Here is a 57671-nt window from a genome sequence, read left to right as displayed (position 1 = left end):
CTCGGCAATTTCCCATGCGTTTAGCATGTTTTTCTCCTTGAGTCAGATAAAATTGTGCCTTTTGAACATGATTTTTTTGTGCATATAAAATAGACAAGTAAGCGTCAAGTTTCGCTCGTTTCCAATAAAAATTTAAGCTTGAAAAAATCTCCTCTGCTTTTAAAAAATAGATTTCCGCTTCATCATAATTTTCTAAAGCAAATAGCGCTACTCCCTCATTAATATAAAATATTGTTAAACTAGAGAGTGCTTTATTACTTTGACATAAGGAAATGGCTTTTTCAAACATCTCAACAGCTTCTTTATACTCACCTGAGTTCATTCGGATTTCTCCCAAGTAATTGTAAGCTGCCGCGATACTTACTGAATATTTTTTGCTAATCTCATCTGTTAGCATAAACGTATTGATTGACTCTTGCAATAATTTTTCGGCAACCGTATTATTGCCACTCATCATATGATACAGGCCTTTTAATCTAAGCAAAATACCAATTGATTGATGATTGTTTTCTCTAATGGATAAATCTAGTGCAAGCTCGATATAATAAATCATCTCTTTTGGCTCATTTATTTGAATATAATAATAAATCATTTGCTTATAGCCGTTTAATAAATACGCTTGCTCATTCAACTCTTTTGCTCGATGTAGCACACTTTGAATATTGGATACACCTCTATCATACTCACCATATTTAATTAAAAATCGCCCTTCAAGATACAAGTATTGTAACTGCAACAAATTGTATAAATCAGTCTGTTTGTCTTCTTGACTTAATTGAGATAAACGTTGATTAATTTTTTCAAATTGTTCAGTTGCCCACTCTTTATTGAAACTAAATGGATCAACACCATACTGTCCTTCTACTGGAAATAGCTCGTGATAAAAGCCTAAATATCCTTCAAAATATTTCAGACGATATTTTAATCCTTTTAATTCATCTTTCCCATGTTTATAGTGATAGGCAATCGTATCATATTGCAATATATCATTACCACCCGGTTTTAATTGTGATTCTAAAAACTCTGCAATACGGTGATGTAAAACTCTTTTTTTCGCTAATGATTGTGTCATATAAACAAATTCTCTTAACTTCACATGAGTAAAACTTGTCGCAATCTTATCACGAACCACTTTTTCCACCAAAATATTTTTAGAGACCAGTCGCTCAATCATTGCCACAATGTCATAGCTTGATTTATCTGTTAAAAAAACCAAACTATCAATTAAGGCATAATCATAAAAATAAGAAATAATAGATACTAGTTCTTGCTCTTCTTCCGATAAATATAAGAAACGATTGCGTAAGGCATCTTTCATTTTAACCGTCATTGTATTCAAATTCGTGTTACTTTTTAACAGCGAGACATATTCGATTAAAAAGAATAAATTTCCCTCTGTATGTTGATAAACATTATCAACAATCGTAGTGGTCACATCAACATCAGGTAATTTTTTCCGAATAAATCCATCTGTTTCTTCATAAGAAAATGGCTCCAAATTAATAACAGCTAATTTTCCACTTTGCTTCAATGTATTGATAAACTTATCAAGTGGGTATCGTTCAACGCTTCGTGCTGACATCAAAAACATCGTATTTGTGTGACAATGAAGCATCACTGTTGTCAGTAAATCTAAACTTGATTCATCCATCCACTGTATGTCGTCAAATAAAAAAACTAATTGTTGCTGTTCTGACAACTTGTTAATCGCCTCAATCATCAAATCCGACAACATTTTTTCCTTGTAAGGTTCCGTATCACTATGCGAAATCACATCTAAAAAAGGTTGGGTGAAATTAGGAAAAACTTTTCGAATAACTTTTTGCCAAAGTATGGGGTCAATTAATTCTTGTTCTTCAATCATTTCGCTCAACTGATCAATTATTTTTTTCCATGGACGCAATAAATGTTTTTCTTCTGCTTGATAGCATTGAGTTTCAATCACTTTGAAATCATCCTCTACACTATCAATCGCTCGGTTAATTAAGGCACTTTTCCCTATCCCTGCTTCTCCTCTGACCACTACTGATTGGTAAGGGTGATGTCGTTTAAACGCAGCAAAGTTAACTGATAATTGTTGCAACTCACCTGAACGACCATAAAATAATGAAGAAAAACGTTGATTTTTCGTGGTGTTCTCAGAAACAATTTTCTCAAGAGAAGCATCATAAATTTCTTTTGTCTGTTTATTAGGTGTCACCCCTAATTCTGACTTCAAAAGATTAGATAATTTATGATACACATCCACTACTTTATTATCTCGTCCTTGTTGTTGATAAAACGTCATTAAGTATTGGTAATTAATTTCATTAAATTCATCAATAAACATTAATTGTTCAATAGTTTCTTCTACGTGTTCATTGATCCCTTCAGCTATGTCTTTTTTAATTCGTCGATGTACTGTCTCAACGAATTTTTTTTCATAAAAACTTTTCATACGAACAACCCAGAAGTCAAATCCTTCACATTCTTTTAGATAAAATCCCTTTAAAAACTCACCTTTATAAAGGTAATAATATGTTTCAGAATCTTGTGTAAATTGTTCCACATCACTGGTTAAATTGATTGAATCATTCAACATCAATAATGATTTATTAGGAGAAATAATGAGCTCCATCCCTAAACTTTTATTGGCTTGATAGATAGCATTTCTTAAGTTTTTCTTAGCATTTTTATCACTTTTATCTGGCCATAAAAGTCCTGACAATTCATCTCGGCTGACTGTTTTATTAATCAATAAATAATAAAGCATCGCATTAATTTTCGAGAACGAAAACAACACTATCTCACCATTTAAACTGACTTCTGGTGTTCCAAACAATCGACAATTCAAATAATCTCCCATACTTTAAAACGCTCCCCCACTATTATCATTCTTACCTTTGTCTGTATAAAAAAAGACACACATCATACATCCTCAGTATAATTATACTATTTTATAACATTAAAAGAAATCGTTTTCGACTAAATGATAGAGATAAAAAACCCTCACAATATTCTTGTGAGGGCTATTAGAAATTTGGATAGGAAGTCCACTCTAATCGTTATTTAAATAATTTACTTACAGCTGATTTTACTTTTTCTTCATCAGCTAAGTATGGAATGGTAATGTGATCTGAACCTTTTCTCATTTCATTGTATTCCATTGATGTTTCAATCGCATGGTCATTTCTTGCCCAACTACGACGAGCCACGCCACCCATAGTGTCCCATGCAATAGCAGATTTAATGATGTCATCTGTCAATTCAGAACCATCTAATACTAAACCAAATCCACCGTTGATTGATTTACCAATACCAACGCCACCACCGTTGTGTAGTGCGATTAAACTCATACCACGTGCTGCATTACCTGCATAACATTGTGTTGCCATATCAGCTGTGACATTACTTCCATCTTTAATATTTGATGTTTCACGGAATGGTGAGTCTGTTCCTGATACGTCATGGTGGTCACGACCAATCATGACAGGACCAATTTCTCCACGGCGAACCATTTCATTAAATTTAAGAGCAATATTAACACGACCCATAGCATCTTGATATAAAATACGTGCTTCAGTTCCGACAACTAATTTGTTATCTTCAGCGTCACGAATCCAGTTATAATTGTCACGGTCTTGATAGCGACGAGTTGGATCAATGACTTCCATAGCTGCTCTATCTGTTGCCATTAAATCTTCGTGCTTACGTGATAAACATACCCATCTAAATGGACCATAACCATAGTCAAATAACATAGGTCCCATAATATCTTCTACATATGATGGCCAAATAAATCCATCTTTATCGTCCACACCATTTTTAGAAATTTCTTTAATGCCTGTATCATAGATAGCTTTCATAAATGAGTTACCGTAGTCAAAGAAGTAAGTTCCTTTGCTTGTTAATGATTTAATCACGTTAAAGTGACGAGCTAGAGTGTCATCAATCATTTTTCTAAATGTTTCTTGATCTTCAGCAAGTAAACGAGTTCTTTCATCAAATGTAATACCTACTGGACAGTAACCACCTTCGTACACATTGTGACAAGATGTTTGGTCTGATAATAAGTCAACATGAATGTCATGTTTGTCAACGTATTCAAGTAAATCAACAATATTTCCATGGAAAGCAATAGATGTTGAATCTTTTTTATCTAAATATTCTTTTGCTAAAGTCATTGTTTCTTCTGGTGTTTCAGTCACATGACTAATCCATCCTTGTTCTAAACGAGTATCAATACGAGAGCGGTCAACTTCTGCTACGATTGTCACTGATTTAGCAATTTCACCAGCTTTACCTTGAGCCCCACTCATTCCACCTAAACCAGAAGTGATAAATAATTTTCCAGTTAAATCACCATCATCTGGAATACCTAATTTCAAACGACCTGCATTTAATAATGTATTAAATGTTCCATGAACAATTCCTTGTGGTCCAATATACATCCAACCACCAGCAGTCATTTGACCGTAGTTTGTCACACCCATTTGTTCAGCAATTTCCCAATCATGAATATTATCATATTCACCAACTAGTAAACCGTTTGTGATGATGACTCTTGGGGCATCTTTTTTAGAAGCAAATAGTCCTAATGGATGGCCTGATTCAAGAACCAAGGTTTGTTCATCTGTCATTTCTTCTAAGTATCGTTTAATTAATTGATATTGCATCCAGTTTGAACAAACTTGACCTGTTTCTCCATAAGTCACTAATTCATATGGATAAAGTGCAATATCAAAGTCTAAGTTATTATCAATCATCACTTGCATTGCTTTAGCAGCAGTACATTTTCCTTTGTACTCATCAATTGGTTTACCATGAATACGTTCTTTCGGATACCAACGATAGCCATAAATACGACCTCTTGTTTTTAATTCTTCTAAGAATTCTGGAATCACTTGATCATGAAATTGTTCTGGTACATAACGAAGCGCATTTTTTAATGCCAATTCAGTTTGTGCTTCAGTTAAACGAAATCCTCTATCTGGTGCACGACGAATGCCTTCTTGAAATTCAGGCATGTCAGGTAACACGTCTGGTAATTTAATTGTCATCGCTTTACTAATATCAGTATTTTTAATCATTGTTACTTCCTCCTTAGTTTATCTTACGTTTCTTATTTCTTTTCCTGTAGATATAAGTGAATGAATCATTAAGTTATGGCTTTAGTTTATCCTCCTATAGTCTATTATGAGTCAATTCATAGTTAAAAGTCTCTTTTTTTCTCTTTTTTTTGCAAAAAAATTTTTTTGACTCTTTTTAGATGATACAAGACTACATTATATTCATTAAATGGTTATAATTAGTGTAAGAATAAAAGGAGGAATCATTCATGCAAGCAGATAAACTATTAGTACACTTTAGTCAAATTTTTTCACCCATAGATAAACAACGAGCTCTAAAGGGTTCGGAAATGTCTGAAGCAACCATTATTGAAGATGGTTATATTGCCATTAAAAATGGAAAAATTTTAAAAATCGGTAGTGGTCATCCTGATGAATCACTAATCGGTGAACATACTAAAATTCATGATTACACAGGTAAATTAGCAACACCAGGATTGATTGATTGCCATACACACTTAGTTTATGGTGGTAGTCGTGAAAATGAATTTGCAAAAAAACTCAACGGTGTGTCTTACTTAGACATCTTAAAAGAAGGTGGCGGTATTTTAAGTACTGTTCGCTCAACAAAGAGTGCTTCTTTTGACACACTTTATAATAAATCAAGTCATTTATTAGATGAGATGTTAATCCATGGTGTAACAACTGTTGAAGCCAAAAGTGGTTATGGTCTTGACTGGGAAACAGAAAAAAGACAAATGGAAGTAGTCAAAGAACTCAACCATACCCATCCAATTGACTTAGTTTCAACTTTCATGGCTGCACACGCTATTCCAGAAGAATTTAATGGTGACGGTGATGCATTTATTGACCATATTATTTCAGAAATGCTTCCAAAAGTAAAAGAAGAAAAATTAGCTGATTTCTGTGATATTTTCTGTGAAACAGGGGTATTTACAGCAGAACAATCTCGTCGCTTACTTCAAGCAGCAAAAGACTTAGACTTCAAATTACGTATCCATGCTGATGAAATTGATTCAATCGGCGGAGTAGACGTTGCAGCCGAACTTGAAACAGTGAGTGCCGAGCATTTAATGGCTGCTACTGATGAAGGAATCAAAAAAATGAGTGAATCTGGTGTTATTGGTAACTTACTACCAGGAACAACTTTTAGTTTAATGGCAGATACTTATGCACCTGCTAAAAAAATGTTAGAGGCAGGCATGGCAATTACGTTATCAACAGATTCAAATCCAGGAAGTTGTCCAACAGCTAATATCCAATTTATTATGCAACTTGGTTGTTTCAAAATGCATTTAACACCTATTCAAGTATTTAATGCCGTGACAATCAATGCTGCTTACTCTGTTGGTTTAGGAGATAAAATTGGTAGTTTCACTGAAGGAAAACGAGCAGACATTGCCGTATTTGATGCACCAAATATTGATTATCCTTTATATTTCTTTGCAACAAACCTCGTTCAAGATGTCTACAAAAATGGAGAATTGGTTTCAAAAAATCGTCAAATTGTGTAAGTCTTATTTTTACCTGTCATGTGAAAATGAGTTTATTAAAAAGCCATTCAGTTTGTATTGCTGAATGGCTTTTCTTTTAGCTAAAATTCAAAATCGTCAAATTTCCCAATAGTATGAACATTTTCTGAGATACTAACAAAGGCCTCATTATCCGCTTCTTTAATTGCTTCTTCCAATAATGGCATTTCATAGCGCGTAATAACCGTCAAAAGAACCACTTTTTCACGATGATCATACGCCCCTTCTGCTTCATTTAAAATCGTCACACCTCTAAGCAAACGAACTTTAAGTTCTGCCACCACTTTTTCAGGCTGTCTAGTAATAATTAAGGCTTGCATTTTTTGTTGTTTGGTAAAAATAAAGTCAGTCACTTTTCCACTCACAATGATGGATAACAAACTATAAAAAGCATATGGAAAACCAAATAAATAACCGGCAGCTAACACAATGATTCCATTGATAATCATCGAAATTGATCCTATACTACGACCAGTTTTACGGCGAATGGCAATGATTCCAATATCCAACCCACCTGTGGCAATCCCATTTTTTAGTGCTAACCCTAATGAACTACCACCTATTGCTCCACCAAACAATGCACAAATGATTGGGTCTTTTGTCAAAACAATTTCTGGGACAATGCTAATAGCAATAGACGCTGCTGTAACACTTAATAAAGTAAAAATAACAATCTCTTTATTCATTTTTTTCCAACCATATAATAAAAATGGTAAGTTCAATAAATAATAAATGACAGAGATAGATAAACTTACACCAAACCATTTTTCAACAACCGTGTTAATGATTTGTGAAAAACCAGTAATTCCTCCAGTATAAATAGAAGCTGGGTGCCAAAACATATTAAGTGCAATCGCATATAGCAATGCATACAAAAAGATGACTGTTAATTTACGAGTATAATCAGCAATAGAATTAGAATCTTTGCTAAACTGTTTCATGATAAGTCTCCTCCAACGCTTCTTTTATTCTCCTATGATGTTGTGATAAACATCTGTAAAAGAAGCATAGATATCAGCTAAAGGAACGGTTGATTCCTCGCCTGTTACCATATTTTTAACTCGAACATTTTTCTCTGCCAACTCAGACTCTCCGATAACTAAGACCATTTTGGCATTTAGCTTATCAGCTGATTTGAATTGTGCTTTGGCTTTACGATTTAGAAAATCACGTTCGCAAACAAATCCAGCTTGTCTTGCTGCTTGTGCTAGTTTCAAACTTTCGCAATTTGTTTCTTCACCTAAACCAACGACATACACATCAACATTTGTCGCAGCTGGAATCTCTACTCCTTCTGCTTCCATCGTGATTAATACGCGCTCGATTCCCATACCAAACCCAAATCCTGAATCATGACTATCTGGCCCATTAAATTCTGATACCAATCCATCATAACGACCACCTGCACAAATTGTTGTAATCGCACCATTAAATCCTGGTGCATTACTCATGATTTCAAATACAGTATGATTGTAATAATCCAGGCCTCGAACCATTCGATGATCGACAACATACTCAACACCCATTGCATCAAGCAATGATTTCACTTCTGTAAAGAAGGCATTTGATTCTTCATCAAGATAGTCTAAAATTGAAGGGGCGTTCTCAACGATTTCTTTATCTTTTTTATCTTTACTATCTAACACACGGAGTGGATTAGTATGTAAACGACGTTTTGAATCATCACTTAGTTGATCACTTAATGGTTCTAAGTAATCAATTAACGCTTGACGATAAACCATTCGATTCTCTCTTGTTCCTAATGAGTTAATGACTAATTGTGTGTGCGTCACACCTAAGCGTTTAAAGAAATCAAGTGCAACTAAAATCCCTTCAACATCGGTTGCAGGATTACTACTTCCTAATACTTCTATCCCCATTTGATTAAATTGACGTAGACGTCCAGCTTGTGGGCGTTCATAACGGAACATTGGCCCAATATAAAATGCTTTAAATGGGTTTTGATGCTCTGGACCAAACAATTTATGTTCAACATATGAACGAACCAAAGGAGCTGTTCCTTCAGGTCGAAGTGTAATATGGCGATCACCTTTGTCTTTAAAATCATACATCTCTTTGGTCACAATATCTGTTGATTCACCAACACCACGAGTGATTACTTCAATATGTTCAAACATTGGCGTTCTGACTTCATGAAAGTCATATTTTTTTAATACATCACGAGCAGTTGATTCAACAAACTGCCATTTTTCTGATTCGCCGGGTAAAATATCGTTTGTTCCTTTTGGTTTCTGATATTTCATCGTCATACACCATCCTTTTCTAGTTATATTCATACTACATAAAATTGATTGGATACTCAATAGTTATCAAAACTTATTTACAAATAAAGCTCTGAATCTTAAACAATTCAGAGCTTAGTCATTCATTTAACTATTTTGAAAAATCAAATTCGATTTCTAAATCAACCACTTCTTCAACAGCTTTTAATAATTCACCGTTGATTAAAACATCTGTTGCTTTTTCTAATTCATCATACATTTCAATGTCTTTATCTAAGTCAATAAATTTCACATATTTTCTAAAGACGTCATAAGCGACTTGAGTTCCTTTACCTAACACTCCACGATCTTTGACAAAATCAATCGCTTGACAAGCTGCCATCATTTCAGTCGCTACAATACGACGAGAATTTTTTGTAATATCTCTAGCTGTTCTAGCTGCTGTTGTTCCCATGCTGACAAAATCTTCTTGGTTTTCACAAGAGGTAATTGAATCAACACTTGCTGGATGAGATAAAATTTTATTTTCTGATGCTAATGAAGCAGCAGCGTATTGTGTAATCATAAATCCTGAGTTAACACCTGGGTGTTTCACTAAGAATGAAGGTAAACCACTTAAATTAGTATTCACTAAACGTTCAACACGACGTTCAGACACATTTCCAATTTCTGCTGCACCAATTCCTAAGTAGTCAAATGGTTGTGCCATTGGTTCACCATGGAAGTTACCTCCAGAGATAACATCGCCACTACGAGTAATGATTGGGTTATCTGTTACAGAGTTAATTTCAATTTCAACTTTCTTCTTAACATAAGCCACAGTATCTTTACTTGCACCATGAATTTGAGGCATACAACGTAATGTATACGGATCTTGTACACGTTCAGCTGTCGCTTGAGTTGTTAAGGTACTTCCTTCAAGCATTTGACGAATATTTTTAGCAGTTGCTAATTGTCCACTTTGAGGACGAATAATATGTAATTCTTCATCAAAGGCATTTACAATCCCATTATGCACTTCTAAAGATAATGCTCCGGCAATGTCTGAAAGTTTTAATAATTCAATGGAGTCATGTGTTGCTAATGCTCCGATTGCTGTTAAAACGGTTGTCCCATTAATTAAAGCTAAACCTTCTTTTGCTTCTAAGTGAATCACTTCAACGCCTGCACGAGCCATTGCTTCTTTACCTTCTAGTAATTCACCGTCATAATAAGCACGACCCAATCCTAACATTGGTAATACCATATGAGATAATGGAGCTAAGTCCCCTGAAGCTCCTAAAGATCCTTTTTCTGGAATATGTGGTACAACGCCATTATTTAACATAGCCATTAAGGTTTCAATGGTACTTAAACGAATACCTGAATAGCCTTTTAATAAAGAGTTAATACGAATTAACATAATCGCACGAACTTCATCTTCTCCTAATGGGTCGCCAAATCCACTTGAGTGAGTACGAATTAAGTTTTCTTGTAATTGTCTAGTTTCTTCTTGTGGAATACTTACTTTAACAAGGGAACCAAATCCTGTATTGACACCATATGTTACTTTTTTACTCGCTACAATATCATCAATAATTTTTCTTGATGCGTTTACTGCTTCAATTGCTTCTTGTGATAACGTGATTTTAGCCCCTTTTCTAGCTACTTCTACCACTTGTTCCAATGTTAAATCGTTACCTGTTAATGTAATTACTTCAGTCATTATTACTTCCTCCTAAACTCATTTTCAACTTAATAACTCACTTTATTCACTTAATACCTTTTAATTACTTATTATTCACTCGCTTTTTTACCATTTAATACAAAATAGAATATTGCAGCAATCACGATACCAATACCACCAGCAATTAAACTCTTACTATTGGCACCCATTGCAAGCATCCACACACTAACTGCGACAGCTAATAGTGGAATAACAGGTCCAAATGGCAATCTAAAGGCTGTTTCAACGCCAGGATTTTTCTTACGTAAGAAAATAACGGCAATCGCTGTTGGAATATATTGAATAAATCTAAACACAACACTTAATTCTGCTAATTGTTCGAAACTTCCACTTAATAATAATAAACAAGTTAATACACAAGAGATGATAATTGCCACATAAGGCGCTTCTTTTTTATTTTTCTTAGAAACAATTTTTGGTAGTAATCCTTCATCAGAAATACTTGCACCATAGCGAGGAATCATCATAGAATCCCCAACGTTCAATCCAAGTATTGAGATAAGTGCTCCGATTGAAATAATCCATCTACCAGCAGGTCCTATCATCATCGCAAAGGCATCTTGCACAGGCGCATTTGTTTCTAAAATACCCACACCAAGCATCGCAATTGTTCCAGCAATAATCATAAAATATAAAATAGATACAATACTAATTGATCCAATAATTGCTTTTGGTACATTTTTCTTCGCATTTCTCATTTCACCAGCAACAACAGGTAATGCTTCAAATCCGATAAACGCATAGAATACTGTCATTGAGGTTCCAGCCATTGCTTTAGATAATGTCATACCTTCTTTAAGTTGTAAGAATGGTGTAAAATTCCCCGCATCAAATCCATTTTTTATAAAGAAAATACTCATAAACGTAAACGCAATAATCGGAATCAATTTTGCAATTGTGATGCTTATGGTAAAAATTTTGGATGTTTTAAGTCCAGTACTATTAATAATTGATAATAATATCACTAAAATAACACTAATCGCTTTATTATGACCTTCCAACGCAGGAATCGTTACAATTAATAATTTAGCAAACCCTGCAGCCATTGCTGACCATGCAATAATCGTTACAAACCATCCTAATAATCCAACAATAAATCCAACTAAATCACCAAAAGCCGATTTAGAATACTGAAATGCTCCACCATTTTTATCAAAATAACACGCCACTTCAGCAAAACAAACAGCTAAGAGTAAAACTAATACTGCATCAAAGACCATCGCTAATAAAGAAGCAGGTCCTAAATCACGATAAATCGTTTGTGGCAATAAGAAAATACCTGAACCAACCACTGCATTAATACCATATAACGTTGCACCACTTAAACTAAATTTTGAATCCTCTAAGTCCACTTCGGTTAATTTAATCTCATCAACCGGTGTTTTTGTTTCGGTTATCATAAGGGGCCCCTTTCCGATCAATCTGATCGTTCACTTAATTTGTTCATTTTTTATAAAAATGCTTCCTATCCAAATTAGTTAATATTAGAGCGACTTTTCATTTTTCCAAACAACAACTTCGACAACAGCAGGTGATTGATGTGGTTGATGAGATTCTATACTAATCATCGAAATCGTACGACCCTCTTCTACCATAATACAATCTCCAGCTTCCAACTTTGCAACATGTTCTCCCTCTTGGTCTGTGTATGTCATTAATCCATCTGTTAACAAATAATAAAAATATCTAATACAAGGCAATAATTGTCTTTTTTTTATGCTATCAACAGCAGACATTTCACTTACGTAGGTTGGTTTAAAAATAACGTTAAAGTCTTGACATTTCCCTACGCTTTTTGTTTTATCTGCTCCATCAAACGCATCTACCTCAAACGGTTTCATTTTTTTAGTCACAGTATTAGATAGTGATTCATGTGTTAACTCAAGCGGATGATTCAGTGACATCAACAAACGATTATAGCCAGGTAACGCTGAAAATATACTTTCTTCTACTTCTACAGAAGCTGTAGAAATTCGGTAGTCAAACTTGCCAGGCTCATACTTACCTGTTGGCGGATAGAGAAACACTTGTGTTGTTTCTCCACCACTCCAACAAGATGTTTGATGATCATTTTTTCTTAATAAATGATACGCCATCTTTTTTCCTCTACTAGAATAATCCAGTAATGTTACCTTCTTCATCAATATCAATTCTTTCAGATGCTGGTGATTTTGGTAATCCAGGCATTGTCATAACAGCTCCTGTTAAGGCAACAATAAAACCTGCTCCAGCTGACACTTTAAGATTTTTAATCGTAATGGTGAAATCTTTTGGTGCACCAACAAGTGTTGCATCATCAGAGAATGAATATTGTGTTTTTGCCATACAAATTGGCAATTTATCATAGCCTAATTCTTCTAATTGTTTTAATTGTTTTTTAGCTGGTCCAGTTAATTCAATTCCTTTACCACCGTAAACTTTTTGCACAATCTTAGTTAATTTTTCTTCAATTGAATCTTCTAAGTCATATACATAGCTAAAACTATTTTCTTGTTCTGCTAGTTCCATCACTTTTTCGGCTAACTCAACACCACCTTCACCACCGTTAGCCCATACATCAGATAAGACCACTTCAACGCCACGCTCTTTACAAGCTTTTTCGACTGCTTCAATTTCAGCGTCTGTATCTAGTGGGAATTTATTAATCGCTACAACAACTGGTAAGCCATAAACTTCTTGAATATTTTCAATGTGTTTATCTAAGTTAGTTAACCCTTTAACCACTGCTTCCACGTTTTCTGGTTCTAATTCTTTTTTCGGAACACCGCCATGCATTTTAAGTGCGCGAATAGTTGCCACTAATACAACGGCATCTGGTTTGATATTTCCTAAACGACATTTAATGTCGATGAATTTTTCAGCACCTAAGTCTGCCCCAAAACCTGCTTCTGTGATTGCATAATCTGCATATTTCATTGCCATTTTTGTTGCGATGATACTGTTACAGCCATGTGCAATATTGGCAAATGGCCCACCGTGAATAATTGCTGGTGTGTGTTCTAATGTTTGAACCAAGTTTGGATGAATGGCATCTTTAAGTAATGCTGCCATTGCGCCTTCTGCTTTCAAATCGCCAGCAGTCACTGGTTTTCCTTCAAAATTGTATGCTACTACCATATTTTTCAATTTTTCTTTTAAATCATCAATATCATTTGATAAACAAAGAACTGCCATAATTTCTGAAGCCACTGTAATGTCATAACCGTCTTCTCTTGGTACACCATTTACACGACCTTGTAATCCGTTCACAATATGACGCAATTGACGATCATTCATATCAACTACACGTTTCCATGTAATATTACGGCTATCAATACCTAACGCGTTTCCATGATGAATATGATTGTCAATCAACGCCGCTAATAAATTATTTGCTGCGCCAATCGCATGAAAGTCACCAGTAAAGTGTAGGTTAATATCTTCCATAGGGACAACTTGTGCGTGTCCACCACCAGCTGCCCCACCTTTCACACCAAATACTGGTCCTAATGACGGTTCACGTAAGGCAATCATGGCTTTTTTTCCTAATTTTGTAAAAGCATCAGCTAATCCAACAGATGTGGTTGTTTTTCCTTCCCCTGCTGGAGTTGGTGTAATAGCTGTTACTAAAATTAATTTACCATCTTTTTCGTTTTCTAACTTAGTTAGTTCACGTGCATCTAATTTTGCTTTATAATTCCCGTAAAGTGTTAAATCTTCTTCTTTTAATCCTAATGGAGCCGCTACCTCTTTAATTGGTTTCATTTCAACTGAATTTGCGATTTCGATATCTGATAAATGTGTCATAACTTTTTCTTCAACCCTTCCATTTATTAATTATTTCAATTTATACTACTTTTAACGTTTCTTCATAAATTTCGTCGGCTAACAAACACCCTTTTGCTAATAACTTTTCTCCGTCTTGTCGATAAGATGCAACAAACTCTTCATTTTTAATGCCAGATAAATTGATTAAAACATTTAGCCATGCACCTTGTAATCCAGCTTTTAAGCTTAATGCCGCAACACCTAAATCACTTGCTGCGTTGGTATTTGATTTTCCAATAGCACGTTTTGTCACTTCCAGTGCTTCAAGCATTAACTTCATCATATCAAATGGTGATTTAGCTGCACCTTCTAAAGCTGATTGCATCGCTGCTCGTCTAGCTGCCTTTTCATCGTCTGTTTCTTTTGGCATACTAAACACTGCTGATACTACGTTAAAGGCTTCAGTATCTTTATCAATGGCTTCTAATAAATCCTTTTGTAATTGTTTCGTTTCATCAAATACTAATTTAATCTCATCTTCATATTCAGCATATTTTTTCTTGCCTATTGTTAGTTCACACACCATTTTTGTTAAAGAAATTCCCATTGTTGCAGATAATGCCGCTGCTGATCCTCCACCAGGAGCGGGAGCATCTGATCCCAATGTTTCAATAAATTCACTTACCGTTAATTCGACTAATTTCATCTTTAGCAGCTCCTTAATTTAATAAATGATTTTCTAATACTTGTTTGCCGTAATCAAAGTCTTCTACCTGTAAGTAGTATTCCGCACAATCAATCAATGCTTTAGCTGGTGTTAAACCAATGATTTCACTACCAATTATATTTACACCGTAACGTTTTGCTTCAAAACGGATTGTTTCAAATGTACGATAAAGTGGTGTTCCTTCAAAGTTAACCATGTTCATTGATACTTGGGCGATATTTCTATCTTCTAGCATTACACCGATACCTTTACAATATTTAAATCCGCCACCAGAAGCGCGAATGATACGAGCAATTTTGTTAGCAATGTCAATGTTATCAGTATCTAAATTCACATTAAAGGCTACTAATGGCATTCTTGCTCCAACTGCTGTAATTCCTGCTGTAGGATGGATAGCTCTTTCACCAAAGTCTGGAGCCCATTCTTCTTCTTTTAATTTTTCTGGCATGCCTTCAAATTGTCCTTTACGAACTTTTGCCAAGTTTTTACGAGTTGGCGCAGATGCTGATTCTTCATATAAGAAAATCGGAATATCTAATTCATCGTTGATGCGTTTTGCTACTTTTTTCGAAATGTCGATACATTCTTCTAACGTTACATCTTTAATCGGGATAAATGGAACAACGTCTGTTGCACCCATTCTAGGATGTTCTCCTGTATGTTTTGTCATGTCAATATTTTCACTTGCATATTTAACTAATTGAAAAGCAACTTCTTGAATACCATCTTCATCCCCAACAAGTGTAAACACACTTCGGTTATGACTTTTATCTGAAGAGTGATCTAATAAAGTAACGCCACCAACACTTTTTGCCACTGAAACTAAACCATTAATCACTTCTTCATTTTTACCTTCACTAAAATTTGGGACACATTCAATAATTTTTGCCATTATAAACAACATCCTTTCAATTTATGGTTTGATACACGTAAAAACTATGTACAGATACTATAACCTACTTTTATAATAAAAAGTAAGAATTTACTTCTTTTTTTCACTCCCTTACTTTTGTTGAGATGAAACACTACTAAATAGGTAGCGCTTTCAAATGACACCCAAAGAATATCATCGTTTAAATAACATGTCAATATCACTTTTCGATTAAAACACAACGAAAAATTTTTACTCTCTTTTTTAGATTTCGTGGTTTTATTGACATTTTTTCTAAGGTGAATTATCTCATAAAAAAACAATATTTTCAGATGGGACTCTTTTGACCTTTTTTTGACAATTTTGCCGTTGAATAAGATAAAGAGTTACAAAATCATTGTCATATCAATACTTATTGTATCGTAAACCTAGTTTTTCAACAGAAGTTTTTTTATCATATTGACAATTTAAATACCTTATCAAAAATAAAATGATTTTTTATTCTAGTTTGACTCATTAAACTTTTATCATTTTCAAAAAAGTATTTTGACGATTATTAGATAAAAAAAATATGTTAAAAAAATAATTAAATAACAAAAAATATTTTTAGAGGTGGTAAAAATGGCGATATATTTACTAGCAGATTTTGGAAGTACCTACACTAAATTGACTGCTATTGATGATGTAAAAAAGGACATTATTGCAACTAGCAAAGCCTATACGACAGTTGAAACAAATGTATTAGATGGATACAATCAAGCCTATAACGATTTGTTTCCTGGTGTAAACAAACCTCATATAGATAAAGTCTTAGCTTGTTCCTCAGCTAAGGGAGGGTTTAAAATGGTCGCTATCGGTTTATCTCCTACTTTAACCGCAGAAGCTGCTAAACGAGCGGCTTTAGGTGCTGGGACTAGAATTTTAAAAGTCTACAGTTATGGATTAAAGCCTCATGATATAGAAGAAATAGAACAACTTCAACCAGACGTTATCCTTTTAAGTGGGGGAACAAATGGAGGAAATGAAAAAAATATTTTAAAAGATGCTAAATTATTAACCGAACTTTCTTTAAAAGTACCGATCGTAGTAGCCGGAAATGAAGAAACTTACTCAGAAATAAAAGCGCTTTTTAAACAATCTTGTGTTAATTTCCATTTAACAGAAAATGTGATGCCGCAAATCAATCAACTAAATGCTGAACCAACTAGAAAAATATTACGTCAAATTTTCATTCATAATATCGTAAAAGCAAAAGGCATGGGTGATATACAAGCTTCATTATCTAACGATATTATTCCTACCCCATCCTCTGTTTTATATGCTGCAGAGCTTTTATCAAAAGGAACAAAGACACATAAAGGGATTGGCAATATTCTTATTGTTGATGTAGGTGGAGCAACAACTGATATTCATTCCATCGGTAGCGGCAAAAAACGGCAAGCAAATGTCCAATTTGATGGATTAGAAGAACCCTTTAGTAAGAGAACTGTCGAAGGAGATTTAGGAATGCGTTACTCTGCTAATAGTTTATTAGAAAGTACCTCTTATCAGTCATTTGCTACTTATACTTCTTTTGACGAGGAAACGATTAAAGAAAAATGTCATTTTAGAAGTCAACATCCTGAATACATTGCTGATACTATAGAAGAAAAAATCATAGATAACACTATTGCAAAAATCGCCATTAAAACAGCGATTAGTCGTCACGCAGGCTACTATATAAAAGAGCAAACACCTTCTCGTACGATTTATCATCAATATGGCAAGGATTTACGACTCTTCACGACAATTATTGGTACAGGTGGAATTCTTGTTCACAATGATCACCCTGAGGATGTTTTATCTGCTGCTCTTTCACCAACTAATAAGACTCTCTTAACACCTGAACAAAGTTCTTTATACTTAGATAAAGCCTATATACTTTCAGCAATAGGCTTATTATCAACCGTGGATAAAGATTTAGCTTTCGATATTGCAATGAAATATCTCACTAAATTAAACTAAAAAATCCTCCGAGCAGAACGTCTCGGAGGATTTCTATTTTCTCTTTAGAAGTAATTAGTGATAAACGCAACTGTTTCTGCATCTAATCCTAATCCTTCAAAATCTTTTTCAAATTGATCTAATTCTTTTGATTCATATTTTTCATATTTATCAACATCATGTAATAAACGTTTAACCTCATGCAATGCTCTACGTTGCACATACCATTTCTTAATTTCATGTGTTTTATCAGGAGTATCTTCTAAACTAACTTCTTCATCTAAGTATTTGTCTAATTTTTCCATTACTTTAGCAATATCATCTAATACTTTTTCTTCTTTTTTTTCATAGTTTGTCATATAAATCTCCTCCTAAAATAGTACATTTATTCTTACATGGTTAGTCTACTACTATTTAGTCAAAATTGAAAATGATAACCTATAAAAAATGACCATTTATTTTAAAAATCAAAATATGATGTTGGGTTTAAATAATGTTTCCACATATCTGTACTTATCCCAAAATGTAAATGACTTCCTGTTGAATTTCCAGTGCTACCAACTAATCCAACAATATTACCACTTGTTACTTTTTCGCCAAGAGACACACTAATTGAATTTAAATGGAAATAATTTGTATATAAATCATTTAAATGTTTAATGATGACATAATTTCCTGCTGATGGATCAAATCCTGTTCCAACTACCACGCCATCTCCTGAAGCAAGTACAGGTGTATTGGCCGCTATTGCTAAATCAATACCATCATGATGCTCACTTCCTCTTTGTCCAAATGGGCTTGAAATAATGTATTTTTCATCCAATGGTAATGTAAAGATAGCTTTTTTCTTTGATTCTGGATTCATGATTTCATATGTGTCCACTTGTTTATTATCTTTTGTCACACGTTTCCCTTTTTTAACCGCTTGATCGAAATAAGTTAAATCATATGTTTCAATTAAAGAATTTAATTTTTCATCATAACGTGTATCCGTTGCATATTTGCCAGTTAAAAAGGCGGTTGCTTCTTTATATGATTTAGCTTCTTTTTTACTCACACCTTTATAAAAGTTTTCATTAGATGCTAATCCCGATTTCATTAATTCTGCATAATCTTCAAGTGATTCTTTTGTTGAAGGGTATTTTCTAAATTTTGCTTGAATACCATATAATTGACCGGAACCATTATCTTCTAATGTATAAAAAGAAGCTGATTCTCCCTTATATTCACCTTTTATACCAAATAAATTATAATTTGGATAAGCTGATAAAGAACTTTGACCACTTCCAGATTCTAAAATTGCTTGAGCAATCATAACTGAAGCGTACAAATCATATTCTTGACCAATTTTTCTAGCAGACTCACCTATCTCATTAATAAACTCTTGCGTTGTTTTGGTGACTGAAAAATGAATGGGTGAATTTTCTTTATTACTAGTTATTTGGCTTGCATCACCAAAATACGCAGATTCTGATTGGGCTGGGTAACTAACTACTGGTTTTTGTTCTGGCTTTTGTTCTGGATTTTGTTCCGGTTTTTGTTCTGGCTTTTGCTCTGGTTTTTCTTCCGGTTTTTGCTCTGGTTTTTCTTCTGGTTTTTCTTCTGGTTTTTCTTCTGGTTTTTCTTCTGGTTTTTGCTCTGGTTTTTCTTCTGGTTTTTGCTCTGGTTTTTCTTCTGGTTTTTGCTCTGGTTTTTCTTCTGGCTTTTGTTCCGGTTCTTCTTCAGGAGTTTGTGTCTGAGCATCACCAGCAGGAACATTTTCAATGATATCCTGTGATTCTTCTTCAGGTACTATATCTACTATTTGATCTTTTTCTTCATTTGAGTTTGGTTGAGCTAATTCACTATCTGTTTGGGTAGATGCATCTACTGCATTAACTAAAAGTCCCACTGATAGGCTTTGGCATACCAATGTCGATAAAAGCAAATATGGTGCAATTTTTTTCATTTTTCCATCCCCTTAACAATCTATTTCTTATGGATACTTTATTTAAGGTACCACTTAATAACACCTTTGTTTATATTATGAGTTATTTATATAAAAAAGACAAGTTAATAACACTAAATATACGATTTTTTTACAAACAAAAAGACGCTAGATGATATTTCATCATTCTAGCATCTTTGATTATGAATTATAATGGAATCATCATCCATACAGCTGCTGCCAATGCTCCACCAACTAATGGGCCAACGATTGGTACCCATGAATAACCCCAGTCAGAACCACCTTTATTTTTAATCGGTAAAATTTGATGCGCAATACGTGGACCCAAATCACGAGCTGGGTTGATTGCGTATCCAGTTGGTCCTCCTAAAGATAAACCAAGTGATAAAATTAATATCCCAACAACCACTGGATTGAATCCATCAGCAAAAGTATTTTGTCCAAAGGCTAATAACCCAAATACTAAAACAAATGTTCCAATTGCTTCAGTCACAACATTTGATGTGTAGTTACGAATCGCTGGTCCTGTTGCAAATGTACCTAGAATTGCTGCTTCATCTTTTGTTGCTTCAAAATGCGGTAAATAAGTAATCCAAACTAGAATAGCTCCAACAATACCACCTAACACTTGCGCAATAAAGAATGGTACGACTAAATTCCAAGAAAAATCACCTGCTATAGCTAATCCCAATGTAACAGCTGGGTTTAAATGAGCTGGTCCCATAAACCCTGAAACATAAACAGCAATCGTCACCGCTGCACCCCATCCTAATGTAATCGCAACCCATCCAGCTCCTTGAGCTTTACTTTTATTTAAACTAACTGCGGCTACTACACCATCTCCAAGTAATACTAAAATCAATGTTCCTAAAAACTCACTAAAAATTTGTAAATTCGTTGCGTCCATTATTAACTCACCCTTCTATTTTTAAATCTGCTAAATATGATTCCGACATTGCTTTTTCCAACTCTTTTGTATAATTGCTTAATTCTTCTTGTGTCCACTCAAAATAGTGAGACATCGCTTTTACAATAGGTTCTTTTATCTTTTCTAAGCGATCACGTTTAAATAATAAATAATTTGTACGTCGTAATACATAATCAACTGGCGTTAGTGTCATTTCTTCTTCCAGTGCATACATCAAGCTCATTGACTCAGCTTTAGTTAATCCCATAAAATCAACTTTATCATATGACAAGACTTTTTTTATATTTGCTCCATAAAGATTAGCTAAATCACTTGCTTCTTCTTTATCCAGACCTTGTTCTATAGCTAAAGTGGTGAATACATCTGTCATTTCTTCCACTTTTGTCGCATCAAACTCTCCACCTGAAACTGAATAATTTTTAGAGTCAACTAACTGATACTCTCTATCAAAGTGTTCTTTTAAAATCGAAGCAATTAAATCAAGTGCTCCTTCTGCCATTAAACGATAATCTGTAATCTTACCACCAGCTAATGTGACAAGCCCATCTTTTGTAACATCTAAGCTACTACCACGTGAGACAGATGAGGAAGAGACTTCTTTTTCACCGCTACTTGTTTTAGCTTTTTTAATGGTTTCTTCAATGGATTCTTTTGAGCCTATCCCTGCTTCAAAGTCTTTCACAGATTGAATCACTAAATCTAAACTTTCATCAGATAATGATGCTTTTGATCCACCATTGTAGTCTGAACCAGCATTTCCAGATAAAAGCGGTCTCAATCCTGCCCAACTTGCTTCAATATCTTCTAGTGTAATATCTCGTTTAGGGAAACGATTATTAACGACTTTTAACAGGTAATCAACATCTTCTTGTGTCACTGTTGGGTGCATTAAGTCCCCAGTATAATCCGTGTCCGTTGTGCCGAAATATGTTTTATTTTCTCTTGGAATCACAAAGACCATTCGACCATCAGAAAGGCCTGTATCAAAATAGACTGGTTGTGTCACTGGTAATTTATCATAATCCACTACCAAATGAACCCCTTTTGTTGGACGCATTTGATTTGTCACGGTTTCATCTTTTGATAATCCTCGAATGGTATCACTCCAAGGCCCTGTTGTATTAACAACAACACGCGCATGAATATCATACGTTTCACCAGTCAATACATCTTCTACATGAACTCCTGATATTTTATGTTGATTATCATAAATAAATCCTATCACTTTCGTTTTACTTAATAAATGTGCCCCATCTTCATGTGCTTTTTTAATATTTTCTATCACTAATCTGGCATCATTATTTTTAAAATCAAGATAGATTCCACCACCAAGAAGGTTCTCTTGAGCTAAGTAAGGACTAACCTCTAAGACTTCTTCTTTAGTTAATACACGATTTTCATATTTTGTTCCGGTAACGTGTGCTAAATTATCATATAAATCCATTGCCACTTTTAAAGAAAATAGAGAAAATGTATTGTTTGGTTCATCATATATTGGTAATAACATTGGATTTGGCTTTGGAATATGAGGCGCTATTTTTTGGACATTCGCTCGTTCACTCACTGTATCTGATACCACTTCAACATCAAATGTTTTAAGGTATCTGATACCCCCATGTACTAGTTTAGTCGAACGTGAAGATGTTCCTTCAGCAAAATCTTGCATCTCAACTAATGCAGTACTCATACCAGAAGCAGCGGTCTGTAAAGCCAGACCCGCTCCTGTAATACCGCCACCAATAATTAATACATCAACCGAATGATTTTTTAAATAATTAATACTTTCTTGTCTTGTTTTTAAAGAAAAACTCATTGTCATCAGTCCTTATATTATTTAATTCTTTTAAATAGTTGTGTTGCTTTGACTGCTTCTTTCCATCCTTCATACAACTCAGTACGTTCTTCTTCACCCATTTGAGGAGTAAAGATTTCACCTTCTTGGGTAAATTCTCTTAATTCATCTAAGTCTTTCCAGAAGCCAACTGCTAAACCAGCTAAATAAGCAGCACCTAATGCGGTTGTTTCAAGATTTGAAGCACGTTGAACATTAATATCTAAAATATCAGCTTGGAATTGTAATAAAGAATTATTGTTTGCTGCTCCACCATCCACTTTAATCAATGGAATTTTTACGCCAGCATCTTTTTGCATCGTATCAATAACATCTTTTGATTGGTAAGCAATAGCTTGAAGTGTTGCTTTAACAAAGTCTTCTTTTGTTGTGCCACGCGTTAAACCAAATACAGCTCCTCTAGCTTCTGGATCCCAGTATGGTGCTCCTAATCCTGTAAAGGCTGGTACAACATACACACTATTATCACTTGTTGACTCATTTGCTAATTGCTCTGACTCGGCAGATGATTCAATCATGCGTAGTCCATCTCTTAACCATTGAACGGCTGAACCTGCTACAAAGATACTACCTTCTAATGCGTAATAAACTTTTCCATTAATACCGTAGCCAATTGTTGTTAGTAATTTATTATCAGATAATTGTGGTGTTTCTCCTGTATTCATCACAATAAAAGCACCAGTACCATATGTATTTTTAATTGATCCTTCTTCAAACGCTAATTGTCCAAACAATGCAGCCTGTTGGTCTCCTGCCATACCAGCAATTGGTACTTCACTTCCATAAAAATGGAAACTTTGAGTGTAACCATACACTTCAGAGTTACTTTTTACTTCTGGTAATAATGATTTTGGAATATTTAGTAATTCTAATATCTCATCATCCCATGTTAAATCATGAATGTTAAACATCATTGTTCTTGCCGCATTTGAGTAATCTGTCATGTGAGAAGCACCATTTGTTAATTTCCATAATAACCAAGTATCAATCGTACCAAAAGCCAACTCACCTTTTTCAGCTCTTTCTTGTGCTCCTTCTACATGATCTAAAATCCAACGAACTTTTGTTGCTGAGAAGTAAGCATCTACTACTAGTCCTGTCTTTTTATGAATCATGTCTGCGTAACCGTCTTCATTTAACTTTTCAGCTAAAGGTGCAGATTGTCTTGATTGCCATACAACAGCATTATAGATTGGTTTACCTGTTTTTCTATCCCAAATAACTGTTGTTTCACGTTGATTTGTAATACCTATACCTTTAATTTGCGTTGGACGAACACCTGACTCGATTAACGCACCAGCAATAACTGACTGCACTGAATTCCAAATCTCATTTGCATTGTGTTCTACCCAACCAGATTCAGGGAATATTTGAGTAAATTCTTTTTGAGAACTTCCGACACTATTACCTGCTTTATCAAAAATAATTGCTCTAGAACTTGTTGTTCCTTGGTCTATCGCCATAATATAAGATTTTTCTGTCATTGATAATTCCTCCCAAACGCTTAAGATAGCGTTTTCTTTTTGATAGATTCATTCTACCTTTTTTTTGATAATACAAACAGTCAATAATTATTTAATTTTTAAAATTATTGACTGTTTTAGCCTAATTTCATGTAAAAAAAGATTATACCAATTATAATTGGATTTTTTTCACGTTTAATTCTTTCCTCATTTTACGAGTTGATATTTCCCTAATCAGTTTCGTAATATGGACCATATCATAATTTGTTCCTAATTCTGAGAGCAAATAGATTTCCGTATTGATGTATGATAACGGTTTGTTTGTAATCACTAAATCAAATGATTCATTGTCTTTGTATTCACTACAACTGACACCATTTAGACCATTTATTTCTTTAATCAATCGTGTCGTCGAGACTTCTTGATAGACATCTTCTAATAGTAACTTCACGCCAATTTTGACACTTTTATTGATATGACTGTCAATTAAAGCAATCACATGGAGGTACTGTAACTTAGAATAAGCAATTAAAGACTCATTATACTCTTTTGACAATCCAAGATAATCTCCTTCAACTGAATCAAATAATGTGTCAACTAAAGGATAAATCACATGACCTGACCATTCTTTTTCCGTATCTAAAATGTATTTTCTAGATAACACTTCAAGCATGCCTTTAAAAAAATAAAGTCGTGAATGAATACGTGATAAATAATAATTAACTTGACTTTCTAATTGATGAGATAGTTTAAGTGGTGCATAATATAATATTAATGACTCCAAAATATACGTATCAACTAACCCAACAGGCGTAAACTTTGAGCGAAGAATGGCATACTGATAATAGTCTTGTTGAGACAATGATTGAAAACTCATAAGAAAGCTAAAATGAATCATGGCTTCTTCTTCATCTACCTCAACAGCATAATGACCTAATAAACGCAATACAATCGATTTAAGCTCTAAAAAAAGATAATCACGCTCGTAAGGTGCTATTTTTTCTTTTAGTTCTGTGTAAATAGGTGTTGCATAACTAATTCTCTTTTTAGAAATGATCAACCATAAATTAACTCGTTTCATATTTTCTTCTGAAAAAGAGATATTTAACCCTCGTTCAATTGCGTGAATTAAGGCTTTTTGTTTAAATGAAATCTCTTTTTGTGCATAATTATCTAAGTACCAATAAAAGCAGTAATAAAAATACCGTATCTGACTTTCTTCTCCAATTAATTTTCCTTGCCAAATGGTGAGTCCAAATTCTTTTAATAAGCTATTTAATTCTTTTATTTTTCTAAAAAGAGTGGATTCACTAATACCAATACGTGTGGTAAGAGCCGCTGTTGAGTAATCAAAGTGATGATATAAATAAGTCAAAATTTGATACTTGATTGACTGTTTATATAAGTTAAGTTCAATCATTTCTAATGAAAAACTTGGAGCTAACTCTAAAGACACCAAGTAGCCATCATAAGTTAAGGTTGCTAGTCCTTTGTATTCATCATTAATCCAAACTAAATCAGCGATGTATGTTTCAAGAGAGGATTTTGTAATATCAAGTTCTTTTGCTAATGTACTGATTTGTGACATGCTATCCTTTAATAGCAAATGCTTTAACAACATTAACTGCTTGGCTTCTTTTTTTTCAAGTAACTCATCAAACCTCACTCGAATCATCTCCTTTTTCAAACACATCAAACAAACTTAACGATGTATTCGCAAAAACAGCATTATAAAAATGAGGCAATTGGTTTAGTGTTCTAATGTCGATCTTCTCTTTAATCACCAGAGCAAAGGTATTAATTTTATCTAATACAGGCTCTTTTGAAATAAGTTGAACCCCTAGTAGATGATAAGTTGTGGCATCATAGACTAACTTTACTTTGATATCTTTTTTATAAACAGTTGAGATTGGTAAAGTCATCATGACACTTTTTACTTCCTCATGATATAAAAAATCTTCAGACTCCATCAAACCTGTACTCGCTAAATAATAATCAAATAATTTCACCCCAATTGTTTTTAACATGGGACGAAGGGTTTCTTTTTTTTCCACAATATTTTTAGCACACGTCATACTTGTTTGGACAGCATTGACAATCAGTGGAGCGTACACATTTGTTTGAAAAATAAAGCTAGGAACTTGAATTAAATCCCCTACAGCATAAACATCTTGAACAGATGTTTCTAGGTAGTCATCAACAAAAATAGTATGATCACTATTAGCTTTTAATTGATTTTTAAAAATCGACAACTCTGGCCTCACACTATTGGCACTTAACACCAACTTATCTGTAATATCTATCGTATTTCCACTAGAAAAAAGAAGGATTGAGTCGTCAATTTGCTTGACTGTTTCATTAAAATAAAACGTCAAGCCCTCAATTTTTCCTGTTGTAGTATAAAACGATTCCAAAAAATCTTTATCAAAATACTTATACAATGGATAATCCATTGTTTCAATCACATGTACTCTTTTTCCTTGATGAATTAAACCACTCGCCAATTCCATTCCTGCTTGCCCAGCACCAATAACAACAACATCCTTTACTTCTTCAAGAGCTTTTAATGTTATTTCCGCTGACTCTCTATCTTTATATGTTTTGATATCACTAAATTCATCAAACATTTTAGATGATTTTTGCGAAGAACCTGTTGCTAAAACTAATTTATCAAATTGCTTAGTTCCATTTGTTGTTTCAATAACTTTACTTGATAGATTATATGACGTGACTTCTGTCGAAGTTAACACAGTCACACCACTTTTTTCTAGTTCTTCTTTTGTCATAAAATAAGCCTCATCTAAAGAACGGATTTCCCCATTTAATAACATAGATAACCCACTTGGTATATAGCCTATCTTTTCTTTTTTCTCTATTAATAATACTTCAAATGACGGGTATAACTCTTTCACTTTTATTGCACAATATATACCAGAAAAAGAACCTCCCACAATGATGATTTTCATTTCAACACCTCCTAGTAACACATAAAAAATCGATTGAGATAACAATATCCTACAATCGATTCTAGCAAATATTTATCTATTTTAACAATCTTTTATTTTATGCTTCCATAACTAATTCATAGGCAAAACGTTCCCCATCTATGTTGGATTCGACAAATACGATTCCACGGTAAATAAAACTAAATTTTTCTAGTAATTTTTGCATGGTGACGTTTACTCGGTGTGTGTCAATCCTAACAGACGTGTATCCTTTACTTAATGCTATACTAAGAATATTGGAAAAGAAATAACTTGCCAAACCTTTTCCTTGATAAGCAGACGAAATGGCTACTCGATGTATGACAACATAGTTATCTTCTTGTTTCCAGTTATCTAATATTTTATAATCTTCATCTTCTTTGTTAATCATTGCCAAATAGCCTACAACTGTTTGATTATAAACCAACACATAACCATAGTCATGTTCTATATCTGAGCAAATTAACGCTTCATTTGGGCTACCCTCTTGCCACTGTGGACTGCCACCTTTTCTTAACACTTCTTTTGCTTCTTCAATAATTGAAACAATTTGTGGGACATCTTCTTTTTTAGCTAATCGTGTATAAATCACTTTATCTTCCTCCACGTTCAGTTTTAAAAATTATACCATATAAATAAAAAAAGTATCCTCTCAGATACTTTTTTGTTTATATCAATGACATAATAATCGGTAAAGTAACCATACTTGTTACAGTTGTTAGTGCAATATATTGTGACACTTTTGTTCCCTCACCAGCATACTCTTCAGCTAGAATGGCATCTAATGATCCCACTGGCATAGAAGCAAGTAACACTAAAACACCTAAAATAATTGGATCAGTGATAAAGAATTTCAATATTGGAATAAAAATAATGGGTATAATAATCGCTCGAACAAATAAAAATTGCAAATTATCTTTATCAAAGAACAATTCTTTTAGTTTTACTTGAGAGAATAAACTACCATTGATAATCATTGACAATGAAGCAGTCATAATAGATAAATCCACATTAAACGTATGAATTGGTTTTGGTAACTTGATACCGAACATAAACAATAAAAAACCAACTACAGCTGCTAAAATCGCCGGAGTTGTCAAAATACTTCTAATTCGGATTTCTCGGCTATTTGATAAAAACATAATTCCTACAGTGAATAAAAATAAACTGGTTACCGTGTTACAAACCACTAACACAATCAACCCAACTTCTCCATATAACTTTCCAACAATGGGAATCCCAATAAATAAGATATTAGAAAAAGTCAAACTAACAACCCAAAGACTTCGTAACATCTCTTTTTTTCTAAATAGTGTTGCAATAAGATAAGTAATAAGTAAAGTCGCAACTATCATAATAAATGTGTAAATAGCTGTCTGTCTCATCATAATCAATAATTTATCACTTTTATCTACTTGGAAACTATTGATGATTGCTGCAGGTAATGCAACGGTTGTTAGTAAATAACCTATATAAATATTAGCTCCTGGCGAGTATTTTCCCCGTTTATTTAACCAAACACCGACAAACATAAAAAATATCAATACGATTGTTTCATTGAACACAGTCATTCCCAACTTGTTTTCCCCCAATTCTTGACGCTAACACCCTTACTTACTAAACGTCTGAATTTATTTTATAGCTCACTCAAAACACTGTCAATGTAGACTTTCTAAAGAATAGGCTTACATTAAATTATTTTTTTATTAGTGGGTTAATATTTCAAATAAAACAACAAATCAAAACCTCCAGTGAGAACTGGAGGTTTGTTCTTCGGCTGAAAGCCTCTATTACCGGCCTGAGCCTGAAAGGCTCACTGAAACGGTTTCCCTTATGCACCACATTTACTCACGAATCCTAAAAGGATTACTTATTTCTTTTTATTTTTCTCTCCTGTAAACGGATCATACTCCTCAAATAATGTTAATTGATCTGCTAAATAATCTTCTTGAATTTGATTTCTTATATATTCCTCTATTTGTTTCTTATTTCGTCCTACCGTATCAACATAGTAACCTCGACACCAAAATTTTCTGTTACCGTATCTATATTTCAGATTAGCATGTCTGTCAAAAATCATGAGACTACTTTTTCCTTTTAAGTATCCTATAAACCCTGAAACACTTAATTTAGGCGGAATACTTACTAACATATGAACATGGTCTTTATATGCGTTGGCTTCAATTATTTCAACTCCTTTTCTATCACATAATAATCTTAGAATCTCTCCAATACTTTGTTTGTATTTTCCATAAATAATTTGTCGTCTGTATTTAGGTGCGAAAACTATATGATACTTACATTTCCATGTTGTGTGTGATAAACTTTGATTGTCCTTTTTCATAAGGAACCTCCTATATGATTGATATGTTGTGGTCGGGAAACCTAATTTATCTTATCATTTTAGGAGGATTTTTTAATACCACGCTGAAAGCTCTCTAGAACCACCCGCATAGCAGGTGGTTTTCAAAACATATAAAAAAAGACTTAAAATAGAATTATCGTCTATTTTAAGCCTTTAACTACTTTATTTATTATTTGGGTCAATTTCTTGATAGAAACGTTGAATGGTTTCTTCGTTATACTTAACATAATCAAAAGCTTTAAATTCACCATTAAAATTAAAAGCGCGATGTAAACCATTATAAATATCTTCAACATCTGTGCCTTCAGTCAATAACCCATACTCTTCATCTTTACCAATCACATTGATATTAGCAGGAATATTAGACCCTAAAATCTTCATACCTAAAACCATAGATTCTAACAATACCATTGGTTGTCCTTCATAATAAGATGGCAAAATAAATAAGTCTGTTTTCTTAATAAAGTTAAACGGATTTTTAATATGACCTAATAAAAACACTTTTCCAAGCATATTTTGTGCTTTAATGGTTTCAACTAGAGAAGGTTCTAAAGGACCTTTTCCTAAAATAAACAATCGACTCTTTGGAACATCTTGATTAAATCTAGCAAAAGCTTGAATCAAATGTGTTTGATTTTTTTCAGGAGAAAGGCGTCCCATATTAACAATATTATAATAACTATCATCAAAATTTGGCACTTTTTGATAGCTTAAATCTACTTTAGGAAGAGTAAATTCTTCCTTTTTATTTTTGGCTTCTTTTTCTTTCAACTCTTGATAGATGTTTTCTGATACTTCATCAATAGCTTCCGCTTGAATATAACCAATTGGCTCATCAAGACTTAGACAAATACTATAATAGCGTTCTGTCCCCATCCAAGCAATTTTATCAATTAAAAAGACTTCATCCACATAATTATCTGATGTACTAATCACCACACTGTCAGTTGTCCCTTTTGGCTCATTGTAAATATTAATTGACTGAGTTGTATTTAATTTTCCATATAATTCAACTTCTTCAATTTTAGATGTATACCCAACAGGAGTCGCTAATTCTTTTTTCTTCAATTTGTCATTAAAATAAAATCTTAATGGTGAGACAGCAGACACTTTATGTGTCCTTCTTAAAGGTCGTGGAGACACCCAGCCAATCACGTTTCCATTATATTTCACTCTGACATAACGCCCACCACTTGTTTCAGCGATTTTATCTGTTTCCATATATCTATCCTTAAAATAGCCGATATAAGTAATGATTTCATCAGTTTCATTGTTTTTACGGATTTGATTCCAAATGGGTTGCTCTAACGGATAAGAAGCAGTTGAGATAGTATGATATGATTTCACACTAAATACTTCATACTCTTTTTCTTTGACATATTGTTCATCAATCCAACCAACATATGTATCATTTACACTAATTTTGACAAAAGTAGTACCGTCTAGTAAATAACTAGCATATTGTGTGATTTTATCTTCTACTTTTAAATTTAACTCAAAGGCAACATTCTGTTGTAAATGGGTTAAATTTTTATAAGCATGTATTGTGACAGTCTCCAATGCTTTAAGTTGCTTTGTCTCGACTATTAAATCATCCTCTGATGTGGTGACTGGCATTTCTTTACCTAATATTTGGTTGATATTAATCGTGTTATAAACATAAGACATTTGTTCTTTTGTGACATAATCACCTAATTTTTCAACGTTAACATCTCTTGTCATAGGTGATACACTTAACAATTTATCAAACATAAAGTAAATAGAAAATAACGCAGTCAAATCGTTATACTGTGGCATTTTCCCATCGACTTCTCTCATTGAATCAGCAACTAAATCATTATGCATAAATGCCACATATTTTTTAGCATTAGCTGATAACACATGTCGACCCCAGAAATAACTATACCCACTAAAATCTATCGACACATCAAACGATAAGTTGGCAGTCAATCGAGCCATTTCTCGTTTATAAGCCTGTTTTGGATAAGCACTTCTGTTGTCTTTTGGTAGCCCATTGACATTAAAGTCATTATCTAACTTTTCTTCTTCTTTACTGAAAATAGCATGACCAAATCTAAAAATCAAACGAGCGTTTTTATTGATTTCTTCAATGTTTTTCACTGACTCAATCGGGCTTCTTGAATTTAATATAATCGTGACATCATATTTGTCATAATCAATATTATTGACTAAATTCAATGCACTTGACGTAATTCCATTACTTTTCATTGCTCCTGGAAACAGCAAAATCTTTTTCTTATCAGAATCAACGTGATATTCTTTTATATCTTCTATCTGCTTATTTTCAAAAATACGTTCAATGTATTTTTTCGTCACATTTCCATCATCATAAGGCACCATTTTTTTAGCCAACGATTCATAGGCTTCTTGATATTCCTTATAATTTTCTTCTACGTGATGAATACAGTCAAACAAATCTGGCAATGTTTCAGCAGTTGGTCCTGGTAATTCACTTTCTTCTAAATACATTCCTCTGTTTCTTTGATACAAATCTTTATCCCACGCATAAAAAATAATTGGCTTATTTGTCACTAAGAAATCAAAAAATATACTAGAATAATCCGTCACTAAAATATCAGTAATAGACAATACTTCATTAGCATCGATTAAATCTGATACTAAATGTTGACTCACTCTACCATCTTCTAGCACCTTGCTTGCAATAAAAGGATGGACTTTGACTAATACATCGTACTCATCTTTAAATCGGTTGGCTAATTGTAAGGTTTCTTCAACAATTTGATCAATGTCATCTGTTGTGTCATGAACAGAGCTTCCTTTCCACGTAGGGCAAAAGAGGATAACTTTTTTCCCAGTGAGGGATGCCCCATGTTTTTCAATTTTATTCACCACATCTGTTTTATCAGAATGAAACGTAAAATCAATTCGTGGATACCCACCTTCTAAAATTGTCCCTGGATAAATTCCTTCTAGTTTGTAACTTTTAATAAAAATATCCGAAGTATGGGCATTTGGCGACAAAATATAATCCGCCATCAAAAAATTTCTCAATACATTTTGCGAATGATTCGGGTTACCAGGTATATCAAATCCCATGTACTTCAAAGGAGTCCCATGCCATGTATTGATATATACTTGCTCTTTTTTCTTAATAAAAAAAGATTCAAAAGTCGAGTTATTAATCAAGTATTTTGCTGTCAACAATGCCTTTACATACTCCAAACTAGTACGTTCAACAAAGGTCACTTTATGTCGTAAATCCTGTGGAATACTTTCTTTAATAAATGGAACACTAGGATTAATCACCCAAACATGTTTATAATTTGAGAAGCGTTTATCATTGGCTAACGCTAAAAAGATGGCATAAGGGGAATCAACAATTGATTTTCCATCTCTTGACTCATAAACAATCATATGATCATCTACTACAGTTGAGTCATAGTTAGCACCGTAATATTGACTCTTTTTTTTATTAAAATCACTTTGGAATTTTCTTTTTAATTCATATAAAACCATTTTTTTAATCCTTTCCCCGTTAATACCTTTATTTAGATTTTTAATAATATGCTCCAACTCGCATTGTACACATCCATACTAAAAATAATATTGAAACAAATAATACAATTCTATTATACTTTTCTTCATTGAAATATGGTTGCCTACCAAATTCATCTACTGTAAATAATTTTTCTGATAAATTAAAAACAAATGTTAACAAAATAAATATACCAAAGAAATACCTTCCTTGAACACCTTTAATAATCGGTTCTCCAACACCTGTAAACGTTAAATACATAATAAAATTAGTTAACAAAATAATCCCCAGTGATACACCAATAATGGCTAATTTAAAAAATGGGTTGATTTTATTTGCCAATCGTCTTGGATACATAAAGACAACTGAACCAATAAACATCAAGTATAAGGCATACGCAATATCAGAAACATGGTATGACCAACCAAATGTAAAGTACTGTTTTAGTAGCAACACGGTATTCGTTCCACCAATTAGCATTGATTGAAGAAATGCTTTAGGGTGAGAGATTATATGACTAATTTGCTTACTTTGATCAACTGAACCAGGTAAATCTGTTGGCTCTAATGTCGAATAATATTTAGTCCATAACAAACCAACTACAATAATTAATGCAATCGCAATAAAATTACTTAAATAAACTTTTTTCGATTCATATCGTTTAATAGGGATAAATAACATCAACCCAATCAACATAATATACGGTAATTTTGTAAAGGCCATCAGTCCACAAAGAACACCAATGACTGCCACATCTTTATATGTAATAGCTTCTTTTTTATCAAATAATTGAATAAATTTCGCTGCTATTAACAAACATAGGCCGTAAAAAAAAGCATCCTGACTAAATGACGCAGCGATATAAACAGGTAAATGTTGTATCGAAAAAACAGCGATAATCATTTTCCATTTTCCAGCCATCTTCACTGCAAAAAATGCCATAATGGCATACATTAGTAAATTAAAAAAGCGTCCCAAATAGAACATAACTCCTAAATTACCATTAGATAACACTTTACCCAACCAAATACCAAATGCACTTGGTAAATACATCACTGTACTGTATGGTCTCGTTGCTTTAATTTTTGTTTCACTTTGCTTGTTTTTATCAGTTTTCATACTAAATAATTTTGTATGAAAGAAATTTTTCTTTGGATCTAACCTATTTATACCATTATATCCAGTCATTTTGTTCAACTTGTCATAATCTTTAGAAATCTGTAACTTATCATTGTCATTTTGTAATTTGAAATTTCCCTCTGATATATAGACAGCTCGTCCAAAGTGAGCTGGTTCATCTAACACATCAAATACAGGAGAAAAAATAACAAAAAAAGAACCCATCATAACAATTGTCACAAACACGACATTTTCTGTTTTAAAAAATGAGGTTGCTAAAATAGGAATAATCGATAGACCAAAAATTAAAACAACAAACTTCCAGTATACATTATCAAAACCTGTGGAATAACTTGCTCCAAATATTGTTAAACCAGCAGCAATAAGTAGAAGATATTTATTTTCCCAGCAGACATCAAATAAAGATTTTATTGATTTTTCCATTTGCTCAATCAAACTCTTTCTCTTTCGTAGATTTTAAAAAAACTCTGCTGATTAACCTTTATTAATCAACAGTGTTCCCGCTAAAATAAGTACGATACCAATGATTCCATATAAACTAATCTCTTCTTTTAAGACGACTGAAGAACCAACTAGTATCAATACATTTGTTATCCCCAATCCTAAAGGAACAATAAAACTAACATCAGATTTTGAAATAATAATCATCCATAAAACAAAACTTCCTAAATAGCACAATAAGCCTAAAATGCTTAATCCCGGAAAATTCATATTCAACTGATTGTTAATGATTTTAATTGATAAATCTGATGAACCTAGTTTAAACAAGATAATACCTGATGAAGATAATATCACGTAAATAAGAAATAATATCATTTATTCCTCTCCTTTTCTTCTGATTTTTCTTTTAAAATTGACACTTCTTGAATTAATTTTTTTATTTCATTACTTTGTTTGGTGATTTGTTTTGTAGAAGAAATCAGTTGAAGTAAACTAAACAATACTGCCATCACCAATAAGAAATTAGACATTGTTTCAAATCCTAAAATCTTACTTAACGATTCTGGGATACTAGGAAATACAGCAAACACCACCATAATGAGAGCTACCGCTAACCACATCAATGAATATTCTAAGCTAAATGTAGATTTTTTAATAGAACGAACCACAAAAAATAAAAAAAGTAAGGAAAAAAGAATCATTGATAAATATAATGCATCCATTTCTCTAGTCCCCCTTATCCGACAGTAAAATAATAGACGTTAACACTTCAACCATATAACGAACCGATTTAAATGGTGTAATGGAAGATTTTCCTTCTGTTCTTTCAAACATGTTTACACCAGTTTCTTTCACTCGTCTATTTTGTTTAATAAGAATAGCGTTCGTTTCTGGTTCAGGATATTTTCGAGGATAGTTTTTAGCAAAATACTCAATAATTTGCTTATTTGCTGCACGATAACCCGAAGTCACGTCCAATATCGTCACACCTGTTCTCATTTTGATAAAAAATGAAATCAGATTAATCCCCATTCGCCTAAATACTGATGTTTTAAACTCTGATGGTGAGCCTTCTACAAATCTTGAGCCTATTGTAAAATCTGCTTGATTCTCCACAATTGGCGCAATCAAATGCTCTAAAGAGTCAATGTCATGCTGACCATCACCATCAAACTGTACCGCAATATCATAATTATTATAATAAGCATATAGATAACCTGTTTGCACAGCTCCACCTATACCTAAATTATTAATTAAATGAATACTAGGAACATCATGAGTTATTAATAACTCTCTAGTATTGTCTTTAGACCCATCATTAATCACAATATAATCTAAATCAAATGATATTTTTTTCTTATAATCTTCTATAGACTGAGTTGTTTGTAAGATACTTGCTTCTTCATTGTATGCAGGTATTATAATTAAAACCTTCATCTACACTCTCCTTAAAAAACTTGTTAAAGCATCTGTCCATGTTGGAACTACAAAACCTAATTGCTTTGTTTTATCCAAGTCTAACACAGAATACATTGGTCGTTTTGCTACTTGTGGATAATCACTTGAAGCAATCGGAAGTACTTCAACCTCTGTATCTTTTAAAATTTCTTTAGCAAATTCATACCAACTACACACACCATCATTTGATAAATGATACATGCCATATGGTGCATTTTCTTGAATCACAAACACCATAAATTCAGCCAAAGTTTTTGTCCATGTTGGACGACCAATCTGATCATCAATTACGGTTAATGTTTGATGAGTTTCCGATAGTTTTTTCATTGTATAAACAAAGTTATGACCGTATTCACCAAATACCCAAGATGTACGAATAATATAATAATGATCTTGCATGATTGCTTGCACAGCCTCTTCACCTAATAATTTTGCTTTACCATATTCATTTTGTGGATTAGTCGCGGCATCTGTTGCATATTCATGTGTGGTTTCTCCATCAAATACATAGTCCGTACTAATGTAAACTAGTGTCGCCCCAATTTTTTTAGCCACAGAAGCAATATTTTCAGTTCCCTTTACATTAACCTCATAGTTTATTTCTTTTCCTTCATCTTCTGCTTTATCAACTTGAGTGTAAGCGGCACAATGAAAAATGACGGATGGGTTTATTGTTTGAACAACTTCTTCTGTTTGTTCTTTATTTGTAATATCCAGTGTTTCTTTCGTCGCTGCAACATAAGACAACTTCTTATCATCTAATAAATGACATAATTCTTGTCCTAATTGACCATTACTTCCTGTTACTAAATACACTTACCTGTCACCTCTTTTACTGACCCTGTTCTTTGTATTTATTTTCAACCATTTCTTTTTCATCAATCCACCAAGATGTATTATCTTCATACCATTTTATCGTATCTGACAAGCCTTCTTTAAAATCAGTGAATTTAGGTTTCCAACCAAGCTCTTCTCTCAATTTGGTTGAATCAATCGCATAACGTAAATCATGTCCTGCACGATCTCTTACGTGTTCGTAATAATCTGTCGGTTTCCCCATTAACTCTAAAATTAGTTCTAATACTTCTTTGTTATCTTTTTCTCCATCAGCACCAATTAAATATGTTTCACCAATTCTTCCTTTAGTTAGAATTGCCCAGACTGCCGAAGAGTGGTCTTCTGTGTGAATCCAGTCTCTGACATTTTCACCTGTACCATATAATTTTGGTTTAATATCTGAAAGAATATTCGTAATTTGTCTAGGGATAAATTTTTCGATATGTTGATAAGGACCATAATTATTCGAACAATTAGATAGCGTTGCTTTTAATCCAAAAGAACGAACCCATGCTCTAACTAATAAATCAGATCCTGCTTTAGTTGAAGAATAAGGACTAGACGGGTTATAAGGTGTTTTATCTGTAAATTTTTCGCCTTCACCTTCTCCGTGACCTGGCAAATCTTTTCTTAATGGCAAGTCACCATACACTTCATCTGTTGACACATGGTGAAAACGGACATCATATTTACGACAGGCTTCAAGTAGCGTGTATGTTCCTAAAATATTTGTTTCAATAAATGGTGAGGGATCTACTAGTGAATTATCATTGTGAGACTCAGCGGCATAATGAACGACAGCATCTGCCTCACTAACCAATTTATCTACCAATTCCTTATCAGTGATATCTCCGATAACTAATTTTACTTGCTCTTCTGGCAAACCGCGTAAGTTTTCTTTATTTCCAGCATAGGTTAATTTATCTAATACAATCACTTCGATTTCTGGATGGTGATTGGCAACATAGTGTACAAAATTAGACCCAATAAATCCTGCCCCACCTGTAACTACAATTCTTTTCATCTTATATTCTCCCATAAATAAAATCATTCATTGCTTCAAATTCTTTAAATGTTGGATGATTCTTATCTTTTTCAGATAAAATAGCTTTTTCAACATTAATTGGCCAATCAATATTTAATGTACTATCATCAAACGCAATACCAGCGTCTGCTTGTGCACAATAATAATTATCACATTTATAAACAAAGTTAACATCTTTCGTTAATGTTAAAAAGCCATGAGCAAATCCTTTTGGTACAAGTAATTGACGTTGATTGGATTCAGATAAAATAAAGCCTTCCCACTTACCGTAAGTTGGGCTATTTTTTCGCAAATCAACAATGACATCATAGACTGCTCCTGTAATAACTCGAATTAATTTTGTTTGAGCATGCTCACCTTTTTGAAAATGCAAGCCTCTTAAAACACCTGCTTCAACAGAGAGTGAATGATTATCCTGAACAAAATCATAAGTTAAACCTGCTTCATTAAAGTCTTCTCTCGAATAACTTTCTGTAAAAAAGCCTCGATGATCACCATAAACAGCTTGTTCGACTAAATAAGCATCTTGTAAAGACGTTTCCGTTACTTTTATCTTACCCACTTATTTTCCCTCCTCAGCTAGTCGAAGTAAATATTGACCATATTGATTTTTCTTCAAAGGCTGTGCAAGTTTTATCACATCTTCTTTGGTAATATATCCCATGCGATAAGCGACTTCTTCTAAACAAGCAACCTTTAGATTTTGGCGTTTCTCGATTGTTTCTATAAACATCGATGCTTCTAATAAAGATTCATGTGTACCAGTATCTAGCCAAGAAAAACCACGTCCCATCACTTCAACAGATAAGTCGCCTCTTTCAAGATACGCTTTATTCACATCCGTAATTTCAAGCTCTCCACGTTCAGAAGGTTTAATATTTTTAGCAATATCAACCACATCATTATCATAAAAATAAAGACCTGTCACTGCATAGTTAGATTTGGGCTGTTCTGGTTTTTCTTCAATAGAAACAGCTCGCATCTCTTCATCAAACTCAACCACTCCAAAACGTTCTGGATCATTGACGTGATAGCCAAAAACAGTCGCGCCACTTTCTTTACTAGAAGCATTTTGCAATAGCTTTGATAACCCTTGTCCATAATAAATGTTGTCTCCTAAAATAAGACAAACAGAGTCATCTCCGATAAAGTCTTCACCAATAATAAAAGCTTGAGCTAAGCCTTCTGGTTTTTCTTGAACAGCATACGTTATATCTAACCCTAAGTCATGACCATTGCCCAGTAGTTCCTCAAATCTTGGAACATCTTGTGGGGTAGAGATAACTAAAATATCTTTAATACCTGCTAACATTAATACTGATAATGGATAATAAATCATTGGTTTATCATAAATCGGCATAAGTTGTTTTGATGTGACTTTTGTGACTGGATATAATCTTGTCCCAGATCCTCCAGCTAAAATGATACCTTTCATTCTTAACACTCCTAAAAAGTTTAGTTATTTGAATCTTGACTTTTTACATAAAATTTCATAATAAAGTTAGCCATATGTTTATTCCAAAACTTATTAAACATCATAATATCTTCTTGCGTTCTAATATTATCTTTAATGGTATTTGTTGTTTCAGATTCATCATGAATTCTATGTACCATTAATTCACTAGAATCATACAAAAAGCGTCCCTTTTTCATTCCTATATCATACCACGCTAGCCAATCTAATGATACTTTCATTTTTTCATCAAATTGAAATCCATTTAATTTTTTTAAATTATACGTCACAGCTGGACAACATATTGGATTACCAAAGCCTAAAACTTTTTTTCTCCAGAAATTTGATTTATTAAACATAGAGATTGTTTTTAACATGATATTTTTAATCTTTAAATTGGTATTAATTGGAATCACTTCACCATTTTTCCATTCACGGTAATTTGAATAAGCAATTAAACCATCTGGGTTATTTTCCAACAACTTCATCATAGATTCAGTGTATGTGGGTAAATACAAATCATCTTGATGTGCAATAGTGGCATAATCTGTTTCAACAAACGATAAAGCATTATTCCAATCTTTACCAATAGAGCCACCTTCTTTAGTAACTAAAGGTAAATCATATTTTTTACAAATGCTTTCTATGTATTCATTTGGTGTTGATGTATAAACTAATAGCTTACTTTTCACTGTTTGATTTTCAAGAGATTCAATACATTTATCTAGAAAGGAGCTTTCTTTGTAAGCACATACAACAAATGTATGATTATTATTTTGCATAGTCATAACTATATTCTCCTTTTATTCTTTATTTAAAGCTAATGACACATTCTTATTCATTTTAACTTAATACCATAAAAAAGAAAACCACTAGACTATTTTACTCAACAAAAGTTAAGTAATAATCTAATGATTTTCATTATTTTAAGGTTATTAGCCTTTTTCAACTACACCATTTTTAATCATTCTCATTTCAATGGCTTCAATTTTCTTACCGGCTGTTCCGGCTGGCATACCTTCTTCTTTCCATGCTGACCAACCAACATCTTGTGAATGTACACGGTATTGAATTCTTCGACCTGTTTGTAGTAAATCGTCATTACTTGCAAAACAAACTCGTTGAATAGCTAAAGCTTGTCCTTCTGTTCCGGTAATGCCCGTTCCTGATTCTACCCAACGGCCATTAATATCTTGGAAGCTTGAACGAATAGAATTTTTTTCTTTATTCCATCGAACATCAATTGCTTCTAGTCGTCTGTTTTCACCAGTTGTTCCAGATGTGTATTCTGTTCCTGCATAACCTAACCATCCTTTGTCTGCTACATGTGATCTATACCAAAGACCCATAGCTGGATTAGGGTTTTGTTGGAAAGTACCACTATTGCTACCACCGCCATTATTTCCACCATTTGATGATGAGCCACTGCTTTGAGTATATTTTCCAGAATAATCTGAAGAGATATCAAGTGTTCCACTAAGACCAGGAACTGTTAATTTTGATGACCATTGCCATGCACCATAATTTGCGTATTGTTGTTGTGTATTGATTTGATATGGATAGGCAGCAACCCACAAGTTTTTATAACCTAGCTTATCTGGACTAATAGCCCCACTAGTAATCCAATACGCTCCCACATAATGTGTCACATTTCCAAATCCTAATTCATTTAGTCGCTTTTGGAAAGCTAATGATGTTGCATTATGGTCTGCTTTACCAAAAATTTTAGGATCTTCAATATCATTCACCATGACTGTTGATTTAGCTAATCCTAATCTATTAGCAGCCTGAGCAAAATACTCCGCTTCAAGTTTTGCTTGAGCATTATTACTATGCCAACTATAATGATAAGCCGAAACTTTAAGGCCAGCTTTTTTAGCATTATTAATTTGTCCTTCAGCTAAAGGGTTAACGTAACTTGTTCCTTCTGTTAATTTAACAACAACACCAGTTACACCAGCATTTTTTAATGTTTTATATTGATCAACTGATAAGACACCATTATGTGAAGACACATCTATGAACCCTTTTTGTGGCGTATTTTTATCATATAATCCTACATAAGGTGTACTTGATGAACGAGAAGCGATTTTTGAATCACCTGGTTCTAAATCTGAACGATTCGCCGGAAATTCATTTTCAGTATCAGATAACATAAATTCTAATGCTTTTTCTTCTGCACTTTTTTCTTTTGCTACTTCTTCACTTGATGATTCTGTTGTTTCTACTGTTCGTATCGCTGGCTCTTGTGATTCGAGTGTACTTGATTCTTCTACTACACTTTCGCTCGTTTGTGCCACTGGTACTTCTGTTGTACTTGATGTTGTGGTATTTTGCGCATTTGCCAATACTGGTGCGCATAATAACGCTAACGTTAATGCGCCAATTTTTACTTTATTATTCATAATTTTCTATATTCCCCCATAGATAAGATAAGATAGCATCTAAAAAAGCATGCTATCTTATTTTAATTTCACTTTATTATTTTTATCTATCTGATGACAATCGCTCCGCCACCAAATTCTTTGTTAAAATCTGATACTGATAACCAGTGTTTTGCCCCTTTATCATACTTCTCATTCTTACCACCAGTCATTGGTCCATCACTTTCTTTATAGTACAATGGATCATAAACTAAAAATTGATTATTTTTGTAACCAACAATTACTTTAGCATGATTTCTAACTGTATCTTTTTGATAAGAAGAATAACCATAGTATAATACTGGATTTCCAGCTAATACTTCATTTTTAATTCCTTGAGCATTTGTTCCAGAAATATCTTGAACATTTGTATACCAGCGTTTCATGTACTCAGTTAATGTACCCGGTGTAATAACCCAACCAAATCCTTCGCCTGTATAAACATTTCCTTTTTGTCCACCTTTATACTCAGGATACATTGGTAAATTATCTTGTGCGTATTTCAAATCCACATTAACTCCTTTTGAACGAAGTAACATGGTCATAGAAGCCGCTGCACATCCCCATGGAGCAAATACTGGTGTGTATTGACTCACATATGGAACACTTGAAATGATATTTGATGTTTTCTTAACTCTAAAAGCATCTCCAACTTTTCCTGGAGCTGCACCACCTTTTGGTACTAATTTCACTTGGATAGCCTCTACATGATAAGCATATCCTTCAGTTCCTGCTGATTGACCATTTTTAGCCCAGCCTAACCAACCAAAGTTTTGTGCATGAACTCGGTAATAAACATCATATAATTTGTTTAAGTCACCAGTTAATTTAATTTGATACGCTTCTGTTGGCAATGCTCTTCCGACAGTTCCTGATAATTGACCATCTGCTACCCAATCTTGCCAACCAATATTACGAACATGCGCCTTATATTGAACACTACCGTTTGTCTGTTTATTTGGAATAGAAAGTTTTAACCCTTCAACCCATAAATTTTTACCAGTAGTTCCAGCCACATCACCATTGATTACAGCTGATTGCCAACCAATATTTTTCACGTGTGTTTGATAAGCAACTTGTTCACTTTTTAGGAATGAATTCCCTACTGAAGGAGCACTATTATATTTAGGAATTAGTTTAATTTGAACAGCTTCTACTTTAAATCCAAATCCTTCAGTCCCTGCTGATTGACCATTTTTAGCCCAACCTAGCCAACCAACATTTGATGAATGCACTCGGTAATAAACATCATATTTGTTAGCTAAGTCACCAGTTAATTTAATTTCATAAGCTTCTGTTGGTAATGCTCTTCCAACTGTTCCTGCTAATTGTCCACCAGTTACCCAATCTTGCCAACCAATATTACGAACATGCGCACGGTATTGGATATTAGCGGCTGCAGCTGAATCACTTAAATTGATTTTTAAGCCTTCAATCCCTTTGTTACGTCCTGTTGTTCCAGCAGTTTTACCATCTAATACCGCATCTTGCCAACCAATATCTTGAACATGTGCTTGATAATTAATTGTTGTTTTCTTAACATAAGGTGTTGTTGTATTTGCAGGTGGTGTTTCAGATTTTTTCAATAATTTAATTTCAATTGCTTGAACATTATAAGCAAATCCTTCACTACCCGCCATTTCGCCATTTTTAGCCCAGTCTAACCAACCTAAATTAGTCGTATGAACTCGGTAGTAAACATTGTAATGGTCTGCTATTTCACCAGTTAATCGAATTTGATATGCTTCTGTTGGTAAAGCTTTCCCAACTGTTCCTGCTACTTGACCTTCTGATACCCAATTTTGCCAGCCAATGTTGCGAACGTGAGATTTATATTCGATCCCGCCAGATAAATCCCCTTTGTCTAAAGAAATTTTTAAGCCTTCTAAAGCTAAGTTTTTACCAGTTGTTCCAGCTAACTCACCATTGTTAACAGCAGCTTGCCAACCAATATTTTGAACATGCGCTTCATATTTAATCCCTACTTCTAGGTTTTGTACACTTGTTCTTTCAGTCGCTTTTTCAGACGAGTCTGTTGTCTTAGTCGCTGCTTCAGATGATGTTGTTTCAACTGTTTCTTCACTAGTAGGTGGTGTTGATTCAACACTTCCACTATCTAACAATCCTTCATTCCCACTGTTTACTTGCGATATACCATTATCACTTGCTTGTGTTTGCGTTGGTTGCTTGTCACCAGTTGGATTTTCTGCTAAACCAACCACCGGATATGTTGCAATATTAGCTAACAAACACGTTAACATAACATAATTAAATTTCTTATTTCTCATTTATAATCCCCCAAAAAATTTTATTAGTTTTCTAGATAAGGAAAACTAATCTCTCCATTTTTAATCACAAAAAAACTACCTTGATCATTGTAATGGTTCACCAATTCAATTGAATAATCATTTCCTAAACTTGATGAAATGGACTCAGAAAAACCTGTTAACGAAGATGATAAATCATCTAATTGCTGTTTATCATCTGATGTTGGATTATTTACTAGCTCAGAAAGTACTTTATCCATTGGTCCATCTTTTTTAGCTTCTAACAAAAATTTATCATTTGCCTCATCAAAGCTAATATCAAACATTCCTGACATCCCTTGATTTAGAGAATCTAACATGGTCTCAACCTTATCGTTTTTAGATAAAGTGGTCGATTCTGTTGTAGCAGACTCTTTCACACTAGTATTGGTAGATTTTTCTTTTTCACTGACAGATGTCTCACTTTGAATTGACTGAGATGACGAATTAGTCTTTTTTTCTGTTGTAGAGCATCCAACCAGGTTCAACATAAAAAATCCAGTTAGTCCCATTAGCACAATATTTTTTCTCACATAGAACCTCCTTTTTATAAAAACCATACTTTTAAAAAGTTTAACATATTCTTAATAATACTTTCAACTAATTTTCGAAATTTGAGCTAATTTTAGTTTACTTTTCATTTATTTTTTGATTAACTTTTTCCTTAAAAAAATAAAAAAAAGACACTTAATTATTTTTTAATAACTAAGTATCTTTCTATTTTTTATTTCTTATTTAAATCTTTTTTGATTTGTGTTGTCGAGATTTCAGGAGTACGTTCAAGATAGACAACATCTGCCCCTGTTTCTTTTACAAAGTCAAATTGACCTTTCCAGTCGTCTCCCATGACAAATACATCCACTTTAAATTCGTCAATGTCTGTCATTTTTTGGTCCCATGCTTCCTCAGGTATAACTAAGTCCACATAGCGTATTGCTTCTAACAACATTTTTCTTTTTTCATATGAGAAATAACATTTTTTTTGTTTTTCATTCCAATTGAATTCATCCGTAGATAAAGCAACGATCAAATAATCGCCTTGTTCTTTCGCACGACGTAATAAGTTAATATGTCCGTAGTGTAATAAATCAAATGTTCCATATGTAATTACTTTTCTCATGGTAATACCTCACTATCTATTAATCATCATCACGTGATTTATAATATTTGTCGTCTTCATCTTCATCAACTTCATTAATGGTAACAAGTATCTCCAATAAACGAGTCCCTTCTGACTTATACGTTGTTAAGTCAATATGATCCACATGAATGGTTAGACGCTCTTCTTTTTCAGGAATAACTCCCAACTCAGTAATCATAAATCCAGCCATCGTATCAACATCTGTCATCGAAATATTTGTTCCAAATTTTTCGTTAAAATCATTGATTGGCATACGTGCTTCAATCAGAAATTCATTGTCACTTACTTGTTTTAACAAATGATCAATGGTTAATTCATCTGATTCATCGTCAATCTCACCAACAATTTCTTCCAATAAGTCTTCAAACGTTACTAATCCAGATACACCACCATACTCATCTAGTAATATTGCCATATGATTTTGTGTTTTCTTTAACTCAAGTAATAAATCATCAATAAAAATCGTTTCTGGTACATACAATGGTTCATGTATCACGTTTAACAGATTTAAATTTTCAAAGCCTTTATTCCTTGCTTCTTTTAGTAAGTTTTTCAAATGTAAAATCCCAATGACTTTATCTTTATCATCATCATAAACTGGAATTCTAGAGAAATTGTTCCCTAACACTTTATCAATATTTTCTTCTGCCGTATCATGGATATCTATCATAAAGGCTTCTGTACGAGGTACCATCACTTCTCTAGCCATGGTTGTATCTAAATCAAAAATCCCCTGTACCATCTCTAACTCATCAGAGTCCAAGACTCCTTCATTTGTTAATAAATAAGCCATTTCTTCACGAGTCATGCGTTCTTTTTCATCATCAAATGTCATAGGGGTAATACGACTTAATAAGTTTGTCGAACTTGATAATAACCATACAAATGGTCTCATCACTTTACCTAATAACGAAATAGGTCCCATTACAAATTTTGCAACCTCTTCAGGTTTATTTAAAGCAATTCGTTTAGGATATAACTCCCCAAATACAATCGAAATATATGTTAATAACACTAAAACGATGACTTGTGATGCTTGTTTTGCCCATGGAGCACCACCAAAAATTGGTGCTAACTCTCTAGCAAATGAATTTGCCAAAGATGCCCCTGACAAGATAGTGACTAACGTAATCCCTACTTGAATCGTTGATAAAAAATTTCCTGAATCATTAATTAAACCTAATAATTTGATAGCCGTTTTATTTCCTTCTTCAGCCTTACTTTCTAATCGGTTTCTATTTACCGATATAACGGAAACCTCCGCAGCGGCAAAAAACGCATTAAGCAACGTTAAAACAACCAAAATAATAATATTGATAAAAATAGACTGACTCTCAGGGTCAGCGTTCATAAGCTTTTCTCTCCTAACATTTATTCGTTCTTTTTAATATTCCTCCGAAAATCGTATCATAATTGACAATTAAATTCAATATAAAAGATATATACTCCTGTATTATTTAACGGGAGTATTTTCTTCTTTAATACGCTTATTTAATTGAACCATATCATAAACATAAACAACAATTGTTTTACACACTGCATAAAAAGGAACACCTAAAATCATTCCCAGTAGACCAGCGATATTTCCTGCAACAAGTAAAATAATAATAATCGTTAAAGGATGGATGTCTAAACTCTTTCCTATAACGTTTGGATAAATGATATTGCCGTCAATTTGTTGTACGATTAGTACGACAATACAAGCTAAAACAGCTTTAATCGGATCGGTAAACACCGTAACAAATAGAGCTGGTGCCAATCCTATATAAGGGCCAATATAAGGAATCATATTAGACAATCCTGCAATCACGCCAAACAAGAACGCATAATTCACACCGATTATCATATAACCAATACTTGTGGCTACCCCGACAAACAAACACTCTATCATTTGACCACTTATGTATTTTGAAATGGTTTGACTCATTTTCATCAGTAACTCAGTCATTTCTTTTCTATGTGTTTCTGGGAAAAAACGTGTCACATTCGGCAAAAATTTATCCCCATCTTTTAACATATAAAATAAAATAAATGGAACAGTGAAGATAATCATCACAACCCCTGCCATGGATGAAATGAATGACCCTAATCCATTTCCTAAACTGGATAAAGTGGTTTTAATAATATTACCAAAAGAAACATTCCACTGTTCTAAGTATTGTTGGATATCGACATTTTTCATAACAGGATGATGGGCGACTTCATTAATTGTTTTTTCAATCGCCACATAAAAATCTGGTGCTGCTTTAGTTAACATGGTAATTTGTTTAATCAAATTAGGGATAACTGACATGATCAACAGTAATACTACACCCACTAAAAAGAGCATAATAATTGTGACAGCCCAGGTTCTCTTGATTCCTTTTTTTAACATAAACAACAAGATTGGATTCACACAATAAAATAAAAAACCCGATATGATGATGGGGGCAAACATGGTTGTGAACAATGTGCCGATCGGTTTAAATAAAAAATTAATTTTTGTTCCTACTAAAATTAACGTCGCTATGATAAGTAATTCCAGCGACCAAAACATTAATTTGGATGCTTTTAGTTTTTGTAGCATATATTCCCCTCGCTTTATCTAAATTCACGTAGGTCTATTATAATCTATTTGTTTTAAAAAAACTTCTAATTTGATAAAATTATACAAACCATAACAAAGGAGGAACAAATATGTCACAATTATTTCATACAGAAGACCTCAATTCTACTGTCTATCACGATGCCAAAACAATCCGACTAAATGTCTTTGTTAAAGAACAACACGTTCCTGAATCTATCGAAATCGCTAATGAAGATCAAGCCATTCATTGTGTATTATATGATGATAATCAGCATGCTTTAGGAACGGTTCGCTTATTACCTATTGATAGTACCTCTATGAAAGTCCAACGTATGGCTGTTGAGAAAGAAGCAAGAGGCAGTGGCGTCGGAAAACAACTCATGATGTATGCAGAAGAAGTCGCAAAGCAATACCATACTTCTACTCTTATTTTAGGAGCACAACTACACGCTTTTGATTTTTACCAATCACTAGGTTATGAGCCTTTTGGCGATACCTATCTAGAAGCCAATATTGAACATCAAAACATGAAAAAAACGATATAAAAATAAACAAGACAAAGATTATCTCCTTGTCTTGTTATTTTTATCCCTTACATTTCTTTAATCGACATGACTTGTCTTTCTTTACTATAGTTAATAGATGCTTTCTTTGGTATGGTCATCACTTTCTTTTCAGGCTCGATGACTTCATGAATTATTTTTTCAGAGGCTACAGTATCTTGATGCGACACCTTTAAAATCACCAAACCAATACAAAGAACGGCACTTATTAAGAATAGGATAGATAATTTTTTCTTCACTTAAATACCCTCCTTTATTCATCTTGTAAAAAGTATAACATAATAACTTCAAACAAAATTGTTATTTTTTTCGTTTGAACAACCAAAAAAATAACAAAAAGACGATGAGATTATTCATCGTCTCTTCATTATTATCCTCATTGCTTATCAAACCCTGAATTTACGAAACAGACAGTTGTTTCATTTTCTTGATAATTGTTGATACCTTTTATACCAAATATCGACGTATTCATCAGAGAAAGGACCTTTTCCTTCATTAATCCAGTCTACCAAAATCTTCACATTTTCTTTAAGGACAATATCAATTTCATTTGGGTAGTTCATTAGCTTTCGATGATCTTCATACTCATCAACATCTAATAAGCGTTTTTCTCCATCAGGAAACACTTTTATATCCAAGTCATAATCAATATACTTTAAAGCTTCCTCATCTAAAACATACGGTGAGGCAAGATTACAATAGTAGGAAACTCCTTTCTCTCGTATCATAGCAATTATGTTGAACCAATATTTTGTATGGAAATATACAATAGCAGGTTCACGCGTCACCCATCGTCGTCCATCTGATTCTGTCACAAGTGTGTGGTCATTCATCCCAATTATCGAACACTCACTTGTTTTTAGGACCATTGTGTCGCGCCAAGTTCGATGTAAACTACCGTCATGCTTGTAACTTTGGATCGTGATAAACTCTCCCTCTTTAGGAACACGCATCACTATTTAATCCTGCTTTCCTTGACAATAATTGTCAAATTTTCACATGGGTATTAAATTTATCATTTAACACCAATATCAGAATTATTATAGCATATCTTACCCAACTATATCACTAATTATTCATACTTTTCTTCAGTATGTCGACCATCTTTTGCTGTGGCTTGGGAAAAACATACTGTGAAAATTCATCCAAGTAAACCCACTCCTGATTATTTAAACAATTATCTGCTGAAACACTTAATGTATCTGCCACGACTAATATATGCCATTTTCTATGACTAAATATGTGTGTCACTATTCCTAATAATTGTTTGTCTTTTATCGACTCTTTTTCATCGTCATACAGACTTAACTGCTCGGCTACCATTTTAGTAGAGGTTTCAACTGTATCATAAGCTTGTGACAAACCATCATACTCTTCTTTTGTCACTTCTTTCATCGGAAACGTCCACATGTCAGCTAGTAAACCATCTGATGGTCGCTTTTCCAATAAAAAAGCCCCATTATCATTTTTTAAAATGTTTGCTACATAGTAAAGAGGTTTCGCTTTTTCCTTTTTCTTTTTGACTGGATAGCTGGATGTCATATCTGTTTTATAAGCTTCACAATAGTTTTTTATAGGGCATGTTTGGCATGAAGGTTTTGTTGGTGTACAAATGGTTGCCCCTAAATCCATCAATGCCTGATTAAAATCTCCTGGTTCTGTTTGAGACATTGTTTCTCTAACGTATTTGTCAAAAACTTTTCGTGTTTTAGGTAAAGCAATATCATCAGACAAACAAAATAAGCGACTGTATACACGCATCACATTTCCATCAATCGCTGGCTCTGGTAATGAAAACGCAATGCTTCCAATCGCTCCACCTGTATATGGCCCAATCCCTTTTAAAGATAAAATATCCACTATGTTACTTGGCATCTTTCCATCAAATGTTTCTACTATTTCTTTTGCAGCATGTTGCATATTCCTTACACGCGAATAATAGCCTAGTCCTTCCCAAGCTTTTAACAATTTGTCTTCATTAGCATTGGCTAACTCTTCAATCGTTGGAAACCACTCCATAAAACGATTAAAGTAAGGAATTACTGTGACGACTTGGGTTTGCTGCAGCATAATCTCAGACACCCATACTCTATAAGGATCTGTTGACTCTCTCCACGGCAAGTCTCTTTTTTCAAGATGATACCATGTTAATAAATCCTCTTGAAATCTAGCTTTTTTTTCTTGTGTCCAAGCTAACTCTTCACTCATTTTTTACTCTAACTCCATCTCTTTTTCTTCTATATAACGATTGATATCATCAAACGAAAAACCTTTTTGATATAAACTTTGTTTAATCTTTTGATTTCTTTTTCGCGAATCTAATCGTTCATGTCGTCGCCATAGCTTGTCTCCTTGATTGACTAGTAGGCCATACTCATCTTCTTCCTCATCAAAATCTAGCTCGTCGATTAATTGAGAAATCACATCAGTGTGAAATCCTTTTATAAATAATTGTTGACGAATTTTATTCACACGCTCTTTTTGGCTTTTTTGTTGATATTTTCTCAACATCTTTTCCGTTAATTTTTTTCCCAACTCCAATTGATGTGAGTCACCGAATAACACCAATGCGTCAGCAATCGTCCCACTATCTACCCCTTTTTTCATTAAAAATTCTTTAACTCCCTGAGGTCCTTTATCTGTTGTTCTAATAGCTGTACGCACGTAACTCTCAGCAAATACTTTATCATCTAATAAAGAGAGTTCTTTTAGTTTATCAATAATCATTACTATTTGCGGGTAACTAATCTCTTGTTTTTTTAGATAGTCTTTTATTTCTTGCTCACTACGTAATTGATAACTTAAATAATTTAGTGCTTTCTGATACCCTATATCAAAACTCGCTTCTTCTTTCACTTGTTTTAGTAACTCAACAGATATCTCACTGCCTTTAAGTAAACGATGTTTCACTAATGAATCTTCTGAAACAGGCATCTTTAATCCACTTTTTGTTGTTAAAAGATACCCTGTTTTTTCTTTTTTGATGCTTTGAATGACTTCCATCTATCTTAGCCTCCTTGCATCTTTTTACTATATCATATTTTACTTAGATTTTATCCCAATAGCTATCATATTCCTCTATAAACTCGTTAATCGTCAATGTCTGATGTAGTTGTTGGATGGTTAAAAAATAATCTACTTTATGGCGACAGATAGTTAACCATTCACTATCAATAGACTGTGGTCGAAACGTTGTATGTTTTAATTGGTTAACTAAATAACTACCCTTACCTAACATTTCTTCCCCTAACATATCCATTGCTTCTGGATAGAAATAAAGCAGGTAATCATTCAATGCTGATAGTGTTCTAGTTTTTAATGTTTTGCAATCATAATCCATATCAATCCCTAAATAATTATAAAAATTAACAGTTGTCATCCCTTTATCTAACTTATGAATAGTTTCAACGTACATTAAATTAATAAAGCTCGTATCTTTTCTTACTGAACCATTTAATGGGACAAAAATAAATGGTTGATCAATCATTGGTTGTTTATAACGTTTTCGCTCAAATTTATTATATAAATCAACCGTATGTATCGCTTTTTGAAAAATATGATGGTGTCTTTCATTGTACTCACTCATCAAACTTTGCGTGCTAGACGTAGTTAAAATAGGGAGTTGCGTAATCGAAAAAAGCAGCGTCTTATAGGCTAATCCCAAATTAGAAATATCGTGAATAAAATAAATATCATCAGATAAATGTGTTTGTCCTGTTTTAACACTACAAGGTAAAAATTTGTTATATAAATCATTTAAATTTATTGAATCTCCATGCGTTAACTCTTCATAAATTGCTAATTTTCTGCCTTCGATTTTCATCAACATCTCTCCTATACATTGTTTTTTAATCCACTGTTATTTTAACATATCCGCTATATTTTTAAACCGTTTTCATACATTTTTTGAGGATTTTACGTAAAAAATTCAAATATTGGTTTTTCACTTAGTTTCTCCGTTTCACTATACTCACAGTGGCTAGCCAAATGATTACTTTTGAGAGGATAAAATGTATGGAAGAACATATTTTTACGACCTATCATTCGCTTATCTTAGGCGCATTGAAAAAATGTCATATTACCCCACTGCATAAAGATTTTGATGATTACTTACAACTGGCAAGAATTGAATTACTACTAGCTTATAGATTATATGAAGAAAACCCTGATGAGCATCCACCTTTTCGTCCCTTTGTATACCAAAAAATTTATTGGTCAACGTTAGATGCTATCAGAAAAGAGCAACGCCGTTTTGATAAAGATAATGTGGAAGACTCCTTTGTAGAATCTATCCCCCAAGATGACGATATTTCGTGTTGTTTGACAACTACTGACTTTTATTATGAACTTATCAAAACCCTATCAACAGATGAACAACATTTTTTAAATGATCGCTTTTTTGAGCAACTAACTATCAGTCAAATCGCCCATAAACACAACGTTGCTAGACAAACTGTCTATCGTTGGCGAGATGGGGTGAGAAAAAAATATCAAAAAATTGAAAAAAAGGTGTGACACTTTTGGTTTGGGAAACGTTTATATAAGTGTAAGGCGCGCAACTTACAAAAACAAAAAAGGACGTGACTATCATGGAAAAAATATTTGACAGTAAAAAAACAATCTTAACATTTAAAGCATTGGAAGATGAAAAACCACGCAAACAAACACTTTCTAACATTCGTGAAAATGCAACAGATGAAAGTATTTTGGATTTAGGTGAAGTATTTAATGACCTTGCACCAACTGATGAGCCATTAGAAAGATTAGCGATTGTAAATACTCATCACTATGATATGTAACAAAATCACTCAAACAACCTTAGGAGGACTTACACATGAAAAAATTAAACTTAACATTTTTAAACGAAGACAATAAAAAAGCCACTCTTGTACCAAAAGTAGCTAGACAAGATTTAACAAAGGACGAAGTTAAAGAAGCAATGGATATCATTGCCACACTTGCTTTATTTGAATCAAATGGTAAAAAACTTTATGTCACACCAAGATCTGCTCACTACAGTGAAACCATCATTACTGAATTATTCTAAAACTTATAGACGGCGTTTAACACAAACGTCGTCTTTTCTTATCACAAAAAGGGGGACACATTATGTTAAAAGTTATTGATTTATCCAATCATCAACGAGGTATGTCACTTGATACTCTTCAAGCAGATGCCTTCATTTTTAAAGCAACAGAAGGTACTTATTTTATTGATGATACGTGTGACACTTTCGTCCAACAAGCAAAAAAACTTAATAAACCTTATGGCGTTTATCATTTTTTAGATCAGAGTGATGTCATTAAACAAGCTGATTTTTTCTTAACACATATTAAGGGATACATTGGTGAGGCTATTTTAGTGCTAGACTATGAAGAATATGGTAAGCAAGGCGCTAAAAAAGCCAAAGAATTTTTAGATTATGTGTATCAACAAACGCATGTCAAACCTCTTATCTATATGAACGAAAGTGATGCAAACTCAGACGATTGGTCCGGTGTTGTAAGTAGTGACTATGCTTTGTGGGTTGCCAAATACTCTACTCAATCACCCTCTGTCACTCAATGGCCTGACATTGCAATGTGGCAATTTACTAGCCAACCAGTTGACACTAGTTATTTTTACGGAGATAAAGAGGCATGGAGTCGATATGCTTCCGTAAAAAACACTGTCACAACACAAAAAGCAACTTATCATACAAGCGGTACTCGTTTTGAAGCGTTAAAATCACTCATTATTTATGCAGATGAATCATTTAAAAAAGCATCTGGCATGCATTTTTCCAAAAGTACTATCTTTGATATTAAGCAAATTTGCCACACCAAAACAACAACGCATGCTAGTATTTTCTATAATCATTGTGAGGTATATGTTACACTTCATAAGGATTATGTTAGAAAGATAGATTAGGTAAAAAAACACACTTTAAACGAAAAAGTTTAGAGTGTGTTTTTTTAGTCTTGATGAAAAATATCCCTTGTATATATTTTATCCATAGAGTCAGATAATTCTTTTTCTAGACGGTTTGTTACAATGACGTCTGATTTTTCTTTAAATTCAGCTAAATCAGTTATTACTTTAGAATTAAAAAATGTTTTTTCTTTTAGTGTTGGCTCATAAACAATGACTTCGATTCCCTTAGCTTTTAATCGCTTCATGATTCCTTGTATAGAGGAATACCTGAAATTATCTGAATTTGCTTTCATGGTCAATCTATAAATGCCAACTACTTCTGGTTTTTTGGCTAATATTTGTTCTGCAATAAAATCTTTTCTTGTCCTATTAGATTCTACGATAGCACTTATAATATTATTAGGCACTTTGTCATAATTTGCTAATAGTTGTTTGGTATCTTTCGGTAAACAATACCCACCATATCCGAACGACGGATTATTATAATGACTGCCAATACGTGGATCTAACCCCACTCCTTCAATAATCTGTTTTGTATCTAATCCTCTTATTTCTGCATAGGTATCCAATTCATTAAAGTATGACACTCTCAATGCTAAATAAGTATTAGAAAACAGTTTAATCGCTTCTGCTTCTGTTGAATCTGTTAATAATATTGGACTATCTTTTTGATATGAGTTATCTAATAATAATTGCGCAAAGACCTCAGCACGTTTGCTTCTCTCACCTACAACGATACGTGAAGGATATAAATTATCATATAATGCTTTTCCCTCTCTTAAAAATTCAGGGGAAAAAATAATATTATCTGTTTGATATTTTTCTTTTAGCTCTTTTGTGTAACCAACTGGTACAGTCGATTTAATAATAAATACTGTATCTTGGTTTATCTCTAATCCTTTTTCAATCACACTTTCAACAGTTGATGTATTAAAATAATTTTTCTTTTCATCATAATCTGTTGGTGTGGCTATAATACAATATTCTCCATGATTAATTGTCTTTTCAAAGTCTGTTGAGAACTCTATCATTAAAGAATCATCTTTTAAAAATTGTTCTATTTCATCATCAACTAATGGTGAAATTTTTTTGTTTAGTAATTCTATTTTTTCAGCTACTATGTCATATGCTACAACATTTTCATTTTGTGAGAGTAGCAAAGCATTAGCCAATCCAACATAGCCTAGACCTATTACTGATATGTTCATTAAGATACCTGCTTTACTGTTTATTTATTCATATCAATTTTTATCATTTCAATAATTGATATGAATGAATGATTATAGCTTCTTTCAACTTTTCTAACATAAATTGATTTATAAATTTTAATACTCATTTGCTTAAATCTAATTGTTTACCTAATAATAAATCTATTTCTTCAAAACGATCCTTGTTTATACCGGCACCTGGAGTAAAAGTTAGCTCTCCAAAAATAATCTGATTATCTTCAGAATACAAATCCACCCTAACAAATTTAAATGGTTTTGATAATGCTTCAGATATTGCTACCATATCCTCATAATTTTCAGGTAGGTGGATTGGTAAATTATTCTCAATAGCTTCCACACTAGATTTATTGTAGGGTACAAGTTCTCCCTTAACATTAAAATAATAAAACTTAGTATTACCTGTTTCTCTTTCTTCACAACTCATTATACAAAGTGCTTTTCCATGAAAACAAAATATTTTATAGTCATTCGGTAATTTTCCACTTTGAGTTTCTATATATTTTTCAATTAATATTTTCTTTTTTATGTGTTTATATTGCAATTCAGAATAAATTTTCCAAAAGTCCTCATTTTTCCACAATTTTAGTTTTTCTTTTGCATAACCTATATCAAAATTATTGATATCTGAACAGATAAGATTAAATCCAGATCCATGGTTCATCTTTATAACAAATTTTTCTGGTAGCTTCTCCCACTCAATTTCATCTACATCATCGTATATAAATAGTAATTCATTTAAAAGATTACCATCTATTCTCTGAACATAATCACGAACTAATAATTTATCTGTACATTTTGTAACAAGTTCATTATTTCCATATTCATTTAGTTTTAGCCATTGTATTTTTTCATTCAATGTATGAGGGGGATTTAAATTTAATCTGCGTTTAAATATTCGAAAATAAATTAATCTTGTTGCAAATGTTGGTGAAATATCTGATAAAATATGATAATTAATAGTTTTTAATATTCCCATTAAAACTTACCACTCCTTATTTTTTAATTTAATCACTACATTTACCTTAAAAATAGCTGTCAATATAAAATACACAAATATTCCTAAGATACCTTGTAATATTGTCGTAAAAATTTCTGAAGGCATATGCTTAGTAAAAAATAAAACTATAAAATACATAATTAACGAACATAAAAAATAAAAAATAATGTTCCTAACATTAAATTGAAAATCTGTATGTTTTTTTAAATCAACTAATCTAATCAATGTCACTACACATTCTGCAATGAGAGTAGATATAATTGAACCATATATTCCCAAAACGGGCAGTAATAATATATTCAATAAAACAGAAATTATAGCTGAAATTATTACGGATATATTAAATTCTCTTATTCTATTTCTAGGAATCAAATATTGTCTAACAATTGAGATTCCTAAAGGCATTATTATTACTAATGGAGAAAAAATAGGAACTGTTTTATTCAATAACATGAAATCACTACCAAAAAACCACGGAATCATTTGCCTATTAATAGCTAAAATTCCAAACATCAATGGTACACTCATAAAAAATTGTAAATCTATAGTTTTTTCCATTGTTTGTATCATTTTTTTATAGTTATTATTTGAAAATAATTTCGTCATATGAGGCATTAAAACTGTATCCATAGTACCTATTAAAGTTACAAAAATTGTAATTAATTGTAATGAACTTGAATATAACCCCACTGCTATACTTGAAACTAAAATACCTAATAATGTTTTATTTAAATTTGTATATAATGATATAGATATTTTTCCTATAAAATATTTTAAAGCAGGTTTGAAATGTTTCAACGATTTTTTTATGCTAGGTCTTATCCATCTTATATATTTTTTTAAAAATAACCAAAGTGATATATTAGAAATTAAAATACTAATACTTTGAATTAAAAAATATAACCATAAATCATCAGTATTTTTTATAAAAAATAAAATACATAAAAAAGATATGATTTTTATTATAAAATTAATTAATGATATTATCTTAAAGTCTTCAATACCGTAATAAAACCAGCTTATATCAAACAAAGTTGCTAACAAAGTTATACCTGAAATTAAAAAAAATAATCTATCGATAGCGTAAAATATTTTGTGTAAATAGAAATTTTAGGTAGATAAAAAGAAAGTCCATTCTGTAAAATTAAAGTTACCACAACCGAAATTTTATAGGAGGACTTTCTCATGACTAATTTTACTACAG

The 57671-nt window shown here is 33.0% G+C and carries 51 protein-coding genes (1 of these 51 running past the window's edge); 7 read left to right on the top strand and 44 right to left on the bottom strand.

The annotated features are described in order from the left end of the window. A protein-coding gene (locus CBF36_RS07275) for an ATP-binding protein (protein WP_125957793.1) crosses the window boundary here: on the bottom strand, window positions 1-2845 show its 5' portion. 158 nt of this gene lie to the left of the window's left edge; the window shows 2845 of its 3003 coding nt (coding positions 1-2845); its start codon is at window positions 2843-2845; its stop codon lies beyond the left edge, outside the window. A 199-nt stretch (window positions 2846-3044) separates the two neighbouring features. Continuing rightward, the gene (locus tag CBF36_RS07270; RefSeq protein WP_125957792.1) at window positions 3045-5069 is read right to left on the bottom strand and encodes a urocanate hydratase; all 2025 of its coding nucleotides are present in this window, start codon (window positions 5067-5069) and stop codon (window positions 3045-3047) included. A 248-nt stretch (window positions 5070-5317) separates the two neighbouring features. Between CBF36_RS07270 and hutI the strand changes: the two genes are divergently transcribed. Then, window positions 5318-6583: an imidazolonepropionase gene (hutI, locus tag CBF36_RS07265; protein WP_125957791.1), complete on the top strand. Its 1266-nt coding sequence runs from the start codon at window positions 5318-5320 to the stop codon at window positions 6581-6583. Window positions 6584-6663: 80 nt separating this feature from the next. Here hutI and CBF36_RS07260 read toward each other — a convergent pair whose 3' ends face one another. From CBF36_RS07260 to ftcD, 8 genes are all read right to left on the bottom strand, one after another. Next, complete coding sequence (locus tag CBF36_RS07260) at window positions 6664-7542, bottom strand: YitT family protein (protein WP_125957790.1); 879 nt, start codon at window positions 7540-7542, stop codon at window positions 6664-6666. Between the two features lie 24 nt (window positions 7543-7566). After that, complete coding sequence (hisS, locus tag CBF36_RS07255) at window positions 7567-8865, bottom strand: histidine--tRNA ligase (protein WP_125957789.1); 1299 nt, start codon at window positions 8863-8865, stop codon at window positions 7567-7569. A gap of 130 nt (window positions 8866-8995) precedes the next feature. Then, window positions 8996-10549, bottom strand: a complete 1554-nt coding sequence (gene hutH / locus CBF36_RS07250; protein ID WP_125957788.1) for a histidine ammonia-lyase — start codon at window positions 10547-10549, stop codon at window positions 8996-8998. A 71-nt stretch (window positions 10550-10620) separates the two neighbouring features. Beyond that, window positions 10621-11970: an APC family permease gene (locus CBF36_RS07245; protein WP_125957787.1), complete on the bottom strand. Its 1350-nt coding sequence runs from the start codon at window positions 11968-11970 to the stop codon at window positions 10621-10623. 84 nt (window positions 11971-12054) lie between these two features. Further along, on the bottom strand, window positions 12055-12666 hold the full coding sequence (locus CBF36_RS07240; protein WP_165865415.1) for a HutD/Ves family protein: 612 nt from the start codon (window positions 12664-12666) through the stop codon (window positions 12055-12057). A gap of 13 nt (window positions 12667-12679) precedes the next feature. Beyond that, complete coding sequence (locus tag CBF36_RS07235; protein WP_125957785.1) at window positions 12680-14356, bottom strand: formate--tetrahydrofolate ligase; 1677 nt, start codon at window positions 14354-14356, stop codon at window positions 12680-12682. A 40-nt stretch (window positions 14357-14396) separates the two neighbouring features. Continuing rightward, window positions 14397-15023, bottom strand: a complete 627-nt coding sequence (locus tag CBF36_RS07230; protein ID WP_125957784.1) for a cyclodeaminase/cyclohydrolase family protein — start codon at window positions 15021-15023, stop codon at window positions 14397-14399. 13 nt (window positions 15024-15036) lie between these two features. Then, a complete protein-coding gene (gene ftcD, locus CBF36_RS07225) occupies window positions 15037-15936 on the bottom strand; it encodes a glutamate formimidoyltransferase (RefSeq protein WP_118250028.1) in 900 nt (299 codons plus the stop codon). Window positions 15937-16536: 600 nt separating this feature from the next. Between ftcD and glmL the strand changes: the two genes are divergently transcribed. Beyond that, window positions 16537-17919, top strand: coding sequence for a methylaspartate mutase accessory protein GlmL (gene glmL / locus CBF36_RS07220; RefSeq protein WP_125957783.1), 1383 nt, complete (start codon window positions 16537-16539; stop codon window positions 17917-17919). 44 nt (window positions 17920-17963) lie between these two features. Here the strand turns inward: glmL and CBF36_RS07215 are convergent, their stop codons facing one another. The 26 genes from CBF36_RS07215 to CBF36_RS07090 form a co-directional block, all read right to left on the bottom strand. Continuing rightward, a complete protein-coding gene (locus CBF36_RS07215) occupies window positions 17964-18257 on the bottom strand; it encodes a hypothetical protein (RefSeq protein WP_125957782.1) in 294 nt (97 codons plus the stop codon). Window positions 18258-18358: 101 nt separating this feature from the next. Further along, window positions 18359-19846: a glucosaminidase domain-containing protein gene (locus CBF36_RS07210; RefSeq protein WP_125957781.1), complete on the bottom strand. Its 1488-nt coding sequence runs from the start codon at window positions 19844-19846 to the stop codon at window positions 18359-18361. Between the two features lie 187 nt (window positions 19847-20033). After that, window positions 20034-20753: an MIP/aquaporin family protein gene (locus CBF36_RS07205; protein WP_125957780.1), complete on the bottom strand. Its 720-nt coding sequence runs from the start codon at window positions 20751-20753 to the stop codon at window positions 20034-20036. 7 nt (window positions 20754-20760) lie between these two features. Then, a complete protein-coding gene (gene glpO, locus CBF36_RS07200; RefSeq protein ID WP_125957779.1) occupies window positions 20761-22587 on the bottom strand; it encodes a type 1 glycerol-3-phosphate oxidase in 1827 nt (608 codons plus the stop codon). 17 nt (window positions 22588-22604) lie between these two features. Then, window positions 22605-24110, bottom strand: a complete 1506-nt coding sequence (glpK, locus tag CBF36_RS07195) for a glycerol kinase GlpK (RefSeq protein ID WP_125957778.1) — start codon at window positions 24108-24110, stop codon at window positions 22605-22607. A 151-nt stretch (window positions 24111-24261) separates the two neighbouring features. Continuing rightward, window positions 24262-25755 (bottom strand): AcpB/EbpR/MafR family transcriptional regulator, encoded by a 1494-nt coding sequence (locus CBF36_RS07190; RefSeq protein WP_165865414.1) that lies wholly within the window; start codon window positions 25753-25755, stop codon window positions 24262-24264. Continuing rightward, window positions 25745-27055 (bottom strand): FAD-dependent oxidoreductase, encoded by a 1311-nt coding sequence (locus CBF36_RS07185; protein WP_125957776.1) that lies wholly within the window; start codon window positions 27053-27055, stop codon window positions 25745-25747. The genes CBF36_RS07190 and CBF36_RS07185 overlap by 11 nt, the downstream gene beginning before the upstream one ends. Window positions 27056-27152: 97 nt before the next feature. Next, window positions 27153-27665, bottom strand: a complete 513-nt coding sequence (locus CBF36_RS07180; protein ID WP_165865413.1) for a GNAT family N-acetyltransferase — start codon at window positions 27663-27665, stop codon at window positions 27153-27155. Between the two features lie 76 nt (window positions 27666-27741). After that, window positions 27742-28644, bottom strand: a complete 903-nt coding sequence (locus tag CBF36_RS07175) for an AEC family transporter (protein ID WP_243637994.1) — start codon at window positions 28642-28644, stop codon at window positions 27742-27744. Between the two features lie 299 nt (window positions 28645-28943). Continuing rightward, window positions 28944-29417, bottom strand: coding sequence for an IS200/IS605 family transposase (tnpA, locus tag CBF36_RS07170; protein WP_125957773.1), 474 nt, complete (start codon window positions 29415-29417; stop codon window positions 28944-28946). Between the two features lie 183 nt (window positions 29418-29600). After that, window positions 29601-32936 (bottom strand): CDP-glycerol glycerophosphotransferase family protein, encoded by a 3336-nt coding sequence (locus CBF36_RS07165; RefSeq protein ID WP_125957772.1) that lies wholly within the window; start codon window positions 32934-32936, stop codon window positions 29601-29603. A gap of 40 nt (window positions 32937-32976) precedes the next feature. Next, the gene (locus tag CBF36_RS07160; RefSeq protein ID WP_125957771.1) at window positions 32977-34518 is read right to left on the bottom strand and encodes a DUF2142 domain-containing protein; all 1542 of its coding nucleotides are present in this window, start codon (window positions 34516-34518) and stop codon (window positions 32977-32979) included. A 51-nt stretch (window positions 34519-34569) separates the two neighbouring features. Then, window positions 34570-34911, bottom strand: coding sequence for a DMT family transporter (locus tag CBF36_RS07155; RefSeq protein ID WP_125957770.1), 342 nt, complete (start codon window positions 34909-34911; stop codon window positions 34570-34572). After that, entirely contained in the window at window positions 34908-35258 is a 351-nt protein-coding gene (locus CBF36_RS07150; protein WP_125957769.1) for a DUF2304 domain-containing protein, read from the bottom strand. Before CBF36_RS07150 ends, CBF36_RS07155 begins: the two co-directional genes overlap by 4 nt. A 4-nt stretch (window positions 35259-35262) precedes the next feature. Continuing rightward, entirely contained in the window at window positions 35263-35973 is a 711-nt protein-coding gene (locus CBF36_RS07145) for a glycosyltransferase family 2 protein (protein WP_125957768.1), read from the bottom strand. After that, on the bottom strand, window positions 35974-36810 hold the full coding sequence (rfbD, locus tag CBF36_RS07140) for a dTDP-4-dehydrorhamnose reductase (protein WP_125957767.1): 837 nt from the start codon (window positions 36808-36810) through the stop codon (window positions 35974-35976). 16 nt (window positions 36811-36826) lie between these two features. Then, on the bottom strand, window positions 36827-37855 hold the full coding sequence (gene rfbB, locus CBF36_RS07135) for a dTDP-glucose 4,6-dehydratase (RefSeq protein ID WP_125957766.1): 1029 nt from the start codon (window positions 37853-37855) through the stop codon (window positions 36827-36829). Between the two features lies 1 nt (window position 37856). After that, window positions 37857-38429 carry a dTDP-4-dehydrorhamnose 3,5-epimerase gene (gene rfbC, locus CBF36_RS07130; RefSeq protein ID WP_125957808.1) on the bottom strand — a complete coding sequence of 191 codons (573 nt, stop codon included), beginning with the start codon at window positions 38427-38429 and terminating at the stop codon, window positions 37857-37859. Between the two features lie 9 nt (window positions 38430-38438). Continuing rightward, entirely contained in the window at window positions 38439-39311 is an 873-nt protein-coding gene (gene rfbA / locus CBF36_RS07125) for a glucose-1-phosphate thymidylyltransferase RfbA (RefSeq protein ID WP_125957765.1), read from the bottom strand. Window positions 39312-39331: 20 nt separating this feature from the next. Further along, entirely contained in the window at window positions 39332-40111 is a 780-nt protein-coding gene (locus CBF36_RS07120; protein WP_125957807.1) for a glycosyltransferase family 2 protein, read from the bottom strand. Window positions 40112-40264: 153 nt separating this feature from the next. Beyond that, on the bottom strand, window positions 40265-41734 hold the full coding sequence (locus CBF36_RS07115; protein WP_125957764.1) for a GH25 family lysozyme: 1470 nt from the start codon (window positions 41732-41734) through the stop codon (window positions 40265-40267). Between the two features lie 86 nt (window positions 41735-41820). After that, window positions 41821-44040, bottom strand: coding sequence for a C39 family peptidase (locus CBF36_RS07110; protein ID WP_125957763.1), 2220 nt, complete (start codon window positions 44038-44040; stop codon window positions 41821-41823). A 23-nt stretch (window positions 44041-44063) separates the two neighbouring features. Further along, window positions 44064-44591: a hypothetical protein gene (locus CBF36_RS07105; RefSeq protein ID WP_125957762.1), complete on the bottom strand. Its 528-nt coding sequence runs from the start codon at window positions 44589-44591 to the stop codon at window positions 44064-44066. A gap of 191 nt (window positions 44592-44782) precedes the next feature. Continuing rightward, window positions 44783-45178: a glycerol-3-phosphate cytidylyltransferase gene (tagD, locus tag CBF36_RS07100; protein ID WP_125957761.1), complete on the bottom strand. Its 396-nt coding sequence runs from the start codon at window positions 45176-45178 to the stop codon at window positions 44783-44785. A gap of 19 nt (window positions 45179-45197) precedes the next feature. Beyond that, window positions 45198-46550 (bottom strand): hemolysin family protein, encoded by a 1353-nt coding sequence (locus CBF36_RS07095; protein ID WP_125957760.1) that lies wholly within the window; start codon window positions 46548-46550, stop codon window positions 45198-45200. A 102-nt stretch (window positions 46551-46652) separates the two neighbouring features. Then, window positions 46653-47765: an AI-2E family transporter gene (locus CBF36_RS07090; protein WP_125957759.1), complete on the bottom strand. Its 1113-nt coding sequence runs from the start codon at window positions 47763-47765 to the stop codon at window positions 46653-46655. A gap of 110 nt (window positions 47766-47875) precedes the next feature. Between CBF36_RS07090 and CBF36_RS07085 the strand changes: the two genes are divergently transcribed. Continuing rightward, on the top strand, window positions 47876-48310 hold the full coding sequence (locus tag CBF36_RS07085) for a GNAT family N-acetyltransferase (RefSeq protein ID WP_125957758.1): 435 nt from the start codon (window positions 47876-47878) through the stop codon (window positions 48308-48310). A 47-nt stretch (window positions 48311-48357) separates the two neighbouring features. Here CBF36_RS07085 and CBF36_RS07080 read toward each other — a convergent pair whose 3' ends face one another. The 5 genes from CBF36_RS07080 to CBF36_RS07060 all read right to left on the bottom strand — a co-directional run bounded on the left by CBF36_RS07080 (window position 48358) and on the right by CBF36_RS07060 (window position 52151). After that, window positions 48358-48567 (bottom strand): hypothetical protein, encoded by a 210-nt coding sequence (locus tag CBF36_RS07080; RefSeq protein WP_125957757.1) that lies wholly within the window; start codon window positions 48565-48567, stop codon window positions 48358-48360. A gap of 180 nt (window positions 48568-48747) precedes the next feature. Next, entirely contained in the window at window positions 48748-49281 is a 534-nt protein-coding gene (gene ntdP, locus CBF36_RS07075; RefSeq protein WP_071457324.1) for a nucleoside tri-diphosphate phosphatase, read from the bottom strand. A gap of 115 nt (window positions 49282-49396) precedes the next feature. Then, the gene (gene mutY, locus CBF36_RS07070) at window positions 49397-50536 is read right to left on the bottom strand and encodes an A/G-specific adenine glycosylase (RefSeq protein WP_125957756.1); all 1140 of its coding nucleotides are present in this window, start codon (window positions 50534-50536) and stop codon (window positions 49397-49399) included. Window positions 50537-50539: 3 nt separating this feature from the next. Beyond that, on the bottom strand, window positions 50540-51331 hold the full coding sequence (recX, locus tag CBF36_RS07065; protein WP_125957755.1) for a recombination regulator RecX: 792 nt from the start codon (window positions 51329-51331) through the stop codon (window positions 50540-50542). A gap of 43 nt (window positions 51332-51374) precedes the next feature. Beyond that, the gene (locus CBF36_RS07060; RefSeq protein WP_125957754.1) at window positions 51375-52151 is read right to left on the bottom strand and encodes a hypothetical protein; all 777 of its coding nucleotides are present in this window, start codon (window positions 52149-52151) and stop codon (window positions 51375-51377) included. Window positions 52152-52342: 191 nt separating this feature from the next. Between CBF36_RS07060 and CBF36_RS07055 the strand changes: the two genes are divergently transcribed. The 4 genes from CBF36_RS07055 (at window position 52343) to CBF36_RS07040 (ending at window position 54238) form a co-directional block, all read left to right on the top strand. Then, the gene (locus CBF36_RS07055) at window positions 52343-52843 is read left to right on the top strand and encodes a sigma-70 family RNA polymerase sigma factor (protein WP_125957753.1); all 501 of its coding nucleotides are present in this window, start codon (window positions 52343-52345) and stop codon (window positions 52841-52843) included. Window positions 52844-52917: 74 nt separating this feature from the next. Continuing rightward, window positions 52918-53127, top strand: a complete 210-nt coding sequence (locus tag CBF36_RS07050; protein ID WP_125957752.1) for a DUF1659 domain-containing protein — start codon at window positions 52918-52920, stop codon at window positions 53125-53127. Between the two features lie 35 nt (window positions 53128-53162). Next, window positions 53163-53375: a DUF2922 domain-containing protein gene (locus tag CBF36_RS07045; protein WP_125957751.1), complete on the top strand. Its 213-nt coding sequence runs from the start codon at window positions 53163-53165 to the stop codon at window positions 53373-53375. A gap of 62 nt (window positions 53376-53437) precedes the next feature. Beyond that, window positions 53438-54238: a GH25 family lysozyme gene (locus tag CBF36_RS07040; protein WP_125957750.1), complete on the top strand. Its 801-nt coding sequence runs from the start codon at window positions 53438-53440 to the stop codon at window positions 54236-54238. Window positions 54239-54282: 44 nt separating this feature from the next. Here CBF36_RS07040 and CBF36_RS07035 read toward each other — a convergent pair whose 3' ends face one another. The 3 genes from CBF36_RS07035 to CBF36_RS07025 form a co-directional block, all read right to left on the bottom strand. Continuing rightward, window positions 54283-55449 (bottom strand): nucleotide sugar dehydrogenase, encoded by a 1167-nt coding sequence (locus tag CBF36_RS07035; RefSeq protein WP_125957749.1) that lies wholly within the window; start codon window positions 55447-55449, stop codon window positions 54283-54285. Window positions 55450-55573: 124 nt separating this feature from the next. Then, window positions 55574-56446 (bottom strand): ATP-grasp fold amidoligase family protein, encoded by an 873-nt coding sequence (locus tag CBF36_RS07030; RefSeq protein WP_125957748.1) that lies wholly within the window; start codon window positions 56444-56446, stop codon window positions 55574-55576. A gap of 6 nt (window positions 56447-56452) precedes the next feature. Beyond that, complete coding sequence (locus CBF36_RS07025; protein WP_165865412.1) at window positions 56453-57511, bottom strand: lipopolysaccharide biosynthesis protein; 1059 nt, start codon at window positions 57509-57511, stop codon at window positions 56453-56455. Window positions 57512-57671: the final 160 nt, after the last annotated feature.

It is taken from the genome of Vagococcus bubulae (genome assembly GCF_003950315.1).
Taxonomy (GTDB): Bacteria; Bacillota; Bacilli; order Lactobacillales; family Vagococcaceae; genus Vagococcus; species Vagococcus bubulae.
Note: the sequence above shows the minus strand (reverse complement) of the source record. Positions and strands in the feature narration are given on the sequence as shown.

Excerpts from the sequence above, each read along its gene's own strand:
- CBF36_RS07270 (WP_125957792.1), bottom strand. The coding sequence starts at position 5,069 with ATGATTAAAAATACTGATATTAGTAAAGCGATGACAATTAAATTACCA.
- hutI (WP_125957791.1), top strand. The coding sequence starts at position 5,318 with ATGCAAGCAGATAAACTATTAGTACACTTTAGTCAAATTTTTTCACCC.
- CBF36_RS07260 (WP_125957790.1), bottom strand. The coding sequence starts at position 7,542 with ATGAAACAGTTTAGCAAAGATTCTAATTCTATTGCTGATTATACTCGT.
- hisS (WP_125957789.1), bottom strand. The coding sequence starts at position 8,865 with ATGAAATATCAGAAACCAAAAGGAACAAACGATATTTTACCCGGCGAA.
- hutH (WP_125957788.1), bottom strand. The coding sequence starts at position 10,549 with ATGACTGAAGTAATTACATTAACAGGTAACGATTTAACATTGGAACAA.
- CBF36_RS07245 (WP_125957787.1), bottom strand. The coding sequence starts at position 11,970 with ATGATAACCGAAACAAAAACACCGGTTGATGAGATTAAATTAACCGAA.
- CBF36_RS07240 (WP_165865415.1), bottom strand. The coding sequence starts at position 12,666 with ATGGCGTATCATTTATTAAGAAAAAATGATCATCAAACATCTTGTTGG.
- CBF36_RS07235 (WP_125957785.1), bottom strand. The coding sequence starts at position 14,356 with ATGACACATTTATCAGATATCGAAATCGCAAATTCAGTTGAAATGAAA.
- CBF36_RS07230 (WP_125957784.1), bottom strand. The coding sequence starts at position 15,023 with ATGAAATTAGTCGAATTAACGGTAAGTGAATTTATTGAAACATTGGGA.
- ftcD (WP_118250028.1), bottom strand. The coding sequence starts at position 15,936 with ATGGCAAAAATTATTGAATGTGTCCCAAATTTTAGTGAAGGTAAAAAT.
- glmL (WP_125957783.1), top strand. The coding sequence starts at position 16,537 with ATGGCGATATATTTACTAGCAGATTTTGGAAGTACCTACACTAAATTG.
- CBF36_RS07215 (WP_125957782.1), bottom strand. The coding sequence starts at position 18,257 with ATGACAAACTATGAAAAAAAAGAAGAAAAAGTATTAGATGATATTGCT.
- CBF36_RS07210 (WP_125957781.1), bottom strand. The coding sequence starts at position 19,846 with ATGAAAAAAATTGCACCATATTTGCTTTTATCGACATTGGTATGCCAA.
- CBF36_RS07205 (WP_125957780.1), bottom strand. The coding sequence starts at position 20,753 with ATGGACGCAACGAATTTACAAATTTTTAGTGAGTTTTTAGGAACATTG.
- glpO (WP_125957779.1), bottom strand. The coding sequence starts at position 22,587 with ATGAGTTTTTCTTTAAAAACAAGACAAGAAAGTATTAATTATTTAAAA.
- glpK (WP_125957778.1), bottom strand. The coding sequence starts at position 24,110 with ATGACAGAAAAATCTTATATTATGGCGATAGACCAAGGAACAACAAGT.
- CBF36_RS07185 (WP_125957776.1), bottom strand. The coding sequence starts at position 27,055 with ATGAAAATCATCATTGTGGGAGGTTCTTTTTCTGGTATATATTGTGCA.
- CBF36_RS07175 (WP_243637994.1), bottom strand. The coding sequence starts at position 28,644 with ATGACTGTGTTCAATGAAACAATCGTATTGATATTTTTTATGTTTGTC.
- tnpA (WP_125957773.1), bottom strand. The coding sequence starts at position 29,417 with ATGAAAAAGGACAATCAAAGTTTATCACACACAACATGGAAATGTAAG.
- CBF36_RS07165 (WP_125957772.1), bottom strand. The coding sequence starts at position 32,936 with ATGGTTTTATATGAATTAAAAAGAAAATTCCAAAGTGATTTTAATAAA.
- CBF36_RS07160 (WP_125957771.1), bottom strand. The coding sequence starts at position 34,518 with ATGGAAAAATCAATAAAATCTTTATTTGATGTCTGCTGGGAAAATAAA.
- CBF36_RS07155 (WP_125957770.1), bottom strand. The coding sequence starts at position 34,911 with ATGATATTATTTCTTATTTACGTGATATTATCTTCATCAGGTATTATC.
- CBF36_RS07150 (WP_125957769.1), bottom strand. The coding sequence starts at position 35,258 with ATGGATGCATTATATTTATCAATGATTCTTTTTTCCTTACTTTTTTTA.
- CBF36_RS07145 (WP_125957768.1), bottom strand. The coding sequence starts at position 35,973 with ATGAAGGTTTTAATTATAATACCTGCATACAATGAAGAAGCAAGTATC.
- rfbB (WP_125957766.1), bottom strand. The coding sequence starts at position 37,855 with ATGAAAAGAATTGTAGTTACAGGTGGGGCAGGATTTATTGGGTCTAAT.
- rfbA (WP_125957765.1), bottom strand. The coding sequence starts at position 39,311 with ATGAAAGGTATCATTTTAGCTGGAGGATCTGGGACAAGATTATATCCA.
- CBF36_RS07120 (WP_125957807.1), bottom strand. The coding sequence starts at position 40,111 with ATGCAAAATAATAATCATACATTTGTTGTATGTGCTTACAAAGAAAGC.
- CBF36_RS07115 (WP_125957764.1), bottom strand. The coding sequence starts at position 41,734 with ATGAATAATAAAGTAAAAATTGGCGCATTAACGTTAGCGTTATTATGC.
- CBF36_RS07110 (WP_125957763.1), bottom strand. The coding sequence starts at position 44,040 with ATGAGAAATAAGAAATTTAATTATGTTATGTTAACGTGTTTGTTAGCT.
- tagD (WP_125957761.1), bottom strand. The coding sequence starts at position 45,178 with ATGAGAAAAGTAATTACATATGGAACATTTGATTTATTACACTACGGA.
- CBF36_RS07095 (WP_125957760.1), bottom strand. The coding sequence starts at position 46,550 with ATGAACGCTGACCCTGAGAGTCAGTCTATTTTTATCAATATTATTATT.
- CBF36_RS07090 (WP_125957759.1), bottom strand. The coding sequence starts at position 47,765 with ATGCTACAAAAACTAAAAGCATCCAAATTAATGTTTTGGTCGCTGGAA.
- CBF36_RS07085 (WP_125957758.1), top strand. The coding sequence starts at position 47,876 with ATGTCACAATTATTTCATACAGAAGACCTCAATTCTACTGTCTATCAC.
- ntdP (WP_071457324.1), bottom strand. The coding sequence starts at position 49,281 with ATGCGTGTTCCTAAAGAGGGAGAGTTTATCACGATCCAAAGTTACAAG.
- mutY (WP_125957756.1), bottom strand. The coding sequence starts at position 50,536 with ATGAGTGAAGAGTTAGCTTGGACACAAGAAAAAAAAGCTAGATTTCAA.
- recX (WP_125957755.1), bottom strand. The coding sequence starts at position 51,331 with ATGGAAGTCATTCAAAGCATCAAAAAAGAAAAAACAGGGTATCTTTTA.
- CBF36_RS07060 (WP_125957754.1), bottom strand. The coding sequence starts at position 52,151 with ATGAAAATCGAAGGCAGAAAATTAGCAATTTATGAAGAGTTAACGCAT.
- CBF36_RS07055 (WP_125957753.1), top strand. The coding sequence starts at position 52,343 with ATGGAAGAACATATTTTTACGACCTATCATTCGCTTATCTTAGGCGCA.
- CBF36_RS07050 (WP_125957752.1), top strand. The coding sequence starts at position 52,918 with ATGGAAAAAATATTTGACAGTAAAAAAACAATCTTAACATTTAAAGCA.
- CBF36_RS07045 (WP_125957751.1), top strand. The coding sequence starts at position 53,163 with ATGAAAAAATTAAACTTAACATTTTTAAACGAAGACAATAAAAAAGCC.
- CBF36_RS07040 (WP_125957750.1), top strand. The coding sequence starts at position 53,438 with ATGTTAAAAGTTATTGATTTATCCAATCATCAACGAGGTATGTCACTT.
- CBF36_RS07035 (WP_125957749.1), bottom strand. The coding sequence starts at position 55,449 with ATGAACATATCAGTAATAGGTCTAGGCTATGTTGGATTGGCTAATGCT.
- CBF36_RS07030 (WP_125957748.1), bottom strand. The coding sequence starts at position 56,446 with ATGGGAATATTAAAAACTATTAATTATCATATTTTATCAGATATTTCA.